We start from the raw sequence: 57671 nt of genomic DNA, 5'->3' as shown, positions 1-57671 counted from the left end.
GGCCAGTGTTGGCGCAATGTCTGTTATGTTTACGTAGGTGGTGCTTTGCCCGGGTTTAACTTTCCAGCCATACCAAACCATCGGTACATGCGTGTCGTGTCTCGAGTACGAGCCGTGAGCGGTTCCTTTTGGCCCGTGCATTTGCCAGTTTGCTTCCAGCTGCACGATCACATCGCCTGAACGACGGGCATTATACCCGTTTTCTGCTAACTGCATTTGCCCGTGGCTCCAACTGGTACGTTGCAACGCCTCAGCGGTTATAGTAGTAGCTACGCCTTTTATAGTGCTTAAGTAGTTGGCAACATCCTGCTGCACGTCCTGCAAGTTTAGTTTTTTCTCAGCTATCAGTTTTCTGTTTAGGTATACCTGCTGGTTGGTATACTTTTCCATCCATTTGCCTTGCCCATAGTTTCGGGCCATATATGCCTTTACAGAATCACCTAATACGTTATAGTTTATAGCTCCTGCGGTTACCCGTTCTTCCAGCATGTACGCATTTACGTTAGCTACTCCATGGTCTGCTGTCAGGAAAACCAACAGATTATCTTTCCCAACTGTGTTTTCCAATTCTTTCAGTAACTCAGCAATTTCGCGGTCCAGCCTGATGTAGGTATCTTCTGTTTCAATTGCATTTGGTCCGAAGTCGTGGCCTATGTAATCTGTAGATGAAAAACTAACTGACAGGAAATCTGTCGCTTCGCCTTTGCCTAATTGCTCAGCCTGTAACGCTTTTAAGGCTATGTCTTTGGTTAAGGTGTTACCGAAAGGTGTATAACGCAGTAGTTCATAGTCTGTACTTCTGATTGCGGCCAGATCGTAAGGGAAAACCGGCTCGGTTTTTCCGGGTAGGCCTTCCTCATAAGGCATGTTATCCGCAGTACTATTGTTATACTGCGCAATCGGCAATAAGGTATTCCAGGTTTGGCTCAGGTATTTATCAGCCAGTTTCTGCTGGTTAAACGCAACAACCCACTGCGGCAACTCATTTCTGTAAAACGTACTGGTAATAAAGTTACCCGACTCCGAATCGAACCAGTAAGCACCATCGGCCATATACCCACCCGGCAACACAGCTCCTCTGTCTTTCAGCGCCACAGCTATAACTTTAGACCTTTTGTTAGTTGCCAGCTTTAGTTGATCCGTTATAGTTGTAGACAGTAAGTTTTTAGGAGACATTTCACCGGCTTTTGAGGTGCTGCCTACTGTTTTTACCGTTTTGTCCTCTACGCAATACATGGTTTTCCCTGTCTCCCGGTCAAACCAGCTGTTTGCAATTATGCCGTTTACTGATGGTACGCTGCCTGTATAAATGCTTGCATGGCCTGGTGCAGTATAAGTTGGCACATAACTATAGTTGGCATTCTCGAAACTATAGCCTTTCTGCAGCAGCTTCTTAAATCCATCGTTGCCATATTTGTCCCAGTAACGGTACAAAAAGTCGTAGCGCATTTGGTCCACCACTATACCTACCACCAATTTGGGGCGGTCTATAGTTGTAGCATTACTCTTCTGACTGATGGTACCTGTATTGGTTGCACACGCTGTGAGCAGCAACATACCTACAAGTATAATTTTGGCGCTTATAGTTCTCATTGTCCCTTCTGTGTTTGCGTTAAAGTTACAACACACATTCTGGTTTTCAGCCCGTTGCTACTGTTAAAGTTTAAACCTTAACATATATTTAATGCTGGCTGGTATTGGTACAAAATAACAACGCCCACCTTAGAGATGGGCGCTGCTTTATCGGTATTTCTTTCTTCGTTATTTTGAAGCAAGGGCCTCTGCACCACCCACGATCTCGAGAATCTCCTTCGTGATGGCCGCCTGGCGCGTCCTGTTGTAGGTAAGTTTCAACTCCTTCAGCAATTCACCGGCGTTTTCAGTTGCCTTATCCATGGCTGTCATACGGGCACCATGCTCCGATGCATTTGACTCCAGCACAGCTTTGTACACCTGTATCTTCAACGATTTAGGTATCAACTCCTGGATGATCTCTTCTTTAGAAGGCTCGAAAGTATAATCCGGAATTAAAGTAGCGGCTTTGCTATCATCTACAGGCTGCTCTTCAATTGGCAGGAACTGCTCCGTACGCACAACCTGTGTGGCTACGTTCTTAAATTCGTTGTAAATAAGATCAACCTGATCAAACTCACCTGCCACAAAACCATCCATGGCACGCTCAGCGGCAGCACGAACTGTATCAAACGATAGGTTAGAGAAAACAGTGTTAAACTCACCTATCACGTTAAAGTTACGCTTGGTAAATGCTTCAAATCCTTTCTTACCTATAGTTAAAAAGGTAACATTACCGGCTTCCAGCTGACGGCTATACTTGGTAGTTGCCAGTGAATTTGCAGCTTTAATAATGTTAGAGTTAAATGCACCAGCCAACCCGCGGTCAGACGTTACAGTAATAATCAGCACTCTGTTAACTTCACGTTTCTGAGAGTACTTGTTTTCTACTGAACCTTCTGTAAGCGAAGACAGGTTAGTCAGGATCCCGCTTAAACGTTGCGCGTAAGGGCGCATGCGCATAATATTGTCCTGTGCACGTCTTAGCTTGGCAGCTGCCACCATTTTCATGGCTTTTGTTATCTGCTGTGTCGACGATACGGATGTAATGCGGTTTCTAACCTCTTTTAAACTTGCCATATAGTTTTTGTTATGAGCAAAAGTTAAAGGCTAAGAGAACAATCCTCTTAACCTTTAACGCATAACTTAAAAATTACTTCTTGTATTTAGCTGAAAGCTCTTTTGCAACCTGACGCATTACGCCTGTTGTCGAGTCATCCAGTTTACCAGCTAACAGTGCGTTCAGTGTATCCTGGTGCTGTGCACGCATGGTACGCAGGTAGTCTTTCTCAAAAGTTCTTACTTCTGATACCGGAACATCATCCAGAAGACCGTTAGTAGCCGCGAAAATGATAGCTACCTGCTCTGCTACAGATACCGGAGAGAACTGTGGCTGCTTCAGGATTTCCAGGTTACGACGACCACGCTCAATTGTAAGCTTAGTAGCAGCATCAAGGTCAGAACCGAATTTAGCAAACGCTTCCAATTCACGGAACTGCGCCTGGTCAAGCTTCAGTGTACCAGATACTTTCTTCATCGCTTTGATCTGAGCGTTACCACCCACACGAGATACCGAAATACCTACGTTGATCGCCGGACGGATACCTGAGTTGAAAAGGTTCGTCTCAAGGAAGATCTGACCATCTGTAATAGAGATTACGTTAGTCGGGATATAAGCAGAAACGTCACCAGCCTGTGTCTCGATAATTGGAAGAGCAGTTAAAGAACCACCACCTTTCACCATATGACGGATAGACTCTGGTAAGTCGTTCATGTTACGAGCGATCTCGTCAGATGCGTTTACTTTAGCAGCACGCTCTAATAAACGAGAGTGCAGATAGAATACGTCACCTGGGTAAGCTTCACGCCCTGGAGGTCTTCTCAGTAGCAGAGACACTTCGCGGTACGCTACTGCTTGCTTAGAAAGGTCATCATAAACAACCAGTGCAGGACGACCAGTATCGCGGAAGAATTCACCGATAGCAGCACCTGTAAACGGAGCAAAGAACTGCATTGGAGCTGGGTCAGAAGCAGAAGCCGAAACTACTACTGTGTAATCCATGGCACCACCTTCAGTAAGGGCTTTTACAACCTGTGCTACTGTTGATGCTTTCTGACCAACTGCCACATAGATACAGAATACAGGCTGTCCTTTTTCGAAGAACTCGCGCTGGTTCAGGATAGTATCGATCGCAACAGCTGATTTACCAGTCTGACGGTCACCGATGATAAGCTCACGCTGACCACGGCCGATCGGAATCATTGAGTCGATCGCTTTAATACCAGTCTGCATTGGCTCGTTTACCGGCTGGCGATAGATAACACCAGGCGCTTTACGCTCCAATGGCATTTCGTATAAATCACCCGCTATTGGTCCACGACCATCTATAGGCTGACCCAGTGTGTTAACCACACGGCCAATAATGCCATCACCAACTTTAACTGAAGCGATGCGGTTTGTTCTTCTTACTGTTGCGCCTTCTTTGATCTCGCTGTAATCGCCAAGCATTACGGCACCAACATTGTCTTCTTCCAGGTTCAGAACAAGCGCCTGAAGTCCGTTCTCAAACTCTAAAAGCTCACCAGACTGTGCTCTGGAAAGGCCATAGATACGAGCGACACCGTCACCCACTTGCAGTACTGTACCTACCTCTTCCAGTTCTGCCTCAGAACGGAAGTTTGATAGCTGCTCTCTTAGTATGGCTGATACTTCGTCAGGTCTTACTTCTGCCATGATTATAGTTTATTAATATAGGAATTGTCTTTAAAATTATTTTTAAGCTTGCGAAGGCTATACTTCACAGAGCTATCGATCTGCTTATCGCCTACTTTCAGCACAAAGCCGCCAATCAGGCTCGGATCGATCATTTCTTCTAACTGTATCGTTTTACCGGTTTCGTTGGCAAGTTTTTCGCCTATCTGCTGACGCAATGCTGCCGAAAGTGGCGCAGCTGATGTTATGCTGGCACGCTGTATACCTTTCTTCAGGTTATACTGCTTCTCAAACTCAGTAGCAATAAACTCCAGCAACGACTCACGGTTTTTGCGCGCTACAATGTTGTAAAAAGCTAGTGTCATTTCGTTCACTTTGCCTTTGAACACACCATTGATTACCGCCAGTTTTTTATCTGACTTAACGATAGGGTTGCGTAGCAGCATCTGAAAGCCTCTGTTCTGGGAAACCACGCTTGTGAACAGCTTCATGTCTTCATGCACCTGCTCTAAAACTCCTTTTTCCTCAGCCAGCTCAATCAGCGACTTCGCGTATCTGGAAGCAACTCTTAATTCTGACATAGTGCTTTTTATAAAGTATGGCAGCTGCTTTGGGCAACGCCAACAGTTTTAAGTTTAGTTAAGCGTTACTTCGCGGATATAATCCTGGGCCAGGGCCTGCTGCGCCTGTGGATCGCTCAGCTCTTTTCTCAGGATGCGCTCAGCGATATCAACTGAAAGGGCCGCAGCCATATTCTTCACTTCAGTAAGAGCAGCAAGTTTCTCGTTCTCGATAGCTTCGCGGGCCTGTGCAATTAAGCGAGAACCTTCTTCGTTTGCTTTGTTTCTTGCATTCTCTACAAGAGCGTTACCTGCATCAGAAGCTTCTTTCAGGATCTTGTCGCGCTCCATACGTGCTTCAGCCAACAGTTTCTCGTTTTCTGCTTTTAAGCCTTGCATTTCAAGCTTTGCTTTTTCTGCTGCGCTCAAAGCGTTTTCGATAGAAGTCTCACGCTCGCGAAGTGCGCTCATGATTGGCTTCCAAGCGAATTTGGTAAGCAGGAAAAGAACGATAAGAAACGTTACTAACTGCCAGAAAATTAGACCGAAATTGGGGGTTACTAATTCCATTGTTTATGAAAGTTGACTATTTAGTTTTTTGTTTGCCCGCTGCATTTGCAACTATGGCTCTTTAACTATTTTACTACTTAAATCTCATCGTCCGGACCATGCGTCCGGACGTGAGATCTGCAAAAGCTATTACTAGCCTTTGAAAGAGATTAGCAGACAAACTACCACACCGAAAAGTGCAACACCTTCGATAAGAGCAGCTGCAATAATCATAGCAGTCTGGATTTTACCACCAGCTTCTGGCTGACGCGCGATAGATTCCATAGCAGAGCCACCGATTCTACCGATACCTAAACCAGCGCCAAGGGCAACCAGACCAGCACCGATACCGGCACCCATGATAGCTAAACCATAATCGGTCGCAACTTGAAGCAACATTGCTAATAACATAATTGTAGTTATATATAGTTAAAAAAAGAATTCAGATTAATGACCGCCGTCGCCATGTCCCATATCATCCACATGGTCGTGCTCTTCTACAGCACCGCCAAAGTACATGGCAGAAAGCAACGTAAAGATATAAGCCTGTAACAGCGCCACGAAAAGCTCCAGGAAGTTCATGAAAGTAGCAAACGCCACGCTCAACGGACCAACTGCTATACTTTCAAAAATAAAGATCAAGCTGAACAGGGATAGAATGATGATGTGACCTGCTGTAATGTTAGCAAAAAGTCGAACCATCAGGGAAAAAGGCTTTGTAAAGATACCGATCAATTCAACCGGGATCATGATAGGAGCAAGCCATTTCGGAACACCAGGCGTAGCGAAGATGTGCCCCCAGTAGCTTTTATTACCGCTAAACACCGTAATCAACAATGTAAGCGTAGCCAGCACAAGCGTTACCGCAATGTTACCGGTTAAGTTAGCACCGCCCGGCATTAAGCCCAGCAGGTTGTTAAACCAGATAAAGAAGAAGATTGTCAGCAGGTATGGCATGTAGCGCTCATACTTCGGGCCGATGTTCGCTTTCGCTATTTCATCACGGATAAAGATGATGATTGGCTCGAAGAACGACTGCATACCTCTTGGCGCTTTGCCAGCGTTTTTCTTGTAGCTACCTGCAATAGAGAAGAACACAAAGAACAACAGCGCAACACTGATAAACATTGAAGCCACGTTCTTGGTGATAGAGAAATCCATCAAACCTGCCTTATCTTCTGATGGCTCACCTGCAGCATTTGCTCTGTAAATGTGGCCGTGCTCCATTACGTACCCGTTGTAAGGCACAAGCTCGTGGTGCTCGTTATAGAAATTACTGGATGAGAATACAACAGGCTTACCATTATCTATCAGGATAACTGGCAGATACAGCACGGCGCCATCAGCAAAATGCCATGTATAATCATCTGCGATGTGATGCGTGATCATATCGCCAGGCTTAAACTCGCCGCCTTCTGAAGATGCAGCCTGAGCCGTGATCGTTAAGAAGGAAAACAGTAAAATAAATAACTTCTTCATTAAGAGATAGTTAGAAGCAACAGTTGTAAAGGAACAATTTATACTTCGTTTTGCTTTTTCAATTGCGGTGCGAAGTTAGCCAACAAACTGTAAATTTCAAACCCGGTAAATAGAAAATATAACACAAAGAAGTTAAGCACGAACTGTAACTCGTTCTCCGAGAACAGGAACACATATATAAATATAAGGGCAATGCTCAGGATCATCCGGAAACCCATTGACCCGAAATAGTAGAGCTGAAAGTTATCGGCATCGTAGCTTACACCCAGCCTGGATACATAAAAGGTAAGTGCAGTAACTATAACCATAAACCCGAACAACCACCATACATGCGTGTGCACTAACTGGTTACCAAAATAAAACTGTAACGCACCTATCAGTAATCCGATAATCAACGAATACAGCGCAAGCTTTTTTAAGAAATCCACAAGCAGTTATTTTTTATTTAATGAAAGTATAACCAATACCATAGAGGCTACCACCGCAATTACCAGCAACCCGATCGTAAACCACGGGTTTTGAGTCGCAAAATGTTCGTCCAGTTTCATACCGCCCCAGGCAGCCAGCACCATCACCGCGATCATTTGAAAGGCCAAACCGGAATATTTCATGTATGGCTTTATGCCACCATCTTTCTTTTCGTTATCGGGAGTAGTTGCCATACCTATAGTTTAATGCAAAATTACGCCTTTTTTTGTTGTAATGTGCTGTAACTGATAAATAAGCAGACAGTTTTGACTTTTTATACACCGGGTATGCCGCCTGAAACCTAAACCTTTCCGTTATAGTTCATTACTCAACCTGCCGCAACTGTTCCTTATATTATATAATAGTGTATTTTTGTAGGAGATGCCTTGGCTAAACCAGTTTGCAGCAGGTGCGTAAGCGGCTTTGATGCGTGCATACTTATACTTTAAAAGCCGGTTGCAACGTTATTTTTTATACTTAGCCCGAATAATCCCTGCATCACAAATCAACTTGAAGCAAAAAGCAACATACCTTCTTCTCCTGTTCATTGCGCTGCTGGCTGGTGCCTGTTCTGTAGAGCGCACCAATCCGCTAAGCAAAACCTACCATAACACTACGGCAAGGTACAATGGCTACTTTCTGGCCCGCGAAAAACTGCGTGCTGTAGAAGAAGCCCTGCAGGCCCAAATGCAGTACGATTACAACCAGGCTATTCCCATTTACCCAACTATAGATTCTACTACTGCCAAAGCTGCTGCCGCCGACCTGGAAGATATTGTAAAGAAAGCGTCCTTTCCGATTCAGTACCACAAAAACAGCAAATGGATTGACGACAGTTACATTCTGATAGGCCGCGCCCGTTATTACCAGCTTGATTTTGCAGATGCCGCCCGCACTTTTAAATATGCCAACACGATAAGCAAAGATAAAGATGCGCGCCACGAAGCATTGGTATGGCTAATGCGCACTTATTTGCAGATGGAGGAAGAAGACAATGCGAACCAGGTATCGGAGCTGTTGCGCCGCGAACGGCTGAATAAGGACAATGCCCGTGAACTATACCTGGCACGCGCGCAATACCACCGCATGCTTGGCGATACGGCTAAGGTGATCGAAAACCTGGCCTTGTCTATCCCTAACTTTGAGCAGAAAGATGCGCAGTCGCGGGTACGGTTTGCGCTGGCACAACTATACCAGGCCACCGGCCAGGACAAAGAGGCTTATAAACAGTACAGCAAAATTTTAAAACGCAACCCACCTTACGACCTTGGTTTTTTCAGCAGGTTATACATTGGCCAGGTTTCGGAGTTGAGCGATGAGCAGGACCAGGAGCGTATTGCCGGCTTTTACGAGAAAATGCTGAAAGACGAAAAGAACAAGGAGTACAAAAATAAGATCCTGTACGAGATGGCCCAGTTTGAGCTACGTAAAGGAAACTTTGAGAAAGCCCTTACTTTTCTGCAACAGTCTATAAAAGAGCAGGGAAGTTTGCCTAACCAGGATGCCTATAGTTACTTGTCGGCCGGTAAAATATATTTTGAGCATTTGGGCAAGTATAACATGGCACAGGCTTACTACGACAGCGCTGTACAGGTTTACCCTAAAACTGCTCCTGAATACGATGCTGTAGTTGAACGCCGCGATGTACTAACTTCATTTGCCACGCAGTATAACACCATCCAGACACAAGACAGTTTGCAGCGCATTGCACGCATGAGCGAACCGGAACGAATGGCTTTTCTGCAGCAACTGGTAGAGCGCCAGGAAGAAGAAAGACAGCAACTTTTAGCAAAACAACAGCAACAAGAGCAAACTCAGAAAGAAAAACGCCGCTCTGGTATAAACACCGATAACGCGGTGGCCTTTAACCCAACCACCAACAGTGCCGGTGTCTGGTATTTCGATAACCCGGCAGCTATGGCAACTGCTCGCTCCGAATTTATACGCCGCTGGGGCGACAGGCCTTTACAGGATTTCTGGCGCTACAGGAGCCGTGGCGAGAGCGGCGGACAACAGGTAGCACAGCAACCCACTCAGACTATAGCCGCACCAGATTCAACTATAAGTCCGGAAGCAAGAGCCCAGGCGCAGGTACAAACTTATCTGCAGGATGTTCCACTGACTACAGCTGCCATGCAACGATCAGAGAAAATGGTAGAGGAGGCCTTATTTACACTGGGTAACATTTATAACCAAAACCTGAAAAACACAGAGAAGGCAACCGAGACGTACGAGCAGTTGCTGCAGCGCTTCCCTAAAACCGAACATGCCGCCGAAACTTACTATGCGCTATACTTAATTTATAACAAAGCGGGCAACGAAGCACAGAAACAGGTTTATTATAATAAGATAAAACAGCAATTCCCGAATTCAGCGTTTGCGCAGTTGGTAGACGATACTGATTTTACGAACAAAAATGCAGTTGAAAACCTGAAGGCACATGCCCTTTACGACTCTGCCTATACTTATTACGAAGAAGCCAACTATAAAATGGCCCAACAGATCGTAAACCAATTGGTAAGCCAATACCCGCATAGCGACATCCAGGACAAAACCGCTTACCTGGAAATTATGATCACGGCCCGCACCAAAGAGCCGAAGGTATTACGCGAGCAGTTAGTGAAGTTCCAAAAGGATTACCCAACCAGTACCTTACAAGCTAATGCCGGCAAGCTGCTGGAAACCTATAGTTCGCTGGAGCAAAAAAACCAGTTGCGCAAAGAGGCACCGCCTGAACTAAACGCCAAACCCAAAGCAGTTACTTCATCGGCCACACCCGAAGAGAAAGTTAGCACAGTAATTGCACCTACAGCAACGGCGCAACCAACTATAAACACGGCCAAGCCGGATACTACTAAAGCAACTACAGCCGATACCACAACTATAGCAACGCAAACTATAGCAACACCCACTATAACGCCTGATACCACTAACCTGCCCGATTCGGCAACAGTGGCAGCCAGCTTACCGGCACCAGACCCGATGGCCTATAGTTCGGAGCCGGATAGTGCGTATTATTTTGTGTTGATTTACCCGACAGGGCATGAGGCTTTTAAAGATCTGGCGCCAAAATATGAGAAATTTAACAAGAGCCAGTTTGGCCGCGAGAAACTAACTATAACTGAGCAGCCTTTTACAGTTGGTAAAACCATGTTGCTGGTGCGCCCTATACAGGATGTAAAGATTGCAAAGTCTTATAACATAAAACAAAAAGGCCCGCAGGCACCGGTTGGTAGAATTAGAGGCGTAGAATTCACTACCTTTGTAATATCTTCTGCCAACTATCAGAAATTCATGCAGAAGAAGGATGTGGAAGCATACCAGACTTTCTTCAAAAACAATTATTAAAGTACATGACTACGCGTCAAAAGACACCTATTGAACCACAGAAAACGGTTTTCCCTAAAGTTGTAACCACCCTTTGGCTGCTATTTGGAGGCGGCTTTGTGGCTTTTATACTTTACGTGTATGCAGTAAGCGCCAACTTCCTGAACCTTTTTGGTGAGTTGCCCAACCTGCGCACCCTCGAAAACCCTAAGAGCGAACTGGCATCAGAACTATATTCTGCCGATAATAAACTGCTGGGCAAATATTTCCGGGAGAACCGCTCGCCTGTAGATTACGAAGATCTTCCTGAAAACCTGATACAGGCGCTTACCGCAACAGAAGACGTGCGCTTCGAAAAACACTCTGGTATTGACGCCGAAGCAATGGCCCGCGTCGGTTTCTCACTTTTAACCGGCCAAAACAAAGGGGGTGGCAGTACGCTTACACAGCAGGTGGCCAAAAACCTTTTTAACACGCGTGGCGATGAACTGAATAATGGCTTACTGAACGACGTGCCAGGCCTGCGCATGCTCATCCTGAAAACAAAGGAATGGATAATGGCTATAAAGCTGGAGCGTAACTATACCAAGCGCGAGATCATGACCATGTACCTGAACACCGTGGATTTCGGGTCGAATGCCTTTGGTATAAAAGTAGCTGCCAAAACTTTTTTTAATAAAGCTCCGCACGATTTAAAGTTAGAGGAATCGGCTGTGTTGGTTGGTTTGCTGAAAGCCCCTACCTACTATAGCCCTAAATTTAACCCTGAAAACTCGATGCGCCGCCGCAATGTGGTGTTATCACAAATGGTGAAATATGATTTCCTGACGGAGGAAGAATATAACCAGGTAAAAGATAAAAAGATTGCCCTTGATTACCGTGTAGAGAACCAGAACATTGGCCTGGCGCCATACTTCCGTACCGAAGCCAGCAAGTTTCTGCTGAAGTGGTGCCGCGAAAATGGCTACGACCTTTATGCCGATGGCTTGAAGATCTACACAACTATAGATTCCCGTATGCAGGAATATGCTGAGCAGGCCATGGAAAAACACATGGAGGGGCAGCAGAAACTATTTTTCGACCACTGGAAAAACCGCAATCCCTGGACAGACCGTAACGGAAAGGAAATTAAAGGTTTTGCCGAGCAAGCTATTAAGCGCACCAGCCGTTACCAGAAACTTTACGACCGCTTTGACGGCGACGAGGATTCGATCAATTACTACCTGAACAAAAAAGTACCGATGACCATTTTTACCTGGAACGGTGAAAAGCAGGTAGAAATGAGCCCGATGGACTCCCTCAAATACTATAAACACTTTCTGCAGGCAGGCTTTATGGCCATGGAACCTCAAACCGGTCATATAAAGGCTTGGGTAGGCGGCATCAACTATAAGCACTTTAAGTACGACCACGTAAACCAAGGCGCGCGCCAGCCGGGTTCTACGTTTAAGCCGTTCTTATACACGACTGCCATCGAAAACGGCTATTACCCATGCTACGAGGTGATTGATACCAAAGTGTGTATTCCGTTACCGGATGGCAACATGTGGTGTCCTAACAACGCGGATAATAAATATTCGGGACAGAAGTTCACCTTACGTAAGGCGCTGGCTGAGTCTGTTAATTCTATCTCTGCTTTCCTGGTTAACAAACTGGGTGCCGAAACACTTGTTAAGACAGCAAAGCGCATGGGTATCTCTACCCCACTGGACCCTACACCATCTCTTGCACTTGGTACCAGCGATGTTACTTTATTTGATATGGTAGGTGCTTATGGCACGTTTGTGAACGGCGGCACCTGGGTAGAACCTAACTATATTACCAGAATTGAAGATAAGCATGGTAACGTTTTGAAAGTATTTGCCCCGAAAACAGTAGAGGCCCTGAGCGAGGAAACTGCTTATATGATGATCCATATGCTGAAGGCTGCTGCTGAACCGGGTGGTACTGCTTACTATGGTTTGCGCCACCGCAATGGGCTGAAGAACGAGATAGCTGCTAAGACCGGTACTACTCAGAACCAGTCTGATGGCTGGTTTATGGGACTTACGCCAGATTTGGTTACAGGTACCTGGGTTGGTGGCGAAGACCGCTCTATCCACTTCCGATCAATTGCGTTGGGGCAGGGTAACAAAACAGCTATGCCAATTTATGGTGCTTTTATGCAGAAAGTGTATGCTGATAAATCTTTAGACGTTTCAAAGCAGCCTTTCCCTAAACCTTTAACGCCTTTATCTGTAGAATTAGACTGCGCCAGGTATAACAGCGGTGGTATCCCGATCGATTCGGCTCAACAGGATGAGTTCCTGCAGATACCTACTGAGATTAACCTGGACGCGGAGGAGATCTAATTTGCGTATAAAATGCCTGCAAACGAAAAGCTGAAAGACACCATATCGCACCTGCCGCATAAGCCCGGTATTTATAAGTTTTTTGACGATAAAGGCATTATCTATGTTGGCAAAGCGGTTGATATACGGAAGCGTGTAAGTTCCTATTTCAACCGCTCTGCGCAGCATAACAAGAAAACACTTAAGCTTGTCTCTCAGATCAAGGACATACAGTTTACTATAGTTGATACTGAGGCCGATGCTTTCCTGTTGGAGAATAACCTTATCAAGCAGTATCAGCCAAAATATAACATCCTGCTGAAGGATGGCAAAACCTACCCATACATTTGTATCGTAAATGAGCGCTTTCCACGCGTTATCAGTACGCGTAACAAGATCAACGACGGGTCGCGTTACTTCGGACCTTACCCCAGCGTAACCACTATGAACATTGTGCTGGATCTGATCCGCACACTTTATCCGTTACGAACCTGTACTTATAACCTTTCTCCTGAGAATATTTCCGCCGGAAAGTTTAAAGTTTGCCTTGAATACCACATCGGTAACTGCAAAGGCCCCTGCGAAGCGTTCATTGACGAAACGGAATACAACTATTATATCTCTCAGATCAGGAATATACTTTCAGGTAACTTAACTATAGCAAAGAACTATTTTAAAGAGCATATGGCTACTGCTGCTGCCGAGTTTCAGTTTGAACTTGCTCACCAGTACAAACAGAAACTGGATATGCTCGAAGACTTTCAGCTAAAGTCCACAGTAGTTAGTAACACACTTACAAACATTGATGTTTTCTCGATCACATCAAATGAGCAGTGCGCTTTTCTGAACTACCTGAAAGTAATGAATGGCTCTATTATCCTTACCCAGTCATTAGAAGTACAGAAAAAGCTGGACGAAGCCGATGAAGATATACTTGCTTCGGTTATAGTTCAGTTGCGACAAGAATTTGAAAGTACGTCTCGTGAGGTTATCAGCAACATAGAAATTACACTTCCGCTGGATAATGTTACCGTTACTTACCCGCAGATCGGGGATAAGAAAAAGTTGCTAAACCTGTCGTTAAAGAATGCGATGTATTTGCGTAAGGAACGGGAAGGCCGCCTGGAAAAGAACCGGGAACTAAGCGATCAGCGCGAGGTACGCGTGTTAGAGACCATGAAAAAGGACCTTCGTTTAACAGAGCTGCCCCGCCACATCGAGTGTTTCGATAATTCTAACTTTCAGGGAGATAACCCGGTTGCGTCTATGGTTTGTTTCAAAAATGGCAGGCCCAGCAAAAAAGACTACCGCCATTTCAATATCAAAACTGTTGTTGGCCCTAACGACTTCGAATCGATGTATGAGATTGTGACCCGCCGCTACAGAAGGTTATTGGATGAGAACCAGCCATTGCCTCAGCTTATTATTATTGATGGTGGTAAAGGCCAGCTGAGCTTTGCCGTTAAAGCTTTAAAAGACCTCGATATCTGGGGCAAGGTAGCTATAGTTGGTATTGCCAAACGCCTGGAAGAGATCTTTTACCCCGGTGATAGTCTGCCGCTTTACATTGATAAAAAATCAGAATCGCTGCGTTTAATTCAGCGAATACGCGACGAAGCACATCGATTTGCCATTACATTCCATAGAAGTAAGCGCGATGCCGGTACCCTTAAAACCGAACTTACCGACATTAAAGGCATTGGCCCGGTTATTTCAGACCAGCTGCTGAACAAGTATAGATCTGTAAAGAAGCTAAGAGAATTGTCATTGGCAGAATTAACTGCTGAAATAGGAAAATCAAAAGCAGCTATACTTTTCAATTATTTGCACCCTGATAGCCAACTATAGTTTGTTCCTTGCATCTGTCAATTATAGTGCTAACTATAAATAAAAAAGGAGACCCATTTGAGTCTCCTTTTTTAGTATCTGCTTTAAAGCTTAGTAGCTCCAAAGGCTGTATTCGTATTCTATCAGTGCTTCTGCTGCATCCTGAGCGGCTAATAATCCTTTCTGTCCACCACCATAGATGTCAGATAAAGCTCTGTCGCCAGGGTTAGAAATTTTAGTGATATAAGAACTGAACAGCCACAAGTCAAAGGCATCTGCCAGATTCTTGTGTTGTGCATCGTTCTGAGCGTTATACCATACAGCTGTTTCCGGGTTTGCACGGAAAACACGTACCAGGTCACTCATTTTAAACGATGCTACTGTGTTCTCAATACCCATCTCATTTGTTGTAGCAGGCACTTTTAGCGTTATCGTCTGGATATCATGATACATTCTGGAGCGCTTCTTGTCGAAAACAATGTTTTCTTTTAGCTCAAGTAAGTATAGTTCCTTCGGGAAAAACTCGTTGCTTATAGGACCTGTAGTAGAAGTACCGGCTTTGTCGCCAAGGGCAGCACCCCAGGCATCATCCTCTTCCTTTTCCTGTCCAAAGCCTGCTGCCTTTTCTTCCTCGCTCAGTTCTTCAACATTGTCCTTTTTGGTCATGTTACCAACAAATTCTTCACGAGTTAAAGGCTTGCTCACCGAATCATTGGCATAGGCTGTCAGCTCACCGCTTTTAACCGCATCCATAATGATCTTCGTGATCTCTCTGTTTTCTGAAAACATTGGCTTGTTCTGCTTTTCACGCAGGTCAATTTTACGCCATACAGTTTTTTTAAACAGAATATCATGCTCCGGTATTGGTCTGGCAGAAGAACTGCTTGTTGCAGTTGTAGAAACCTGCTGCGCCATTGCACTTACGCTCAGGAAAATACCAGCTGCTATACCTAATGCTTTTACTACTTTCATACTCCTTGTAAGCTTCTAATTTTTAGTTTAATGGTATGTTCCAGAATGTATCACCACTGGTTTTAGCATCTACAACACTTCCCTTATAGTTCAGGCGCTTTACATCCAGAACTTCAATTACAACTCTGTCGCCTTTGCTCGCTTTAGCAGCAAATCGTGTCAGGTTCTCTGATGGTCCGGATACATCTACCTGGTCGATTGGGTTTGTACCTCTTACAAGATACGCTTTCCAACGTGTTACTCTATAACGTGCTTCTTTAGGTAATAATTGTTTAAAACCTTCTTCCGCTACTGCTTCTATAGTTACTTGTCTGAAAGACTGTGCTGGCACACCACGCTTCACATCCAACGGACGACCATTAACTATAGCAACAAGAGTTGGCTTAGGTATAGGACGAACTTTAAATGTTTCAGAACCGATGGCATTACCACCACTGCTCACGTTAAGTCTAACTTCAGTTGAGCTTGGGATGATAGTTACTAAACCTTTTTTAGCACCTTTGATGGCTGTACCACCTGATGCACTGAAACTTGGATCGTAAACTGCACCCAATGCAGGTACTTGTACGTTAAGCTCGTTAGCACACTGGAAGTATAACGCCTGTACTGCAGCAGACTGTACCTGTATTACTGGTTTAGCTACTACGTATTCTTCCTGTACCTGAAATGTCGTATCACGACCATTCTGATTGATTGTGATCTGACCTTTCCAGGATTGTTTTGAGTTACCTTCCGCATCGTAGTTTGAAGCAGCTGCAGTAAATTCTACTTGTCCTTTTCCATCAACTACCTTTACTGGTCTTCCCTGGAAGCTCATTTTAGGCGTGATCGCATCAGAAGAAGCCGCAATAAACATATCAGCCTTATACTTGGTACCAGCAGCTACAGTCTTAGACTCAGCACGGGCCATCGCAAATATCTTCTCAAACTTGATGATGTCAGCACCAACCTGTGTAGCCAGTTTCTGTAAAGCATCAGACTCATACTTTAACACTTCGTTTTCTTTCTGAGAAAGTACAGCAAGAGCTGCAACAAGCGGAGTGTTTTCGAAGTTTAGTTCAGCAAAGTCTTTGTTACGCTGTGCTTTATCATTCTTTGCAACAGGGTCATCTTTTCCATCATTCGCTAACTGATCAGGCGTGTTTGGGTTAAAAGGTTTTAAAAACTTAGCATAAGCATTCAGTTTATCTTTTAACTCATAAGCTGCACCATTTTTCTTGGCAGCTGCACCAATCATTGTCATCGCTACTTTGTCTTCACCGCTAGGGTTAGCATACTGGTTCGGGTCATCAGGATTTTTACCCCCTGTTTCTGCGATCAGCTTTTCACGAATCTCACGAATGTATTTCACCATTTCATCTGTTCTCTTACGAATCTCCTGTGCATTACCAAGCACACGATTATCAGATGATCTGTTACCGCCTTTATCTACTGCGGAACGAATATTAGATAGAACTCCGGCATTATCAGTCACTGTTTTACCATTCACTCCCAATAAACTTTCGTCCAGGAACTGAAATTTTAACAGGATAGCCGAGTTCACTTGTAGGGCAAGAAGTGCGGTAAGTACCAGGTACATCATACCGATCATCTTCTGCCGTGGTGTCTCTTTTCCTCCAGCCATTTTATACTATATTTTAACTGTTGTTTTCTTTGATTTAGAACAATAAAATAAGTCAGGATTAACCTTTCATAGCTGTCAGCATGTTACCATACACTGTGTTAAGTGAGTGTAGGTTCTGCGTAAGCTTCGAAACTTCCTGCTTAAATTGCTCTGTATCTTTGCTGGCATCAGTTAAATTCTCCATAGCCATGCTCAGGTTACCATAGAACTTGTTCATCGCTTTCAAGTGGTTGTTAGCGTCCTGAAGTTCCATTTCGTACACTGCGTTTAGTGCACCAAGGTTTCTGGTCATGCCCTGAATCTGCTGGTGGTATTCTTTTGCATCTACTGTAGAACCTGCCATTTGCGCAAGTGCTTCAGCAGTTGTAGCATAAGCTGCATTCATTTTGTCTAATGAACCAGATGCTTCTCTTACTCTTAATGTATACTCTGAAGTAGCTGTAGTAGCCTGGCTCATATCTGCCATTTGTGCAGCGGTTTCGCTCAGTCTGTTTAAGCCTAAACCTAAAGAGTTTATAGTTTCTGGGGTGATGTTTGCATCAAGCAGCATGTCATCCAGCTTGCGGGTAAGGCCATTACCACCTGATGCAGCTGCAGTAGCTGGCATAAGTGCTTCGCCTGTAAAATCATCTGCAAGCTGTGGATATACTTTTGCCCAATCCGGATCATGTGGCTGTGGCTGGAAAGCACTCAGGAAGAAGATTACGGCCTCTGTACTAAGACCAACAATTAGCATAAGGTCTGCGCCGTCCCAGTGCTGGATTTTGAAAAGTGCTCCAACAATTACGACAGCGGCACCGATACCGTAAATTTTTGGCATCAGTACGTCGTATAAAAAGCTGCGTCCTTTAGCGTTGCTCATTTTGTTTTCGAATTAAATTGTGAACGATAGTGTTTGGGTTTTGTAATTTATTATTGGGTATTGGATGTTTCTTATCTGAATTCTCTTCCTGATGAACGGCCTAAGTAAACCATAGCATTACGGAAACCGATGTAAGAACGGGCAGAGTCCTGGTATTCGAAGTTACGTGTACCTGTCTCCAGGAAGTAAGCGATATCTTTCCATGAACCACCTCTCACTACTTTACGAGGCTCGTTATCATCGTAATATACAGGGTTCAAGTCCCACGTAATCGGAACGTAAGCATCTGCATAAGCATCTTCGCACCACTCAGCTACGTTACCTGCCATGTCATACAGGCCGTAATCGTTCGGGAAGTATTGTGCCACAGGAGCTGTGTAAGAGAAACCATCGCTGTAGTAGTCGCCACGGCCTGGCTTAAAGTTAGCCAGCAAGCAGCCTTTTGCGTTACGCAGGTACGGACCACCCCAAGGGAAAACCGTCATGTCGCGGCCACCACGAGAGGCGTATTCCCATTCTGCCTCAGAAGGCAGTCGGAAGCTTGGCATTGGAGCCATACCGTTATCTGCGTTAGCCTGGTTTTTAAAGTTAGAGCGCCACTTAGAGAAATACTTGGCAGCAAACCAGTCAACACCTACTACCGGGTAATCATCAAATGCCGGGTGTGTATAGTAATACTCCATCAGCGGATCCCCCATGTGGTAAGAAAAGTCTTTTACCCACACTGTTGTATCCGGATATAGCTCAGCCATAACCCAATCCTCGCCCAGCACCTCTACAGAGTCTTGCAGGATTACGTCCATAAACTGGCGGTATTCATTATTCGTGATCTCGGTTTCGTCCATATAGAAGGCACCAATCGTCACTTGTTTATTCAGGTTAGCCATTGTTGCAGCAATATCCTGATCTGCCTGCCCCATATGGAAAGTTCCGCCCGGGCACGCCACCATACCGTAAGGTATTTGCTGCGCATTATAATCAGGACGATCTTCCGACCCAACCAGGTCTCCCTGCGGTCTGTTTCTCAATCCGCAACCTGCAAGCAGCAACACCGCCAAAGCGAAGGAAGACAGCTTAAATAGTTTGTTCATGATGACTCTTAAAAAAGGTAAAATTTCTAGCAATGTATTCTTAGCACATTTTTACTGTTGTAGCAAATATATAAGGTTTAGTACCAAATAAACAAACATTTACCTGCTACACGCATTTATTATTTTTCAACGGTATTTTTTGGGTATTATTTTACAGATTAATCACAATTTTTTTCTGTATTTTTTTAAGAATTGCACTTTGCCCGTATATCGGCTTTTTGATGTATTAACCTTATTTTGTGAAGTTATACCGTGGCGTTCTCATTGGCGGTTTAAACCGCACTGCCGGCTCGGGAAGCCTGTAAGAAAGCATCACTTCGTGTGATGTTGGTGCCTTGGCAACTTTATTGAATATTGTTAAGTCAAATGCGTATCCTACTCTTAATGAATTATCTGTAAATAAACTCAACCCGATAAGCGCTCCAACAGCTTCTTTATGCCGGTAGTTCACTCCGGCCCAATATTTTTCATCGTACGTTATCTTGGCACCAGCATCAAACGAAAAAGTTTCGGTATCGTGCTTAATCAGGGCCATGGGTGTAAGTATAAATATACTTAAAACAGGCAGATGATAACCGGCAGTAGCATAAATATGATTTTCGCTAAGCAGACGGCCTTTCTTATCATCGTCTATACCGTCCTCCTGATTCGCAAACTCATACTCTGATTTAAGTAGATTAGTTACACCGCCACCTGCATAAAATGTGCTTGATTCGTACCAGATGCCGGCCCCCAGGTCATATTTTGTATCCGAGCTGTTATTCGGCACACTTGGGTCATTATCATCATTGGGTCTGTAACTGCCTTTCTTGATATTGTTCACATTTCCCTGCACGCCCAGCCCCAGCTTTCCTTCGCGTATTGGTATATGAAATGAATAGGAAAGTGCTGCCACGGTATATGTCGTGTTCGCAATTTTATCCCGCATCAGGTTAATACCAACCCCACCATGCAGCAGCCTGACCGGGGTATTTGCTGTAAGCAGCAGCGTTTGTGGGGATCCGCCATCATCAAAGGTGGCATCGTACCCTAACCACTGGTACCTATATATCGATACTATCTCCGGCCTGTTGGTAATACCCGCATAGGCTGGGCTTAATTGCATGCCATTAAAGCTATAGTGCGTAAACTGCGGTTGTTGCTGAGCAGCCAAGTGCTGGACACAAAGCAAAATCAGAACCAGTACAGGTAAAAGCTTTTTCATAGGCCACTGCAACAAAGCAAGATACAGTATAATTTAAGCAGGAGATATATAGAAGTATAAATATACTACTTAAACATTAAAACGCAAAAACCAGACAGTTATGCTACTCTCTTGCCTTTGCGTTTTACATAGTATGTATTTCTGAAATAAAAGTTGCGGCCGGTAAAGCTTTTTTACTTTTGTTTCTGATTCTGAATATATACTTCTATAGCCCCGGTCATAGACGGAGCATTTGGCATTGGTGCTTCTATATCTAACTCCAGGCCAGCGTCGCGCACAGCCTTAGCGGTGGTAGGGCCAAAAGCTGCAATGCGTGTATTGTTCTGTTTAAAGTTAGGGAAATTGATAAACAGCGAAGTTATCCCTGATGGACTAAAGAAAGCAAGGCAGTCATACGTTACATCATCCAGATCAGATAAGTCAGCAGCTACCGTCTTATAGATGATCGCTTCTGTAAACTTAATCTTATTGGCTGCCATGAATTCCGGGATATCATCTTTGCGGATGTTAGAACAAGGGAACAGAAATTTCTCGTTCTTATGCTTCTTAATCACCTCGAAAAGATCTTTAGCCGTTTTCTCGCCTACAAACAATTTACGCTTGCGAAGTACAATATACTTTTGCAGGTAATACGCCGTTTGATCTGAAATACAGAAATACTTCATGTCAGCTGGCATTTCTATTTTGCTTTCCTGGCAGATTCTGAAAAAATGATCTACGGCATTACGGCTCGTAAATATTACAGCGGTATGCGCTAAAATATCAACTTTGTCTTTACGGAACTCTTTGTAAGGCACCGGTTCCACTTCGATAAACGCCCTGAAGTCTACTTTAATGCCGTATTTCTCGGCTATAGTTACGTAAGGTGAGTTATCTGTTGTAGGCTGCGGCTGGGTTACCAGTATGCTCTTGATAGGTACTTTGTGTCTTTCAGGATTGGCACTTCCTTTTGCTTTGCTCTCAACCATATATGCGGCTCTTAATTTAACACCTTCAGTTTCTGCTGCAACTACATTTATTGTGTTTTTAGAAGTTAAACACGATCAATTTTAGTATGATAGCAAGCGGAATAACTTCTGTGGCGCAAAGGTATGAAAATAAATGCAAATTTAGTACAGAAGCCTTGGTATTTACAGTTGCAAAAACCCGCACTACGGTGATAGCCAACATCAACGACACCGCCATATTCGCTATTACGAGTATAGCCTGTGGCATGCTGGCATTAAAAGCGAGATAAAATAAAACGATAACCGGCAGAAATATCCCAAGAAAAAGTATAGTTCTCAGAAACTCGCGGTACTGCAAGTGTACTACCTGCTCTAGCCCGAAGATAAACGCCATCATCTTCAGGAAAAAGTATTTTAACAGGATAAACAGGAATATCAGTACTGTATAAGAAATAATTTTGGAGCTTATACCTGCCGCAGATGCCGGAATAAGTTGAGCGAGCAAGCGTACATGCAGCATTTCGGTGTGTATGGCCGCTATCAATAGCGCCAGCGAAAGCGAGAATACCAGCACAAACAGGATACTTGACCACGAGCTCACGGGTTTTACCAGAAACCCTTCCTGCAACGAGCTAACCCTGAAAAAGGAATTAACATTATACAAACTGCTGAAGTCGGAAGGATAGTTACTTTTTAATGCCCCATACAGCAAACCTAGCAGCAGCGTAAAAATGATAAAGGCATTCAGGTTCACGTATTCTCTTACCCGCACAGCAAATGTAGATTCGCCGGCTTGTTTACTTTCTCCCTGCGGCTGCACTTCTATATTCCGGAAGGTACTAACTATAGGTTGCTGCTGCGGGTGCCATACGGTTAAAAGGTATTTGCCATGCCTTGCCTCCAGGCTTCGGGCATAAGGCGCTAAATTCAGTTTATACTCCTGGGTGGCGTCAGCTACAAATATTAATTGGTTGTTCAGGAAAAGGCACAAGCCCTTGGGAGCTACAAATGAGATAGGAAAGGGGTTATCCGGAATTATCTGCAGCCACTGGTGCAGTGCATGGCTCTCTGTCGTGACACCCTCTATATAAGGTACCAGTTCTTTAGATCCGTTTTTATATACCAGCCAATCAGTTGTAATAGCATTATCCTGCTCCAAGGGCAACACCTGCGCTTTAGCTGGCATCCACACGGCAAAACAAAAAAGCAGGCCGCAAAAAAGGAAGGCAATAAATTTATACTTTAGAAACACGCTGCGCACTTCTGGATTTATAAACTCCTAGCACAATACTAAAAGCTATGGTAACAGCTAATAAGGCCAATAGCAGATTTAAATTACCCCAATCGCCGAAACCTACTACAAACAGTATAACAAGAATATTAACGAATGCCAGTGTAAGCACTGTAGCTATCTGGTTAAGCCCCATGGCCAGTAAACGATGATGCACGTGGTTTTTGTCGGGGATAAAAGGAGACTTACCGTTAAAAATCCGGATTGAAAACACTCGAATTGTATCAAAAATAGGCACGAATAAGATACCTAATGCTACAGACGGGGCAGCCGGCACTTGTCGCATCTCGATAAACTGGATAGCAAGCACAGATATAATAAAGCCACATAACAGCGAACCGGTATCGCCCATAAAGATGGTAGCCTTGTGAAAATTATAGCGCAGGAAACCAACAACACCGCCCACCAGGCAAAAAGCAACCGCTGCATAGTTGCTATAGTTGGCCCCACCAAACAAGTAAAAGTATACGCCAAACGTAATGCTGGCTATAGTTACCAGCGTACCGGCAAGGCCATCTAACCCGTCGATCAGGTTAATAGAGTTGGTTATACCTATAATTACCAAGAAAGTAAATCCATAACTGATACCTATCTGCAATTCGCCAACACCAAATATGCCCTGGAAACTGGTAATGCGGATATCTGCAATAAACATAACTATACCGGTTGCCAATAGCTGCACCGAAAATTTCTTCATAGCTGAAATGGCGATCAGGTCATCTTTTAAACCGATGAAGAAAAGTATAACACAACCCGCCAAAAGTTGCTGCACTCCATTACCGAGATCGGCAAAAATGGTGAGGGCTGAGGTAAACCCTGCAAACATGGCCAGGCCACCTAATCGCGGGGTCAGCTCTTCGTGCACAGTCCGGAAATTTGGCTGGTCCAGAATGTTTTTAAGGTGAGCCACCCGGATAATGGAAGGAACAGCAAAAATGGCTATCAGAAAGGCCCAGGTAAAAGACAGCACCAGATGTATTATTTTCTGCTCCATAAAGTGGGTGTACAGCTAAATATAGGGGCGACTAAGTTTGGTTACTGATGCTTACCCTTCAACTATAAAGCTAAAGTATAAATTTTATTGCACTTTAAATCAGGTATGTAGTACGCCCTGCATGTTAAGCATACTTATCTCGATCAGGTTATGCTGGGTAATAGAGTCCGGCACAAAGATAAATTTCTTGTCATAAATCTGGCGATCAATGTAATAGCTTACCCAGTACTCGTTGTTTATGTGGAAAATAGCAGGATCAATCGGCTCTATCTGCACAAAGCTTTTGGCATCAACCAACTCAAACATATGGCGCAGCATCGAGGTCTTCACTTCTTCACCGTCCAGTATGCCGTAGCCTTTTGATGACACCAGTACGTTCTCTATCGGGAAAGGATTATTATTGATCAGGTATACGTTCCAGGCATCTACTCCTGACTCGTTTGGTGTAGTTGCTACTGCCACCGAAACCCCTTCTACCGTTCCGAAATCAATATCTTTTTTCATGTGTAGCTGTTTTAGTAATGGCGGCATCAAACAGGTGGGCCAGGTGTATCAGCATTTTTTCCTCTACTTCAGCCAAAGGTACTTCATGCCCCAACTCCTGTGCCAGCGAGGTTACTTTCTTATCGCTGATGCCGCAAGGCACAATATTACTAAAATAATTCAGGTCTGTATTTATATTAAAGGCAAAACCATGCATGGTAACCCAGCGGCTGCACTTTACACCCATGGCACAGATCTTACGTGGATTAATTTGTGCTTCGTGGTCCAGCCAAACACCGGTTAAGCCGGGTATGCGCCCGGCCGTAATACCGTATTCTTCCAGGGTAAGTATAACAGCTTCTTCTAAAAAGCGCAGGTACTTATGGATGTCCGTAAAAAAGTTATCGAGGTCAAGTATAGGGTAGCCTACCAGTTGCCCGGGACCATGATAGGTAATGTCGCCGCCGCGGTTAATTTTATAGTACATGGCACCTTTTGCTTTCAAGCCTTCTTCGTCTATCAGCAGGTTTTCTTCATGGCCGCTTTTGCCTAAAGTATACACATGCGGGTGTGAACAGAACAACAGGTAATTGGGTGTTGGCACCTGTGCATCTTCGGCAGCTTTCCGGTTCTGGCTTTTCAGCTCTAACAGCTGGTTAAAAAGCGTTTCCTGATATTCCCAGGCTTCTTTGTAGTCGATCAGGCCCAGCTGCTCAAACTGTATTTCTTTATTCTGTACCATGGGTTTAAACTTTAAAAGCGGCGCCTTACGGCAGATTTATAGTTGACAGTATACGCTTATGCAACTTTCGGGTGTTGTTAAGAGTTGGCTATCATTACCTGACGCAAATTACGAGTTTTAGATGGCAACACCAATAAACAACCACATCCGTACCGGGCAACTTGGCGAAAGCATGGCGCAACTATACCTGCAGGAACAAGGCTATACGATACTCGAAAAGAACTATAGGTACAAACGCGCCGAGATCGACATCATTGCACAGAAAGATAGCTTATTGATATTTGTTGAAGTAAAAACACGCACCACCGATACGTTCGGCTTCCCGGAAACAGCGGTTGGCAGTAAAAAAGAAAAGCTGTTATTAGATGCCGCCGAAGAATTTATACTAAGCTATAGTTGGCACCAGGAGATCAGGTTTGATATAGTTTCGGTAACACTTACCAACCCGCCGGCTATCCTTCATTTTGAGGATGCCTTTCACTGACGCTGCGCCGAACGCTTATCCAGTTTGCCTTTTTCGAAAATTAGTGTGCCGTGGCGGTCGTATTCTTTTATCAGTTCGGGCTCGGTTTGTGGCTCGTAAGCGGTTTCCGGGTATTGGAACTCGTAGTGGCGGCGGTTCTTAAAATCGTAATGCTGTATCCAGGTGCCTACTTTTTTGCCTTTATCGTAATGGCCTACCCATTCTACCTGGCCGTTTTCGTAAAACTTATAGTAAGTACCCTGCACTTCGCCATAGGCATACGGTATTATCTCTTTTATCTTATCGGTGTTGCCACCATAGTAGGTTATAACAGCATCTCTCAGGAAGCCTTTGTCATAGTGCGATTTATCGGTCAGGAAGCCATTGCGGTTATACTTTTCCCAGCGCAGGTGTTTGGTACCAATGTAAAAGTAGCCTTCTTCAATCACGACATCGCCATACATTTTTTTATAGGGCCCGTGCAGTAATTTGTATTGGTCTGAGTCTACCTCGCCGCGAACTTTGCCTATTTTTTTACGCTTTACATCATACACGTATTTTTCCTGGGCGTAGGCATTGGGCTCTTTATAGTTTGGCAGGTAACTGAACAACTCCAGGGTTTCGCGTTCGTCGCGGCCAGTGCGGGTAAAGCCACGCTGTACCTTCTCGCCCAGAAAATAACGGCTGCGTTTCTTTTGTTCCTTTTTTTCCTTCTTCTCCACCTCCTTCAGCATCGATGATGCCGTAATGTCCGGTTTTGTGGTATCGGCAGAGGCAAGGGCAGCAGAGTCGGGGTTTTGCTTTAACTGTGCCTGGTTCAGGTTATAGTCGCTGTTCCATTTAGGTTCGCCACAGCCACCCAGCGCCAGCAAAAACAGACCTGTTAGCAAACTATAAACTATACGGAGAGGGTGCTTTGCCATTAATCGTAAATGTGCGACTATTTAATTGTTGCTAGTTAAACTGTTTATTGCTGAACTATAGACTAAGGCGAACAAAATGGATTTCAACTATAACTACCTGAAATCCTGTGCATCCTTTAATCCTGTAAATCCTGATTCAGATAAGTTAGCAATCCAACAATTTAACCTATAGTTGTAACGTAAAGATGCAGATAAATCATATACCTGCCAACTTGGCCTATAACTGTGGTAGCGGGTTGTAAGTTTCACGGGAAAGCAAAAAGGCGGCACCTGAGGTACCGCCCTTAAACTGTAGGTATAATTAATCGTTCACTTATTCTTTATCGATCAGCTCGAAGCTGCGTTTTACGAAGCTTGTAAGCGCTGCACCCGACAGCATGTTCTGAGATAACAACGCAAGGTCGAATGCCTGGCGGGCGATGCGGCCCTTGTTATCTTCTTTGGCATTCAGGATGCGCTGGTTCAGGGTATGGTTGGCGTTCACAGTTACGTTATACATATCCGGCATATCGCCCATAAACATCATACCGCCGCCACCGGTTTTGCTCATGTCTTTCATGCGGCGCATAAACTCGGGCAGTGTTATAACTACAGGCGCGTCATCCGGCGACATGGCAGCTACTTCAACGGTCATGTTCTTGTTGTCGATGGCCGTTTCGTAAATACCTTTAAGGCTTTCTTTCTCCTTGTCATTCAGTACACTTTCGCGGGTCTCATCTTTTTCTATCAGCTTGGCTATAGTTTCAGAGTCAACGCGCTTCAAGGTAGTTTTCTCCAGCTTCTGCTCCAGCAAACCAATAAAGTGGCTGTCTATCAGCGAATCCAGTTTCAGTACATCGTAGCTGCGGCTTTGGGCTGCTTCTATAAAAGCGTGCTGCTTGTCCGCGTCTGTAGTGTAAAGCAGTACCAGGTTGCCATTCTTATCGGTCTGGTTTGCCTGTGTAAGCGCTTTGTACTCTTCTATCGTATAGTATTTGTTATCAATGCTCTCCAGCAACACAAAGTCCTTCGCTTTTTCATAGAACTTGTCATCGCTCAGCATGCCATACTTCACAAACACATTGATATCGTTCCAGTTCTTTTCAAACGTTTCGCGGTCTTTTCTAAAGATCTCTGCCAGTTTATCAGCTACCTTTTTAGTGATGTAAGTGTTGATCTTCTTCACGCTTGAGTCGGCCTGCAGGAACGAGCGGCTTACGTTCAGCGGAATATCCGGCGAGTCGATAACACCGTGCAGCAGCATCAGGAACTCAGGCACCACATCTTTTACCTCGTCGGTAATAAATACCTGGCGCGAGTATAGTTGTATTTTGTTGCGCTGCAGCTCGAAATCGTTCTTGATCTTAGGGAAGTACAGAATGCCCGTCAGGTTAAACGGATAGTCTACGTTCAGGTGGATCCAGAAAAGCGGTGCTTCTGAGAACGGGTATAGTTCCTTGTAGAAGTTCTTATAGTCTTCGTCGGTAAGTTCCGATGGCTGTTTTGTCCAGATCGGGTTTGGGTTGTTGATAATCTCGCCTTCGAACTCTACAGGAACCGGCAAAAACTTGCAGTATTTATCAAGTATAGTTTTGATGCGAGAAGGCTCTAAAAACTCTTCCGAATCAGCGGCTACGTTAAGGATAACATTGGTACCTCTGTCTTCTTTACGGGCTTCTTTAATGGCAAACTCGGTGCTGCCATCACAAGACCAATGTGCTGCCTCAGCGCCTTCCTGGTACGATTTTGTGATGATCTCAACACGGTCGGCTACCATAAACGCAGAATAGAAACCTAAACCGAACTGACCAATGATCTGGCTGCGGTCGCCGGCCTCTTTGTAACGCTCCACAAACTCCTCAGCACCCGAAAAAGCGATCTGGTTGATATACTTCTTGATCTCTTCGGCTGTCATACCGATACCGTTATCGGCTATAGTTATCGTTTTGGCATCTTTATCAACCGACACTACAACTTTTGGCTCGCCCAGGTCGCCTTTATACTCGCCAATGGCAGCCAGGCGTTTTATTTTTTGCGTGGCATCAACAGCATTACTTACCAGCTCTCTCAGGAAAATTTCATGATCAGAGTATAAAAACTTTTTGATGATCGGGAAAATGTTCTCGGTGTGGATCGAAATACTACCTTTTTCTTCCATGTTTATAGTTTGCTATATCGTTATGTGATTTGCTTCTGTGCAGCCTTGTTCAAATCATGTTCCAGTATAGCTATACCTGCGTTTCTGCGACAAGTTGTCAGCCAACAGACGTTTCAAGTATAAAAGCAGGTTATTATTGTGTTATTTATGACAGGTTAAACCTTAAGCCGGTAAGTCAGTCAAAAGCCCATTGCCATGAACCAGATCTTGTTATATTTGTAAACGTAGTTATCTTAAATGTATCGGTTTACCAGCTATATCGCCATTGTTTTGCTTTTGCTCTTTGCCAGAGTGATGGTACCGGATGCGCTTATACTGGAACTGCACCCCCATACCCACACGATACATAACGCCCACGAAGACGCACATAAAGCCCAGGTTGGACAAAAACACAAGCACTGCCCCGTGGAAGATAATTTCCATGAGCCTTTCCAGGGTAGCTGGGCAGAAATAGCTATTGCGCCATCTCTGCAACAGAAAACGGCTTATGTTAACTTTTACCAAAACAACTGGCATACCTGTAAGAGCACTTCCCGGTATTTGCGGGGCCCACCTATTGTTTAGCACCTATGGCCTGTGAACTATGCATCCAACTATAGCCAGGCACCAGTTCAACATCATGTAGTTATGCGGTTTAAGAACTATAGCCTTCACCTATAGTTGTCGCCAAAACCGATTGGCTGTTTTCAGCTGTTTCCTTAAAATTACGACTGTGCTACTAACTAAAATATCCCAAAAGCTGCTATTGCTGCCGCTGTTTCTTACTGTATTGCCCGTGGTTGCCCAAACTATGCTGCCGTACGAGGGTACATCGGGAGCGGTGCAGGATTGCGGCCTTACCATTTCAGGCAAAGTAATAGACCACGACACACGCGCTCCACTGCCCGGCGCCACTATTTACATCCCGCAACTGGACCGCGCTGCTATTGCCGATGCATATGGCAATTACCATTTCCACCACGTGTGCCAGGGCAACTATACCTTAAAAGTAAGTTTTATAGGCTATACCACCGAGGCGTATAGTTATAAAATAGCCACCTCTTCTGTACGAGACCTGCAACTGCACGCCGATGCTGCCATGTTGCGATCCGTAGAAGTAGTAAGCACCCGCATACTTTCCGAATCGCAGGCTACAGAAGTGTTAGGAGGCAGAGAACTAGAGCAAACCCGAGGCTTGTCGTTAGGTAAATCGCTGGAGAAATTGCCAGGCGTAAGCTCATTCCAGACCGGGCCTAATGTTGCAAAACCTGTGATACATGGTATGTCGGGGAGCCGGATAGTTATACTTAACAACGGCGTCCGCCACGAAGCCCAGCAATGGGGCGACGAACATGCTCCCGAAATTGATGCCCTGGCAGCTACCGAACTGAAAGTAGTAAAAGGAGCTGCCGGCGTGCGTTACGGTTCTGATGCCATAGGCGGAACTATACTTGTAAACCCCAGCCCGATGCCAGACTCGGCAGGCATGAGCGGCCATATTGGGTTACAAGGCAATACCAACGGACGCATGGGAACTATAGCTGGCTTGTTGCAAGGCAAATTGCAAAATCAACCTATCAGCTGGCGCCTGCATAGCTCTGTTAAAAAGGCCGGCGATTCGCATACACCAGAGTATAACCTTAAAAATACTGGTTTCGAGGAGCAGAGCCTGGCCACCACATTAGCTTATAACAAAGGCAGATTCGGAACGGAGGGCTATTATAGTTACTTCCATACCAAAATAGGCTTGCTTACTTCGGCACACATCGGCAACAAAACCGACCTGGAAAATGCCATTGCCCGTGGCCGCCCCGAAGAAACCGGAAGCTTCAGCTATACTATAGCGCGCCCTTACCAGGATGTACGCCACCAGCTAGCCAAGTTTAAAACCACCTATACCACCGACGACCTAGGCAAGCTGCTGTTTACCTATGCTTTCCAGAAAAATACCCGCGAGGAGTTTGATAAGGATGTGCCCAGAGATAACCCGGCCAAACCCGACCTGCACCTTGACTTGCTAACTCATACTACCGAAATGGTTTGGGAACACACGTTGCCATCAGCTATAACCGGAAGTATAGGTTTTACGACGCTGTGGCAAGACAACACCTATGGCGAAGGCGAACGCATGTTTGTACCTTTTTACCGTAACTTAACCACAGGCGCTTTTGCCGAAGAGAAGTGGCGAAAAGATAACCTGCAACTGGAAACCGGCCTGCGCTACGACTATAAAACGATGGATGTAAAAACCTTCGACAGCAAAGGCGCACTTCAGAAACCGCGCTATACGTTTCATAACCTATCGGGGAGTGCAGGCGCCTTGCTTGATGCCGGTTACCATTTTACGTTTGGCGCCAATGTGAGCTATGCTTCGCGGGCACCGCATGTAAGCGAGCTGTTTGCAGATGGCGTGCACCACGGCACTGCATCTTACGAAAAAGGCGACCCAACCCTGCAATCGGAAGAAGCTGTGAACACCACGGCAACTATAAACTACCACAGCAACCCGCGTTTTAACGGTGGCCTTAGCGTATACTATAACACCATCAACAACTATATTTACCTGCAACCCGACTCTGTGCCGCTGCAAAGCAATAAAGGCACGTACCTGTCTTATTATTACAGGCAGGCCGATGCACATTTTTATGGCGCAGACCTGAATATGTCGTATGCCTTTACAGATAAGCTCAGCCTGGATACAAAAGCAAGTATAGTGAGGGCATACAATGTTGAAGAAGACCAGTATTTGCCTAACATTCCGGCTGACAGGCTGAATGCGGAACTACAGTACGAGCTTGGCAACCTGGGCAACGCAAACTTTGAGGACAGCTTTATTTCGGTTGGCGGGCTTATGGTAGCACAACAGGACCGGTCTGATGAAACGACCGACCCGTTTATGGATGCCCCGCACGGTTATTTTTTAGTGCAGGCCGAAGCCGGTACCACCCTATATTTTGGTAACCAGCCCGTTGAAATAAGTGTATCCGGTAATAACCTTTTAAACAAGGTTTATCGCGATTATCAGAACAGATTAAGATTTTTTGCGACCGAAACTGCCAGAATGTTGCTGATTCGTATTAACTTACCGCTATATTTTAAAACACAATCTTAAAATATAAGTATCATTTAATTTTAATCCCCGTATTTGTCTATCATCTTAACGTAAATTATACTTATGAAGAAGTTTTTGAGACCTTACCTTGCATTTTTATTAATGGGTTCTCTGCTTACAACAACTGGTTGCGGCGGCGATGACGATCCGAAGCCTGCACCGGATAATGAAGAGATTACAACCGTTACGCTTACACTTGAACCAGAATCAAAAGGTCAGCTGGTAGCTGCATCATCTAAAGACCTGGATGGCGTAGGTGGCAATGCCCCAGTTAAAACCCCGCTTACACTTAAGCCAAACACCACATACCTGGCTACGCTTACCCTACTGAACGAGAATGTAAACCCACCGGTAGAAGTACACAAAGAAGTTAAGAGCGAAGCTAACGACCACCAGGTATTTTACACACCAAGCGCTGGCTCGTTAATGACTGTAACTGTTACAGATAAGGACGCACAGAACCGCCCATTGGGTTTGGCTGCAACTATAGTAACAGGCGCTGCCGGCACAGGCAAGCTTAAAGTAGTATTAAAGCACCAGAAAGGCACGAAAGCGGCTGCCCCTGGCGATGCGACAAAAGGCGAAACCGACGTTGAAGTTGAATTTGACGTAATGGTTCAGCAATAATATATACCAAAATATAAAACAGAAAAGGCGCTAACTATAGCGCCTTTTCTGTTTTATAGCTGTTTTACTTGGTTTGCAGCTTCTCCACAATCTTCAGTATCCGGTTTTGCCTGGTTTCGGGGCGTTTAGCATCCAGTACCGCGACTACATGTTCTTTTCTGTCTGTAAAAGATAGTTTCTGAAAACGCTCTTCCAGATTTGCTTGCTTTAAGGCTTGTTTCAGGTCTTCGGGCAGCGTAACGGTTTTGGCTACTCTGTCGATGCCCAGGTAATCGACCCCGAATTTGGAGGGTTCTTTTCGCTCTGAGGTATGTTTAAACCGCAACGAAGACCAGGTATCATCAATGGCAACCTGGCGCACGCCTGCATAACCCATTTCTTTTATAGTTGCCCAACCTTCATCGCGCGTCAGGTCCGATTTTATACCAGATGTTTTTTTAGGATAGGCAACCCAGAGTATGCCTCCCGGTTTAAGCGCTGCAATAGCCTGTGGCCCCAATACATCCAGTTCTGCCTTTGTAGTTACAAACAACTGCACTACATCATAAACGTGCTTCACTTGGGCCGTGGCAGCTTCGCTCACAGTTCCGCCTTTCTGTTCAAATTCACTTGTTAAATGGGCTGGCGCATTCAGAAGCAATAAATTGTAAGGAGCTTTTAATTGTAGTTTCTGGCAAATAGAGGGCATAGGTAAGTTATTTGTTGTTCGGGTGCCTAAGCTAAAGCAAAATCAGTAAAAAGCATATAGCCCTATGCAGAAACTATAGTTATCAAGCTTTGCACTAATCTGCAGAAACGCATATATTTAGAAGTACCTATACTATACCTGGTTATGCCTGTTATGTCGTCTGCACCTGCAAAACATTACCTTTTAAACGCCTCCGTTATAGTTGCCGCGCTTGGCTACTTCGTGGATATTTATGACCTGGTGCTGTTTAGTATTGTGCGCATCCCCAGCCTGCAGGACCTGGGCGTAACCGGGCAGGCTGCCTTGCTGGAGAATGGCGTGCTGCTGCTGAACATGCAAATGGCTGGTATGCTGGTGGGTGGTGTGGCCTGGGGAATATTAGGTGATAAGCGTGGCAGGTTATCGGTGTTGTTCGGGTCTATCTTTTTATATTCTGTTGCCAATATCTTAAATGGCTTTGTAACCGATATCCCGATGTATGCTTTGCTGCGGTTTGTGGCGGGCGTGGGGCTTGCTGGTGAGCTGGGAGCAGGGATAACGCTGGTATCCGAAGTGCTGCCAAAAGAGAAACGGGGTTACGGAACGATGGTAGTGGCAACTATAGGTATTTCGGGCGCGATACTGGCGGGATTTGTGGGCGAGTATTTTGGCTGGCGCACGGCATATTTTATAGGTGGCGGTTTGGGTATGTTGCTGCTGTTGCTGCGGGTTGGCGTTTACGAGTCAGGTATGTTCAAAAACCTGAAACAGACGCAGGTTACACGTGGAAACTTCCTTAGCCTGTTTACCAACGGTAAGCGCTTCTGGAAATACCTGAAATGCATCCTCATCGGCATCCCGATCTGGTATGTAGTAGGCATTTTGATCACGTTTTCGCCAGAGTTTGGGTTGGCGCTTGGTGTAAGTGGTGCTGTTTCGGCTGCTAAGGCGGTATCGTTTTGCTACCTGGGCCTGGTATTCGGCGATTTTGCCAGCGGCTACCTGAGCCAGCGGTTTAAAAGCCGACGCAGTATTGTACTCATATTTCTGTTGCTGCTAACTATAAGCATAGCCTTGTACCTGTTCAGTGCCAATCTTTCAATCAACGGCTTTTATGTGTTGTGTATCGCATTGGGTTTTGCCAGCGGCTACTGGGCTGTATTTGTAACAATAGCTGCCGAACAGTTTGGCACCAACATAAGAGCTACTGTAACTACAACGGTTCCTAACTTTGTGCGTGGTGCCGTGGTGCCGCTTACTATTGGCTTCAGTATGCTGAAAGACGGAATAGGGCTGTTGCCGGGTGCTTTGTTGCTGGGTGCTATTGCTATGGCTATTGCCGTTATCTCTATCCTGACGCTGGACGAAACCTATGGCAAGGACCTGGATTACATGGAACCGCTATAGTTGCACCTTGTCCTGCTTCTCAGGTATAACATACCACAACCCTCAAAACCAAAACATTGACAACTAAAGCTTTATGGCAACAATCCTGCTATCAATAGCACCGAAACAGTACAACTAAAAGCGCCGGCAGCAAGTATAAATTTATAGTACAGCTTTTAAATTTTGCCTGCTTATGAAGATACCGTTTACTTCTAGAATTGCGGATATATCTTCGTTGCTTTTGTTGGCTGTGGTGCTGTATACATCACGTCCCGATAGGCAGGAGCAAAACCAACCTGTAGCTACGCACATAAAACAAGCCCCTGTTACCGTTGCCGCCCTCACAGTGCCTGCCAACGAAGCCTATTTTGACCTGATCATGGAAACCTCGGAGTGCCTGGGCGAGAACCTGTGGATAGGCGGAAAAGTAGAGTGCATACCTGCAGATACGGTGCTAAAACTTAGTCAGCAAGCCCGCCACTTTGCCGTAAAAGACCTGACAGCTACCGGCCTCAGCACCTACAACAGCTACAAGCTACGTAACACCAACGGCACCCTCAAAGCCATCAGCGACAAAAACGGCAGGGTTTTTCTGCAACTACAGGAGGGGCAAATGCAACTGCAACCCACTACCGGAGAAGCACCCATTATAGTTGCCTATCAGCGCACCTTACCCGAAGCCGTTTACCACGACGACAGCGCCGGCAACTGGATATGCGAGTAAGAGAAACGAGCACTCCTGATTAAGCGCTTACTTTTGGCCTTCTTCTAAATTACTTTCTTCGTCATCAAAACCTAGTTCTTTCATACGGGCGTTACCTGAGTCAAGGGCTTTTTTGAGGTCGGGGTTTTGCTCTATACGCTTGCCTATTTCAGGGTTAAACATGATCTCGAAGATCGTTTTAAGATAAGGCTTGCTTCCTGCCCGCTCCTCAAAAGCTTCTTTGTCTGCTTCGGTCATGCCCTTTATCCATTTTTCCAGTTCCGGCTTTAGCTGCTGCAGGCTTGTAACCATGTCGTCGTTCAGTTTATTTACCATCACAATGGTTTTTTTGTCATCCTTTTCAGCGAAGGCAGCCTTTAGCCCAGTGGCATACTTTTCCATTATTTTATCATACTTGGCCTCGGTAGGATGTACGCCCACCCAAACTATAGTTCCGGTTTTGGTGGCAGCTATAGCCGGTGCCTGATGCACTAAACTCATACTTAAGACTAAGGTTAAAAAACTGATAGCAATACAATTTTTCATAATTTTATTCAGTTAAATTATAAACTATACGAGAAAGCTAAGTTAAAGTAAATATGGCCAAGATGCTTGCCTGATGGCTTTTGGGCCTATAGTATGGTCATTTACTTATTTATCGCCGTTTCTTTCTTTAAAGCTACACCTAATTCGTACTTTTGAGCATGATTTTATATAACGTAACCGTAAGTATAGACAATACCGTGGCTGCTGAGTGGCTGCAATGGATGAAAGAAGTACATATACCGGAAGTGATGGGTACCGGCTATTTTTTGGGGAACCAGATTTGCCGGGTAATGGGAGATGATGAAGACTCCGGGGGAACAACTTATGCCGTGCAATACACCTGCCGCAGCGTAGAAGACCTACAAGAATACCAGCGCGACCATTCGCCTGCTTTGCAACAAAAAGTAAATGACCGCTATGCAGGCCGCTATGCCTCTTTTAGAACCATGTTGGAAGTTGTAGGCGTAAACGTAGAGCGCAAAGACCAGGAATAACATACTGGCAACTATAAGTAAAAAGTCCCGGCTCGTACTTTTATGCAATGTACGGGCCGGGACTTTTGTTTAAACTATAGTTAAGTTAGGCTTTGTAATTCTGGATCTGTTCTTCGGTCATGTTGCAGTTTATCCACTCGCCGTCCAGGTTGGCGCCAATCTTTTTATAGAAAGCGATGGCCGGCTCGTTCCACTCCAGCACCTGCCACTTAAAGCGTTTAGCTCCCACACGTTTGGCTTCCTCAGCTACCGCATTAAACAGTCTTTTCCCGATACCGCTTCTGCGCAGACGTTCCGTCACCACCAGGTCTTCCAGGAAAATCATTTTACCTTTCCAAGTGGAGTAAGCGGTATAATATAGCGCTATCCCTATAATTCCTTCTTCAGCGTTTTCCGCCACAAAAAACTCAAAAATCGGGCGCTCGCCAAAACCATCATGTCGCATGTCGTCTAAAGTGTTGGTTACTTCGTTGGGTGCCTTCTCGTATTCTGCTAACTCCTGTATTAAAGCATGCACCTGCGGCAGGTCGTCTATTGTTCCTTTTCTAATTTGTGTCACGTTGTTGATTGTTAATTGTCTGAATCAGGATTTACAAGATTTTTAAAGGATTAGCAGGAATTGAATAACTTTCTAACTTCCAAACTTTCTAACCTTCTAACTTCTTAAACTCCCAAACTGTCCTGGCTTGCACCAGTTCTTTGCCGGTTTGTTGGCTGGTAAGTTTATGCAAAAGTATAGTTTCTGTTTCACCTGTGCCAGCTTCTGATAAAACTGTATCGCCCAGTAAACTTTCAGCTTTATAAATGATGTCTACTTCATGCAGTTGTTTCTCCAGTATCTCAGTTGGCAGTGTATCCAGTATCCACTGTAAATAACGGGTGTTGGTTACGTGGCGGTTCAGGTCGATGTCGTGCCAGCGGACGGGCATTCGTTGCGTATAGGCTGGCTCCTGTAGTTGCGGCAATTTCCCTTTGGCTAAGGGCAGCGGCTCGTGCGTTGGCACTACTTCTACTTCCATTATAAAATCCGGCACCGACACCAACTGCCGCTTTATTACATCCATTACCAGCCAAACACTGGTTGCCTGCCCCAGCAGCTCATTTTTCGAACTATAGATCCTGAAATCGCGGTGCAGAAACACACGTTCGCGCCCCGATGCCCAGGTTTCTACAACTATAGTTTCGCCATGTTTGGGATACCGGAACATCTCTACGCGCATGCGCTGCAACACCCACGTCAGGCCACGCTCCAGCAAATCGTACATCGAAATGCCCATGCTGTGCGTGTTCTCCCAGGCGGCTTCCTGCATATAGCTCACCAAAGCGGGTATCGTAGCGTTGCCATGGTAATCTATCTCGCTGGAGCGAACTATAAACTGGCTTTTGCTTGGGTAAGATTTCATAGTTATAGGTTTGAGTTATAGTTGCTAAGGTACAGAAGAACTGCTGCTGTTGCTAAAACGCTTATAACAAAAAGCCGCGCTACCTATAGCAGGCAGCGCGGCTGAAGTACAAATGGCAGATTTATACTTGTGTTATTTGTTTTGAGCTTCGCCTTCGTAAGGATTTACGCCCATGTTTTTATAGATGAACGCATAAGTATCAGCATACTCCTGGATTACCAGCGATGTTGGCTTACCGGCACCGTGGCCTGCACGCACATCCACTCTGATCAGATATGGATTACCCGGAGCGCCTTTTGCCTGTAGCTCAGAGATGAACTTAAACGAGTGAGCAGGAACTACGCGGTCGTCGTGGTCGGCTGTTTTAACTAAGGTTGCTGGGTATTTCACGCCTTCTTTAATGTTGTGCAGCGGCGAGAATTTGTACAGGTTCTCGAACTGAGCAGCATCATCTGACGAGCCATATTCCGGCACCCACGCCCAACCAATCGTAAACTTATGGAAGCGTAGCATATCCATTACACCTACTGCAGGCAGGGCAACTTTAGCCAGTTCAGGGCGCTGTGTCATAAAGGCACCTACCAGCAAACCACCATTAGAGCCACCAGCTACAGCCAGTCTTTCAGATGAAGTATACTTCTGGTTGATCAGGTACTCGGCAGCACCGATAAAGTCGTCGAATACGTTTTGCTTGTTTGGCGTCATGCCGGCTTTGTGCCAGTCTTCGCCGTATTCGCCACCACCACGCAGGTTTGGCATCGCATAAACACCACCGTTCTCCAGCCACAGCATGTTGGCAATGCTGAAGCTTGGCGTCATCGAGATGTTAAAGCCACCGTAAGCGTACAGGTAAGTTGGGTTCGTGCCATCCAGTTTCAGGCCTTTTTTGTGCACGATAAACATCGGCACTTTGGTACCATCTTTTGAAGTATAAAACACCTGCTTTGTTTCGAAAGCGTCGGTATCTACGTTCACTTCGGTTTTGCGGAACTGGGTTACTTTGTTGTTCGGTACATCGTAACGGTAAATGGTTGGCGGGTAGGTAAACGATGTAAAGGTAAAGAACGTCTCCTTGTCTTTCTGGTCGCCACCAAAGCCGCTAACTGTACCTAAGGTCGGCAATTCTACCGTGTTCAGTTGCTTGCCGTTCTGGTCGTAAACTACAACCTGGCTGGTAGCATCTTTCATGTAGCTGGCAATAATGCGGCCACCCACTGTAGACACGCTTTGCATTACGTTAGCAGATTCCGGAACTATAGTTTTCCAGTTTGCTTCCTGTGGTTTTTTCGAATCGATCATCACTAAACGGTAGCGTGGGGCATTCTTGTTCGTCATCACCAGCAGTTTGTCACCGAAGTTGTCCACCACATTGTACTCACTCTCGAAGTTGTCAACTATAGGTTTTATAGTTGATTTCGGGTCAGTAAGGTCTTTATAGTATAGCGCGTTTGCTCCGCTGGCGCCTTCCGATGCATTCAGGATCAGGAAGCGCTCATCATCAGTAGTCTGGCCGTAGAAGTTGCGCAGGGCGTGTGCTTTGTCTTCGTAAACCAGTTTGTCCTGGCTTTGCGGCGTACCAATTTTGTGGTAGTATACTTTGTGGAATTCGTTCTTGTTGGCCAGTTTGTTGCCTTCGGTTGGGGCATCGTAACGGCTATAGAAGAAACCATCTTTGTACCAGCTCGGGCCAGAGAATTTCACCCATTCCAGTTTATCATTCAGCATTTTACCGGTCGCCACATCCATTACCTGGTACGTGTTCCAGTCAGACCCGCCACTTGATGTACCAACCGCTACATGCTTTCCATCTTTAGAGAAAGCAAACGCCGACAGCGCTACTGTTCCATCAGAAGACAATTTGTTAGGGTCGAAGAATACTTTTGGCTCAGATTCCAGGGTTTCCTGCACATACAGCACACTCTGGTTCTGCAAGCCATCGTTTTTATAGAAGTAATACTTGCCGCCTTCTTTAAACGGAGCGCCGTATTTCGGGTAATTCCATATCTCAGTCAGGCGTGCCTTAATGTTGTCGCGGAAGTCAATATCGCCCAGGTATTCCTGCGTTACTTCATTCTGCGCTTTTATCCACTGGTCTACTTCGTCGGTATGCGTTTCGAGCCAACGATACGGGTCAGCTACCTGCTTGCCGTGGTAAGTATCAACGTGGTCTGTTTTTTTGGTATCGGGGTAATCTAAAGTAGTTTCAGCCGTTGCGGTGGCTTCCGTAGTAGTTTCAGTATTCACACTTGTGGTTTCGGTTTGCGATGATTTACATGCCGACACAGCCGTTAGGCCGCCAGCCAGCAGTAGAACAGTGGTCTTTTTCATAATGTTTTCCGTCTGAGTTTAATTGTGATACGGGAAAAGCTAAGATAAGTAATTATCCTGAAAAGGGCTATAGTTGCGGTTAGGTCATGGTAAAGCGAACTATCCCTCTGAGGGGATTATAGCGATGTTAAATTCGGTTTAAGTTGCAATAGCTTTGATTAGCAGCAAGACCTCGTGCACGATTAAACCCCTGCGGTCCCCTCAAGGGGACAATTACTCCTGCATCATTGCTGGCGCGGATCTGTGATCCGTGACTAACTATAAAAGTGGATCTGAGATCCACTGGGCGGGACGCCCAACTATAGCAAGTCACGAGCGAGGACACTCGCGCCATGTATAGCTTTTTACAACATGGCTTTTATAGGCGTTGCAGCTTTAGAATTACGGATAAGTACCACGTATTGGCAAGCCTGTGTTATAGTTGCGTTCTCAGCATCCGGCTTCACACCACCCTGGCCCGGCATTAGTACGCTGGTATTAGAGAGTAAGGCTGAAGATTTATAAGGCGAATCCTGTGCATTCAGTTTAAAGATAGCTACAGAGTTTTCTTTCGTAACTGCTTTCAGGTCTTTAATGCCGTTCACAAATACCATCGGGCCGTCGCTGTTCACCCAGGTAGTATTTACATAAGCCTGCCCCTTGTTGATAGACTTCGGCATCATACCCGCCGGAATCATGTTCTCGCTGTCGGTAGCCATAATGTTTATCGTGGTGATCTTGTTTCTGAATGGGGAGTCGTTGTTTTTCAGGTGTGCTGCAAACGAAGTATAGCCGCCGTTTACTTTGTTTTGTAGCATGTGCATCAGGCCCCACATGCCGTAAAACTGCTCGTTCTGCCAGTTATTGGTGTAAGCCAGATTTTTCAGGTTCAGGAACATGACGCTGTCGCGGGCAATGTTTTGCTGCTGGTAGTGCAGGTTAGTGAAAATGTGCTGTAGCTCTGTTGCTATAGTTTGTGGCAGCTCAAGTTCAGCTTTCAGGTTGTTGCTGGCGAAGGTTCTCAGCGCGTCGTTCTCTGTAGTGCTATCCGTTAAATGCTGCGTTAAAGAATCAACTATAGCATCTGATCCGGTTTTATAGTTTGCGGTTTGAAGCAGTTCGGTTAAGTGCCGTTTGGTAACATCGGTGTCGTGAATTCTGTCTACACCAACTATAGTTATGCGCTTATTGGTTGGGAGTGTTTGGTTATAGGCATAGATCTTCTGCATCTTGTTGTAAGACTCTTTGTTGGCCCATTGTGCGTTTAGGTCTACCCAGGTCTGGTACACGTAATCTAGTAATTTCTCGTCGCCGGTAGCTAAATATTGGTTCAGGAAATAAGCCTGGCTGTGGTCTACTTCGGCAAGGTAGTGGGTAAGGCCGGTTTTCTGGTTCAGGTGTTTCAGTAGCTCAAAGTCCAGTTCCTGCGGTTTGGCAAAGCCGTGTACTTCGCCCAGCATGATCACTTTGCTGTTATAAAAAGCTTCATCAAAAATATCGAACTTATTCTCGCCTAAGGTTACTTCCTGCATGTGTTTTTTCAGGTAAGCCTGGTGCTGCGTGCTCTCGCCGCCAACCGCTAACAAGGCATAAGTAAAGTAAACGATAGCTGCTATAGTAGCAAGCACAAACGGAGTGGCTATAAGTACAAGCGCGATTCTTTTGAGGGTCTTTTTCATGGCGTTTTTTGTTTGATGATTATAACGCCAAAGGTATAGGCAGGTAAAAAGCCGCGCTCAGAAAAGGGCCTGAATGCAAGGTTTTGGGGTATTTGGCAAACTACAGGGGCGAAATGCAGCTTTCTGGGGCAGTTAGCAAACCAGCATTTGCTCTTTCACAACCGAGTTGTATGATCGTGAAACCGGAACCGGCTCCACAGCCACATCAAAGTATAATTTATAGCCCTGCGCATTCCCCGAAATTGAAGTGACTTTATCCAGATTTACCAGGTACGAGCGGTGGCAACGCACGATGCGGCTATAGTTGATCTGGCTTTCCAGGCGGCTTAGACTGCTGCGCAAAAGTGTCTTGTGCAGCTTCTCGTTTTCCATGTGAAACACGGTGCAGTAGTTGTCGCTGGCGGCAATGTATAGCAAACTATCAGCTGCTATGGTTAGCGTGTCTTTTTCGTTTTCGGCAGTTAAGGTAAGCGTGTCTTCAGAAGGCGTAACTATAGTTGGCTGAGTTTGTGGAGCTGGCTGAAAAGGTGCGCTGTACTTGTGCGAGAGGTAAGCATAGTTAAGCAGTATAAGTATAGTTGCCGGAAAAGCGCCCACCATAAAACACACCGCCACCATGTAGGTTACCTGCATCAGCGAGAAAGGCATCAGCCCGGCAAAGTAACCATATACTACACAGAAAAACCCGGCCAGCACAAAACCCGCCATGTTGCGCAATATCTCTTTCCAGACGGTCCAGCGGTTTTCAGAAAAATGGGTTTTAAACAACCGTTGCGTAACTATAAAATCTGTTAGGTTAACTACAACCGCTACCAAACCAAAGCCGCCAAGTATAACATTCTTGTAAGGATGCTGCCAGTTATAACTCCCGAATGGCTGAAAAACGATTAGTATAAACGCGATCAGGAAGCCTGAAAGCAAGGCCTGAAGGATTGCTTTTGAAAAACGCGGGTCGCGGGCGGGGTAAGGCTGGGCTAAAAAAGAGAACATGCAGCGCTGGCTGGTTTTATACTTCGTAAGTTAAGTTACACTTTGTTACTGACCAAAATTGATCTCGGTGCTGTCGCCGATGTTCAGACTATGGCTTAGCCCTTTAAAGCTGGCATCCGACCCGATAATAGAATCATGCATCACGGCAAACTGCAGCTCCGAAAAAGACCCGATGATAGAGTTGCTGAGTATAGAACTGGTAATAGTGGTGTTCTCACCGATAGCAACATTCGGCCCGATCACAGAATTTGTAATGGTACACTCGGCACCTATCGTTACCGGTGGAATGATAATGCTCCCCGGAAATTGCTGGCTATAGTTGATGTGGCGCAGGTGCGGGCGGTTCAGCAGTAAAGCATTGGCTTCTAACAGGGTGTCTTTACGGCCGCAGTCAAACCATTGGTCTATGTTCCATTTCACCATTTTCTCCCCCGACTTAATCATGTGCATCAGGGCATCGGTCAGGTGGTATTCGCCTAAGGTGCGCAGGTCTTCGTTTATAATATACTCCAGCGACTCGATCAGCTTTTTAGGATTGGCAATTTTGTATAGTCCGACAAGCGCAAAGTTCGATTTCGGTATTTTGGGTTTCTCTACCAGCTTCGTCACAAACTCATCTAAGCCTACTTCTGTAACGCCAAACAACGACGGCTTTTCTACCTTTTTCACTCCCAGCACCGAGTAAGGCGCGTCAAGTATAGGTTGCAGGTCGGTGTCTACGATAGCATCGCCAAGCATGATGAGCACACTAGGTTCGTTTTCGAAAGTATGGCGGGCAATCCAGAGGGCATGACCCAGGCCTTCGCGGGGTTCCTGTACTATAAACTCTGCGTGTAGCTGCGGGTACTTCTGCTTTACATACCTTTCTATCTTCTCGCCCAGGTACCCGATTATGAATACAAAATCTGTAATTCCGGCTTCAGAAAGGCGGTCTATGATGTGGCCAAGTATCGTATTATCGGCAACAGGCAGCAACGATTTAGGCTGCGTATGCGTGTGCGGACGAAGCCTTGAACCTATACCTGCTACCGGGATAACTGCCTTCATAAACTATACATTTCTGCTAATATATTAAATTAAAGCAATAATCTAAACTATAAACCACTGTGCTTACACATTCTTAATATTGCGTTTAGTTAATATAAAAAGACTAACTTTAAACGATGGTGCCATAATTTCGTAATGATAACGCCTTACGCGCACAACTATACCGTATACTTACTACCTAACATAAACTTATGAAAAGACTACTTTTTTACCTGATCGGATTTGTAATACTGGCTTCGCAGTCGTCGTGTGGTTATAACGAAATGGTAGCCAAAGATGAGAACGTAGAAGCTGCCTGGGCCAACGTACAAAACGCCTACCAGCGTCGCGCCGACCTGATACCTAACCTGGTAAACACCGTAAAAGGCGCTGCCAATTTTGAGCAGGAAACCCTGACACGTGTTATTGAAGCACGCGCCAAAGCCACCAGCATGAATATCAGCGCAGATGAACTGACACCTGAAAATATTCAAAAATTTCAGCAGGCACAAGGCGAGTTATCGGGTGCATTAAGCCGCTTACTGGTTACCGTAGAGCAATATCCAGACCTGAAAGCCAACCAGAACTTTCTGGAGTTGCAGGCGCAGCTGGAAGGTACTGAAAACCGCATTTCTGTGGAAAGGCGCAAGTTTAACGAAACCGTGCAGGACTATAATTCTTACATCCGCTCGTTCCCGCGTAACTTTATAGCCGGCTGGTTCGATTTCGAGAAGAAAGGTTATTTTGAAGCCGAAGCAGGCGCACAAAAAGCTCCGACGGTACAGTTTTAGTGTTTAATTGTTTAATGGCTTAATTGTTAAATGGTTGACTCACATACTGTGATAACAATTTAACAATCCAACAATTTAACCATTCAAACTATGCCCAAAGACATAATAACCCCTGAAGATGAGCAGCTGATTCTGGCTGCCATTCAGGAAGCGGAGCAAAATACGTCCGGTGAGATACGCGTGCACATTGAGAACCATTGCCAGGGTGATGTGCTGGACCGTGCCACCGAAGTATTTGCTGAGCTGCACATGCACCTGACCAAACTGCGCAATGGCGTACTTTTTTACATAGCCATCAAAGACCACCAGTTTGCCGTACTTGGCGATGCCGGTATAAATGCCATTGTGCCCGACCATTTCTGGGAAGATATTACGGAAGAAGTGATCAGCCATTTTAAGCAGAAAAACTATGCCACTGGCCTGGCCAACGGTATTAAAATGGCAGGCCAGCAACTTAAAGCACATTTCCCTTACAACAAAGAAGGAGACAAAAACGAATTAAGCGACGACATCTCCTTCGGACACTAAGAACCTATGCTGAAACAAGCTATACTTTTCCTGTGCCTTCTATGCCTGAGCCTGCTGGTTTTTGCCCAGGACAAGGACTTTCCGCCACGGCCAAACCCGCCGCGCCTGGTTAACGACATGGCCGGCATGCTAACCCAGGAAGAAGTAGCTGCCCTCGAACAGAAACTGGTAAACTATAACGATACCACGTCCACACAAATAGCCATAGTTACGCTTACCTCCATCGGCGATTACGAAGTAGCCGATTACGCTGACAGGCTGGGTGAGCAATGGGGCATAGGCGGTAAGAAAAATGACAATGGTATTCTGATTCTGATTGCAAAGGATGAACGGCAAATAACGCTGCGCACGGGTTACGGCATGGAACACCTGGTGCCAGATGCAAAGGCAAAGGAGATTACTGAATATGTTATAAAACCAAACTTCAAACAGGGCGAATTTTACAAAGGCCTGAACGAAGCGACGGACGTTATCATTACCCGTTCAATGGGCGCTTACCAGGCCGACCCAACAACCAGCTACGAAGACGGTGGCGGCCCTTCACTGATGACCATTTTTATCCTGGCTATAGTTATACTTTTTATACTTTCCAGGTTTAGAGGTGGTGGCGGCGGCCGTGGTGGCAGAGGATATTCCCGCACTTTAGGCGGACCAATCTTTATTCCTGGTGGTTTCGGCACATTCCGAACCGGCGGTGGCATATTTGGTGGCGGAGGAGGCGGCTTCGGAGGAGGTGGAGGTGGCTTTGGCGGCTTCGGCGGTGGTTCCTTCGGAGGTGGCGGCGCTAGTAGCAGTTGGTAGTGTTATAATTGCGAATTAATAATGAAGAATTACGAATAAAGGAGATGGGGCTTAGGCTCTGTCTCCTTTATTGTTTCTGTCTGAATCAGGATTTACAGGATTTTAAGGGATAGCAGGATTGATACCTGGCAGTGTGCGCAGCTCCTGCTAGCTTCAGGGCTTTAGTTTTAAAGTTAGTAATTACTGGCGAGAGCGTCCACGCTCGTGACTATCTAAGGTGTTGTATCTCCAGATGCAACTGGCCCGCGAGGGACAAGCTTGCAATGGTGTTGACTTTAGTTATATAGTTCGTGTTATCCAACCACCCTTGTTTTACCTCTCCCCAACCCTCTCCTTTTGAAGAGGGCCCCTACCCCCAAAACAGGAGAGGGAGTTTTTACTTACTACTTTATTTGTCATCCTGGAAGGATCTTGTGGAAAGATGCGTTAAGCCTTTGCTATAACACACCCCTGCCCCTCTCAAGAGGGGAATTCTCTGCTATAGTTGAGCTTGTAGTCTCATAATTACAGTCCAAGCGGCGGACAGGTCGCGACCTGTCCCTACCGAACTACAACCACGAGAAAAGCTGATCTACTTCAACTAAAAGAGAATAAGCAAACTATAGCTATAGTTTTACTATCGAACTAATCACAGTCTTTGGGTTGAGCGCCTTTGACTTGTTGCGGTGGCGCAGCCAATCCGAGGAACGAGGATAGCAAGAAGGCAGCAGCGCGATGCCCGAAGACGGGGCCTCCCGGCCGTGAGGGCACCAAAGCTAGATTGAAACGATAGGTAAGTAAAGCTCCCAAGAATACAAGAAGTTTGAAAGGATAGCTTGGTTCAGATAGCAAGTAATGTCAACTATAGGACATATAAGATTCCTCGGCTATGCTCGGAATGACAAAAATACACCTTACAACCCACCAACTATAACCTTCGACACAATCCCCAACACCGCAACTCCAATACCAAAACCAGCCGCGGCATTACCGAAACGCTTCCGATGTGCCTGTTTCTTAAACGCTTCTTCATAGGCCTTATCCTTCATTAAATGCGCATTCGGGTTTACTTCATCATTTATAACTGGCGGCACTATCGAAACTACAGCTCCTGTTAACAAACCTGCAGCTGGATATAAAATAGTGGTTCCCAAAGTTCCCCAGAAAACGCCTTTCGGTTTGTAGTAAGCTTTTGCATCGGTTCTGGCCTGTATCCTCAGCTTAGCTGCTTCTTCTATGGCATCTCGCTCAACGTCTATAGTTTCTTCATTAGGCGTCAAAGCTAAGTAGTCCATTTGCCGCATAGGACCTGAAACGGCAAGCATTGGTTTTGTAGCAATCGTATCAGTTATACTTAGGGCAGAACTAAAGTTTTGGGTAAGGGATAATTTTTGTGCACTGGCATAGCTGCACATAACTATAACAGCAAAAAGGGTGAGTAAAAACTTTGCCATCGGTTCAGCTTTAAAATATACTATTCAGATAGGGAGGGTTGGCGCTTTTATAACGCACAACTGTTGCCCTATCTAACGTATACAAATCAAAACCGGACAAGCAATTGCTGAATAAAAATCTGTAAAATCCTATTTAAGCCTAATTGTTACGCTAAACCTTAGATTTGCAGATAATAGCCACACACGCTACCTTTATACTATGAGCGAACCAAGAAAAAAACTGTTCCTGCTGGATGCCATGGCCCTGATTTACCGGGCACATTTTGCGTTCAGCAAGAATCCCAGAATAAACTCGAAAGGCATGAACACGGGCGCAGCGCTCGGCTTTACCAACACACTGGTAGAAGTGCTGCAAAAAGAGAAACCAACGCATATTGGAGTCGCCTTCGATTCGGCTGCTAAAACGTTCCGTCACGATAACTTTGCTGCTTATAAGGCCAACAGACAGGCCATGCCCGAAGATATTTCGCTGGCTATACCTTATTGTAAAAAGATTGTAGAAGCTTTCAACATTCCGGTGCTCATCCTGGATGGTTATGAAGCCGACGACATTATTGGAACGATGGCCGGCAAGGCCGAAAAAGCCGGTTTTGATGTGTACATGATGACTCCCGACAAGGATTATTGCCAGTTGGTAACGGAGCACGTGTTCTTGTACAAGCCTGCCTTTTTGGGTAATGCCGTGGAAGTATGGGATGTGAACAAAGTGCTGGAGAAATGGGAGATCTCGAATGTAAGCCAAGTAATAGATATACTTGGTTTGCAAGGTGATGCGGTAGATAACATTCCGGGCATACCGGGCATCGGCGAAAAGACAGCCAAAGCGCTGATTCAGAAGTATGGCTCCGTAGAGAACCTGATCGCCAACTCGCATGAGTTGAAAGGCAAGCAAAAAGAGAACGTAGAGAACTTCGCGGACCAGGGAATCATGTCGAAAGAGCTGGCGACCATACACTGCGATGTGCCGCTGGAGTTTAGTGAAGAAGGTTTGCATTGCGACGCACCCAACGAAGAACAACTGATCAATCTGTTCAACGAACTGGAGTTCCGGCAGTTAGCCCAGCGTGTGTTAGGTCAACCGATGGCTGCTGCGGCAGCAAGTGTAGCTACCAAAACGGCAAAACGCAAAACTTCAGACTCCGGTCAAACGTCACTTTTCGGAGCTACAGATACGGCTACAGAAGAAACTATAGTTGAGGCTGCAGCTCCTGTTGTGATGCGCAGTTTCAAAAACTCGATGGCTGATTATCACCTCATCAATACTCCCGAACTGCACGAAAGCCTGGTAAGCTATCTAGAGAAACAGGAAGAGATTTCTTTTGACACTGAAACCACAAGTATAGATGCCATCACAGCTAGTCTAGTTGGTATGTCGTTCAGCTACCGCCCCGGCGAAGCCTATTACATTCCGGTACCGCCAAACGACAAGGAAGAAACGCTTCGTATAGTTAGCCTTTACAAAAACGTACTCCAGAATCCGGCTATCCAGAAAGTTGGCCAGAACATTAAGTACGATATCATGGTGCTTAAAAACTATGGCGTAGAAGTGCAGGGGCCGTTGTTTGATACCATGCTCGCGCATTATTTACTGGAACCGGAGATGCGCCACAACATGGATGTGCTTTCAGAAACATACCTGAACTATACGCCAATTCCGATTACCGACCTGATAGGGCCCAAAGGCAAGAACCAGAAAAATATGTCGGACCTGGCACCGGAGGATGTGAAGGATTATGCCTGTGAAGATGCCGATATTACCCTACGCCTGAAACTATACTTCGAGCCACTGCTGCAGGAACGCGGTTTAATGAAGCTATTCCATGAAGTGGAAACGCCATTGGTGCAGGTTTTAGCTGATGTGGAACGCGAAGGTATAACGATAGACTCGGATGCGCTGGCGGATATCTCGACGCAACTTGAGAGCGAGATCATCACGTTGGAGAAACGCATTTTTGAAATAGCCGGTATACAGTTCAACATCGGCTCGCCAAAGCAGCTAGGAGAGATACTGTTCGACAGGCTGGAGCTACATGGCAAAAGTAAGGTTAAGAAAACCAAAACCGGACAGCACGCTACCGGCGAGGAGATCTTATCTAAGCTTGCTGGCGAGCACGAAATAGTAAGGCTTATACTGGATCATCGTCAGCTTACTAAGCTAAAATCTACCTACGTGGATGCGCTGCCGCAACTGGTTTGCTCATTGGATGGCCGTGTGCATACCTCCTTTAACCAGGCTGTAACCGCTACCGGCCGACTAAGCTCTACCAACCCCAACCTGCAGAACATACCGGTTCGTACCGAGCGTGGCCGCGAGATACGTAAAGCCTTTGTGCCTAGAGATAACAAACACCTGCTCATCTCCGCCGACTACTCTCAGATAGAACTTCGCATTATGGCTGATTTCAGTGGCGATCCAACCATGAAAGAAGCCTTTAAGAATGGATTGGATATTCACGCTTCCACGGCCAGCAAAGTGTTTCATGTGCCGCTCGACCAGGTAGATGGTGAGATGCGTCGCAAAGCTAAAACTATAAACTTCGGTATCATTTACGGTATTTCGGCATTTGGTCTGGCAGAGCGCTTAAGCATCCCTCGCCGCGAAGCTGCTGATATTATAGAAGCTTATTTCCAGGAGTTTCCGGCTGTGAAGGAGTACATGGATGAAGCCATTAACAAAGCCCGCGAAGATGAATATGTAGAAACGCTGCTGGGTCGCCGCCGCTACCTCCGCGATATCAATTCCCGCAACCAGAACATCCGCGGTTTTGCTGAACGCAACGCCATAAATGCCCCAATTCAAGGTACCGCTGCCGACATCATCAAAATTGCGATGATCAACATACACGAGTACCTGAAGCAGGAAAACCTGAAAACCCGCATGATCCTGCAGGTACACGACGAATTGCTGTTCGATACGCCAAAAGATGAAGTGGAGATTGTAACCCCGAAAATTGTAGAGCTAATGACAAATGCTCTACCGCTTAGCGTACCAATGGAAGTTGGTTTAGGAGTTGGCGACAACTGGCTCGAAGCACACTAAGATATCTTAAACTATAGTTAAAAGCGGTAGTTGGAAGTATAATTCCAGCCACCGCTTTTTTTATGCACCATTCTTCACGGTCATCCCGAGCGGTGGTAGAGGGATCTTGTAAGTCCTATAGTTCCACATTTGTCATTCGAGAAATCTATCTCAGAAAAAAGCTGTATTAGATCTCTCACTTTGTTCGAGATGACAATAGTAGTTGAGGGTCAATAATTCGTAATTCTTCTAATACATCCTTGGCAACTCTATACCTTTAATTTTCCTGAACAGGTTAATAGCGGCCTGGTCTGTCAGGCTGGTAACGAAGTCGGTGATGTGGATGATGCGTTCGTAATCTGTAACTCCGTCTGGCAGGTTAATGTAGTGCGTCGGGATAAGGTCAGAAAGTTTGCGGTGGCGTTTTGATTCTGGTAGAAACACGGCTTTCATGCAGGCATCCAGCAATCCAGCCAGCACCTCAAAGCCAGCAGCTTCAATCTCCAGCACGGGTTTATTGCGGTATATATTTTCAATAGAAAGCATTTTGATCTCGTCTAGCACTGGTTTGCAATCCAGCAGGTTGATGAGCGGCGTATCGAAAGTACCGGCTAATAATGCGTCCTCGTTTGAAAGAAAAACAGCGGAACATTCGTCAATCAGTTTGCCGATGATACGGGCACGCAAATAGCCTATTTCTTCGCGCCAGTCATAGAATTTTATAGTTGATACACGGTTCGGGTCGTCGTTCAGGATTTGTTTCAGCAGGGCAATGCCTTTTTCATGTGGAACGAGGCCAAGCTTCAACCCATCTTCAAAGTCGATGATACGGTAACAAATGTCGTCGGCAGCTTCTACTAAAAAGGCTAGCGGGTGACGGTGGTAAAAAACGGTTTCGCCATCGCCTTTTCGTAACAAGCCAAGCTCTGTAGCTATAGTATTAAACCAGTCTTTCTCGGTCTGGAAGAAGCCGTACTTCTTCTCGCTGGTATTTTTTGTTTGCTTTATCACAGGCAGCGACTCTTTCGGGTATTTGGTAAAAGTTGCCAGTGTAGTATAAGTCAGGCTCAAGCCACCGGATAAATTGCAGTGCTCCGGATACGTATAGGTCAACACTCTGAAACCGGCGGCATTACCCTCAAAGCTTTGCAGGTCTTTGCGCTGGGCTTCGGTCAGGTTTTGCATAAAAGGCTGTGCAGCTTCGCTCTCGAAATAAGCAGAAATAGCATCTTCGCCGGAGTGCCCGAAAGGCGGATTACCAATGTCATGGGCAAGACAGGCAGCAGCCACTATATCCCCGAAATCAGCTTCCTGTATGTGTTTTTCTATAGTTAATTGAGGATTACGCTCTAGTATACTTTTGCCAACTATACGACCTAAACTACGCCCAACCACCGATGCTTCTAAACTATGGGTAAGGCGGGTGTGCACAAAATCGCTTTCGGGCATAGGCATTACCTGGGTTTTGTTTTGCAGTCTCCTAAACGCCGACGAGAACACAATACGGTCGTAGTCGCGCTGAAACTCGCCCCGCACCGACTCATCAGAAGTATACTTTTTATCGGCACTCTCGAAGCGTTTTTTAGAGATCAATCTGGCCCAGGTGGTGGTAGGTAATGTCATAAAGAGAAATATACTTTGCCATGCAGGTTTCAGATTTACACGCCCGCAGTAAGGATATGAAACTAAGAATTGGCCGGCCGCTAACTATAGCGCCGGCATCTATACTTCAAATATAGTTGTATCTGTATAAATAAACTACCGGCTTAGCGTGCGTAAATTTTAAAGTGCCCCAATGTTACAAATCTCGCTTAAAGCCCGATTTTTTTAACAGCGAATATAGCCCTATATAGCTCAAATGATCTTTTCCAGCAATAAAAGCGATAAAACCTGATGTTACAACCGCGTTGCAAATAGGCTTGCAAAGCTGTTTTTAAAAATGTTTTTTTGCTGCAGATCCTTTTACCTTTTCCAAGCTATAAACAAAACAAGCAGCTCTAAATAATACAGAAGGCCTGCCAACAGGCTATTAATTGCAGCTACGCAAAAATAAAGTGTTAGAGTTTGTGCAACGGGCGTGCATTTGCGAAAGCAAGTTGCACGCCCGTTTTTTATTTGTACTCCGAAGCTATAGGTATAAAACAGCGATGGGCCGGAAAGTGTGTCCCGGCCCATCGCTGATGAAGTGAGATGCGCGTGACTATAGTTTCATTATTTTTGTGGTACCACTGCTTTTTGCCGAACTCCATTTAAGTACGTAAATGCCCGGGGCCAGCCCTTGCAAGTCAAACTCTAGCGGCATGTTAGCATCGGTAAACGTAACCTTAGAACTGCGGACAACTTTACCCGTCATGTCATATAAGTATAGTTGCACCGGAGTGTTGCCGTTAACCAGAAACAGGATATTGAACTTCTCTTCGGCACCAACAGGGTTAGGCGAAACCTCAAACTTATACAGCATGGCAGGGTTTATGACCACCGCCAAATCAGAGTAACGCTCCTGGTTATCGGTGTAAACTACGCGCAGCCTGTACGTGGCAAATGTTTGCAGCGGGTCTGTGTCTAAAAACGAGTTGGCTTCGGATGCTGCAACTGTCCCAATGTCTTCAAAGTTTTTCCCGTTCGCGCTCCGCTCTATTATGTAACGGCTGATGTTTGCTTCGGAGGTTGGATTCCAGGTTACTAAAACATCGCCTTCGGTCGTATAGTCTGCTTTAAGCTCGATTATTTCGCATGCCCTGTCTGTTTTAGGCACCATCGGATCTTTATCGCAGAAGTTAGGTTCCTGGCTGCGGGCTATTATAAATCTTCCGCCTTCTATGTCTGCCGGGCTCAGGCCTCTTATAGCTCTTGTATACTCCAGGGAATAAGCCATAATGGCCGGCTCATTTGGCAAAATTACGTGCCCCAACTGGTGCGCATGTCCTAACTCGTGCAACATTACCGTCTCAAAGTCGAACTGGTTCGGGCCCGGACCACCTGGACCATACTGCCAGTTTATGTTGCTGTTTATTTCCATATCAAACTCCGACAGCCACCACTCGGTCTGGCCTGTGTCAGTATTGGTGCAGCCGCGGTACTGGCTAAGGGTACGCGCCAGCACGCCAGCCCCCACATCAGAGCCCGGTGCAAACCGGATAATGGTTTCGCCATCGGCAGTGCTGCTTTCTTTGGTAATAGGCGCGCCTATCTTCCAGTTCACGTTGGTGGTACAGATCCAGCTGTTCATGGCCCTCCTGAAACCCTCCTGGGCACTAGGCCGACCCTGCATGCTGGGCGCAAACCGGATGGTATACCCGCCTTCGCCGTCATCGTCTATCAGCCTTGGCTGGTACGACTTGTTCTCGTTGTAAATATTGCTGTAAGCAAATGGTATCGTGATCTTATCAACAGTGGTAACTATAGTGCCGTCGGCGGCAGTTATTTTCAGTTCGCCGGTGCCGGCTGTTCCGTCATCTGACCCGGCCGACGGGATGTACATTTTTATCTGGGTATTGGTCCAGGAAAGGTAGGCATCAACAGGAGCGGTGGTAAAGGTTTTGCCACCGTCGTCTGCGTTCCGGAAGGCAACCGAGCCTGTGCCGCGCGAACTACCGAAGCCGCTGCCATTTATAGTTAGTACCGTTTTGGTACCAGCACTTGCCTCGCGGGGGCTAAACGAAGTAACAACAGGTATAGCTGCACTGCGCTGGTTTTGCTGCTGCGGTTTTACAAGCAGTTTCTGATTTGTATTAATCGTTCTATAGTTGGTGCCTGTTGTTTTAGTTACCGCCTGGTATACCTGCTCCACAGAAGCATAGCTGTCGAATACGCTTTTTGCGGTTTGGGTACGCACATTATACCTGATAAAACCCTGCTCGGCGGCATAAGGGCGTGAGCTATAGTTGGTGCGGCCCGGTGTAGTTGCCAGTAGTTGCTGGCGCTGCAGAAAAAACATGCCCTGCTGCCCCACGCTTAACGATAATACCGAAGTATACACATGTTTGTCGAGGCCAACAGTGCCGCCTTCTGTTATTACCTCCAGTTGCTCTGGTTGCAGCGTGCCTTTAAAAACCTTGTATACTTTAACGATATTGGAAGTATAGATCCGGGCGCGGGAGGCATCCCAGAAAGATTTTTTGGAGATCACTTCGCCTTCAACTACCATATCTGCGGCCTGCACGCGTTCCTGCAGGCTAACCGGGATCATGTGTACATTATCGCTGGCGAAAAGCGTTTGCGTTAAAAACAAGCTGAAGAAAAGCAGCCATACCCTGAAACGCGCAGGCGTAAGCGCTACCAGGCAACTGTTGTAGAGTTTATTCATAAAGGAGCTATAAGTATAGTTGTAACAGGTGCGGGTGATACCGGAGTCTCAACAGCTACTCTGCTATTACGCAAAATACGGTGTAAGTGTATAAAAGGTACCTGACCTTACAAACTGCTACTTTCTTTCCTTAAAACTATAGGCCGGCCCAGTGTAATGGTATACTATCGTGTTTATTATAGTTCAAGTTACTCAATTATCTGTTAAAACTATCTGCTGCCAACCTAGCTCACCTTACCGAAACTCTAAAATCAGAGAAGGACCACCAACTGGGGGTCCTTCTCCGGGAAATAAGCGTGTTAGCCTGGTTTATAGTTAGTCGTTTAGCATGATCTGCCGGTTGGTACCGTCTTTTTTGTACGTATAGTTCATCGGCTTGCCGTCTTTTGTTTTCAGCAGGTTGCGGTATTTGGTGTATACTTGCTGCGGCTGCTTTTTGCCATCAATGTACAGGCCGGTGTTGTCTATTTTAAAGTCTACTTTGTCTGCATTCTTTTTCAGGAGTCCGTCTTTTATCAGCTCAGCATTTACGTTATCCAGCACAGCCGACATTTCTTCGTGCCGCTTCATACTTTCGTCGTGACGTTTCATGCTTAGCTTGTGGCGCTCCATGGCCTCGGCATGGCGGCGGGTAGCATCTTCGCGGTGCACTTGCTCTCTGCGTACATCCACCTCCACGCGTTTGGCAGCGCTGGCCTCTACTTTCTTTTCATAGGCTTTCAGTTCTGTCTCAAATTTCTGCATTTCTTTATCATACTCCTTCATGGCCTGCTCATAGGCTTTCTGCTGTTTTTTAGCTTCTTCTTTGTTTTTACCATCCAGGTCGAGGGGTGCAATAGGGGGTGCAGGCGGAACCGGAGGTACGGCATGCATAGGTGGCATTGGTGCCATAGGAGGCATTGGCGGCATTGGTGGCATCGGAGGTATAGCTAATCCATCCCTGTCTACATCCACTCTGTAGCGGCGTCTTTCCTCGCGGTTAGCAGCATTATCTCTGCGCGCTTCGGCTACAGCTTCACGCTCAACTATAATCTGTCGCCTCACTTCTTCGCGGCTGGCTCTTGGTGCGGTTTTAGTAGCCTGCAGGCGCTGGTTTATTACGTTATGATATTCTTCAATATCTTCCTTAGGTATCTGTTTGCCGTTTACATACAGCTCGGTTACTTTGCCTTTTTTGTTTTTAATGATCACTACATCCTGCTTATGCCCCATTGTATCCTGCACCGTATAAGCGTGGGCCGAGTAACTTTCGTCTTCTAACGTTTCAGGGAGTTTGGTAACTGGGCTTTCCTCAAGCAGCGTTGTTTTAACCGGAATCTCATGGTCGGGGGTTTGCTGGTCTTTGATGCTGGCCATAGCACCTGCCGATAAAAATACCGCCCCAACTATAACCACGAGGGCCGCCATAAAACCTTCTGAAAAAGTTGGCCTTAAGGCAGGCTGCTCTACCAACCGTTTAATGCGGCCAAGCAATGAACCTTTACGGCCGGCAAGCGCAATAGCAAGCTTAGACGACTGCGGCAACTGCATAGCAGCAATGGCAGCTAAGGCACGGGCATATACCAGCGAGTTTCCGCAGACAGCTACCGCCATGTCATCGCAGCAGTTCTCGCGTTCGTCGCGCACCACCGCCGACATCCACCAGATAGCAGGATGATAGAAGAACAGGATATCAACTATAGATTGCAGCAGATTTACCAGGAAATCGTTCCGGCGGATATGTGCCAGTTCGTGGGCAAGTATAGCTTCTACCTGCGCGGTGCTCAGACCTGCAACCGCCCCAATCGGCAGCAGTATCACCGGCTTCGCAAAACCAATCACCATCGGCACTTTTACCATCGCCGATTCTGCCAGCATTATGGCCTGCTTCACGCCTATCTGGGTAGCTATCGTTTGTTTTATATCCTGCCACTTGTCGCCTAATAGGTTAGCACGGTAGCGCAGCCGCTGCATATAAGCCAGTCCGCCCATAAAGCGCAAGGCCATTACCACCAGGCCCAGCAACCATAAGGTAACTATAAGCGGCAGATGTTGCTCAAAGTATAGTTGAGCTACCGTTAGCGGCCGCGACCAGTCGGCGGTTTGTGTAGCCGGAACTATAGTTGTAGCCCCAGAGAAGTATAGCGTACCGGATGTTGCCGTTGCAGGTAAAGCAGCTTTTACTGAAACATAGTAATAACTAAATGTGCCCGCCGAAAAAAGTAGCTGCAGCAACATGGCACCAATACCCAGGTAGTAGCGCAGCGTGGCTTTGTGCCGTTGCAACAATATCATTAAAAGGGCTAGCGTAAGAGCCACTAACGCACCCTGCCACAGTGAGTGTAGCAATGTCCAGCCGAGGGCTTTTATTAAGCCTTCCGAAATCAGTTGTGAGATCAGGTTCATGAGTTGCCTCCTTCCAGTTTATCTAATAGGTTTCTTATTTCATCAATTTCTGCTTTAGATGTATGCTGGCTGCCAAGCGCCTGCATCACCAGCTTAGATGCCGAGCCCCGGAAGGTCGTATCCAGGAAACGGTCGAGGAGGCGGCGCTGCGTAGTTTCTTCTGACAGCAACGCACTGTACACATGCGATTTACTGGATTTATCAGCTTCCAGTATACCTTTTTCGGCCATAATCTGCATAAGCTTAAGCGTAGTAGTATAGCCGGCATCTTTGGTTTCGCTGAGGATGTCGTGCACAAAACGAACGGTGGAGGGCCCGTTTTGCCACAGCACCTGGAGGATCTCCAGTTCAGCGTCGGTAGGTTTGTAAGATTGGTTCTGGTTCATAGTTTTTAAAAGATAAGAGTTAGGGTGTTTATGTTGCATACCAAGTTATACGAATGTTTTCGTAAATAGAAACTTTATTTACGATTTTTTTCGTAGATACTATAAAAAGGTAGTTAGCAAGCGGATTTGGGAAGTGAAAGAATGTTTTATAGCTGTTAGTTTTCTATAGCTCAGGTTATACTTTATCATAACTGTTGATCCAACCAACTCCTGCCCCCAGAGCCACGCTCGCTACCTCCAACTCTCGTTCCCGGTAGTCTAAGGAAGGGAGCTTTTTTACCTCTTTTTCTGTCATCCTGGAAGGATCTTGTTACTGAGAAGAAAGGCTCTTGTATAAACACACCTCTGCCCCTCTAAAGTGGGGAGTTCATGCTTTTGCTATAGTTGTCTTATAGTTCTATAGTTTCTGTTTGTCATCCCCCCTGCCCCCTTCAAAGGGCAGGGCCGTTAAGTTCTAGCAAATTCTCCCCTTGAGGGGAGCGCAGAGGGGTGTTTGTATTAGCGGGTGAATTTAAAACTGGCTAACAATTGGCTTTTTGGTCCTG

48 protein-coding genes (1 of these 48 running past the window's edge) are annotated in these 57671 nt (G+C 45.8%); 14 read left to right on the top strand and 34 right to left on the bottom strand.

From position 1 onward, the window contains the following. The 9 genes from pafA to GWO68_RS13380 all read right to left on the bottom strand — a co-directional run. On the bottom strand, nucleotides 1-1593 hold the 5' portion of the coding sequence (pafA, locus tag GWO68_RS13420; RefSeq protein ID WP_202923758.1) for an alkaline phosphatase PafA. It extends 66 nt beyond the left edge of the window; the window shows 1593 of its 1659 coding nt (coding positions 1-1593); the start codon lies at nucleotides 1591-1593; its stop codon lies beyond the left edge, outside the window. A gap of 168 nt (nucleotides 1594-1761) precedes the next feature. After that, nucleotides 1762-2652, bottom strand: a complete 891-nt coding sequence (atpG, locus tag GWO68_RS13415) for an ATP synthase F1 subunit gamma (protein WP_162346971.1) — start codon at nucleotides 2650-2652, stop codon at nucleotides 1762-1764. Nucleotides 2653-2725: 73 nt separating this feature from the next. Beyond that, nucleotides 2726-4306, bottom strand: coding sequence for a F0F1 ATP synthase subunit alpha (gene atpA / locus GWO68_RS13410; RefSeq protein WP_162346970.1), 1581 nt, complete (start codon nucleotides 4304-4306; stop codon nucleotides 2726-2728). Nucleotides 4307-4308: 2 nt separating this feature from the next. Beyond that, nucleotides 4309-4866, bottom strand: coding sequence for an ATP synthase F1 subunit delta (atpH, locus tag GWO68_RS13405; protein ID WP_162346969.1), 558 nt, complete (start codon nucleotides 4864-4866; stop codon nucleotides 4309-4311). A gap of 54 nt (nucleotides 4867-4920) precedes the next feature. Beyond that, on the bottom strand, nucleotides 4921-5415 hold the full coding sequence (locus tag GWO68_RS13400) for a F0F1 ATP synthase subunit B (protein WP_162346968.1): 495 nt from the start codon (nucleotides 5413-5415) through the stop codon (nucleotides 4921-4923). 132 nt (nucleotides 5416-5547) lie between these two features. Continuing rightward, the gene (gene atpE, locus GWO68_RS13395) at nucleotides 5548-5805 is read right to left on the bottom strand and encodes an ATP synthase F0 subunit C (RefSeq protein ID WP_162346967.1); all 258 of its coding nucleotides are present in this window, start codon (nucleotides 5803-5805) and stop codon (nucleotides 5548-5550) included. Nucleotides 5806-5841: 36 nt separating this feature from the next. Next, nucleotides 5842-6873: a F0F1 ATP synthase subunit A gene (gene atpB / locus GWO68_RS13390; protein ID WP_162346966.1), complete on the bottom strand. Its 1032-nt coding sequence runs from the start codon at nucleotides 6871-6873 to the stop codon at nucleotides 5842-5844. 38 nt (nucleotides 6874-6911) lie between these two features. Next, complete coding sequence (locus GWO68_RS13385; RefSeq protein WP_162346965.1) at nucleotides 6912-7301, bottom strand: hypothetical protein; 390 nt, start codon at nucleotides 7299-7301, stop codon at nucleotides 6912-6914. A 6-nt stretch (nucleotides 7302-7307) separates the two neighbouring features. After that, on the bottom strand, nucleotides 7308-7535 hold the full coding sequence (locus GWO68_RS13380) for an AtpZ/AtpI family protein (RefSeq protein ID WP_162346964.1): 228 nt from the start codon (nucleotides 7533-7535) through the stop codon (nucleotides 7308-7310). Between the two features lie 316 nt (nucleotides 7536-7851). On the opposite strand from GWO68_RS13380, the gene porW reads away from it, so the two are divergent. From porW to uvrC, 3 genes are read left to right on the top strand one after another with little or no spacing between them, the layout of a single operon-like run. Then, entirely contained in the window at nucleotides 7852-10689 is a 2838-nt protein-coding gene (gene porW / locus GWO68_RS13375) for a type IX secretion system periplasmic lipoprotein PorW/SprE (RefSeq protein ID WP_162346963.1), read from the top strand. A gap of 5 nt (nucleotides 10690-10694) precedes the next feature. Then, on the top strand, nucleotides 10695-13019 hold the full coding sequence (locus GWO68_RS13370) for a penicillin-binding protein 1A (protein WP_162346962.1): 2325 nt from the start codon (nucleotides 10695-10697) through the stop codon (nucleotides 13017-13019). A gap of 12 nt (nucleotides 13020-13031) precedes the next feature. Then, the gene (gene uvrC / locus GWO68_RS13365) at nucleotides 13032-14846 is read left to right on the top strand and encodes an excinuclease ABC subunit UvrC (RefSeq protein ID WP_162346961.1); all 1815 of its coding nucleotides are present in this window, start codon (nucleotides 13032-13034) and stop codon (nucleotides 14844-14846) included. A 90-nt stretch (nucleotides 14847-14936) separates the two neighbouring features. Here the strand turns inward: uvrC and porN are convergent, their stop codons facing one another. From porN to lipB, 10 genes are all read right to left on the bottom strand, one after another. After that, nucleotides 14937-15797 (bottom strand): type IX secretion system ring subunit PorN/GldN, encoded by an 861-nt coding sequence (porN, locus tag GWO68_RS13360; protein WP_162346960.1) that lies wholly within the window; start codon nucleotides 15795-15797, stop codon nucleotides 14937-14939. 22 nt (nucleotides 15798-15819) lie between these two features. Then, a complete protein-coding gene (porM, locus tag GWO68_RS13355) occupies nucleotides 15820-17421 on the bottom strand; it encodes a type IX secretion system motor protein PorM/GldM (protein WP_162346959.1) in 1602 nt (533 codons plus the stop codon). 58 nt (nucleotides 17422-17479) lie between these two features. Then, the gene (gene porL / locus GWO68_RS13350) at nucleotides 17480-18283 is read right to left on the bottom strand and encodes a type IX secretion system motor protein PorL/GldL (RefSeq protein WP_162346958.1); all 804 of its coding nucleotides are present in this window, start codon (nucleotides 18281-18283) and stop codon (nucleotides 17480-17482) included. Between the two features lie 71 nt (nucleotides 18284-18354). Next, nucleotides 18355-19374: a T9SS ring complex lipoprotein PorK/GldK gene (porK, locus tag GWO68_RS13345; protein ID WP_162346957.1), complete on the bottom strand. Its 1020-nt coding sequence runs from the start codon at nucleotides 19372-19374 to the stop codon at nucleotides 18355-18357. 232 nt (nucleotides 19375-19606) lie between these two features. Then, a complete protein-coding gene (locus tag GWO68_RS13340; protein ID WP_162346956.1) occupies nucleotides 19607-20578 on the bottom strand; it encodes a PorP/SprF family type IX secretion system membrane protein in 972 nt (323 codons plus the stop codon). Between the two features lie 173 nt (nucleotides 20579-20751). Then, a complete protein-coding gene (locus tag GWO68_RS13335; RefSeq protein WP_162346955.1) occupies nucleotides 20752-21546 on the bottom strand; it encodes a uroporphyrinogen-III synthase in 795 nt (264 codons plus the stop codon). 58 nt (nucleotides 21547-21604) lie between these two features. Further along, nucleotides 21605-22711, bottom strand: coding sequence for a DUF4271 domain-containing protein (locus GWO68_RS13330; RefSeq protein ID WP_162346954.1), 1107 nt, complete (start codon nucleotides 22709-22711; stop codon nucleotides 21605-21607). A gap of 49 nt (nucleotides 22712-22760) precedes the next feature. Beyond that, nucleotides 22761-23810 carry an MraY family glycosyltransferase gene (locus GWO68_RS13325; protein WP_202923757.1) on the bottom strand — a complete coding sequence of 350 codons (1050 nt, stop codon included), beginning with the start codon at nucleotides 23808-23810 and terminating at the stop codon, nucleotides 22761-22763. A 99-nt stretch (nucleotides 23811-23909) separates the two neighbouring features. Continuing rightward, on the bottom strand, nucleotides 23910-24314 hold the full coding sequence (locus tag GWO68_RS13320; RefSeq protein WP_162346953.1) for a hypothetical protein: 405 nt from the start codon (nucleotides 24312-24314) through the stop codon (nucleotides 23910-23912). Then, nucleotides 24298-25035: a lipoyl(octanoyl) transferase LipB gene (lipB, locus tag GWO68_RS13315; protein ID WP_162346952.1), complete on the bottom strand. Its 738-nt coding sequence runs from the start codon at nucleotides 25033-25035 to the stop codon at nucleotides 24298-24300. Before lipB ends, GWO68_RS13320 begins: the two co-directional genes overlap by 17 nt. Before the next feature lie 121 nt (nucleotides 25036-25156). Here lipB and GWO68_RS13310 point away from each other — a divergent pair, with 121 nt between their 5' ends. Further along, entirely contained in the window at nucleotides 25157-25519 is a 363-nt protein-coding gene (locus GWO68_RS13310) for a YraN family protein (RefSeq protein ID WP_162346951.1), read from the top strand. Here the strand turns inward: GWO68_RS13310 and GWO68_RS13305 are convergent. Together GWO68_RS13305 and htpG are read right to left on the bottom strand one after the other, a co-directional pair. Beyond that, a complete protein-coding gene (locus tag GWO68_RS13305) occupies nucleotides 25513-26421 on the bottom strand; it encodes a toxin-antitoxin system YwqK family antitoxin (protein WP_162346950.1) in 909 nt (302 codons plus the stop codon). The genes GWO68_RS13310 and GWO68_RS13305 overlap by 7 nt on opposite strands. A gap of 313 nt (nucleotides 26422-26734) precedes the next feature. Next, nucleotides 26735-28558: a molecular chaperone HtpG gene (htpG, locus tag GWO68_RS13300; RefSeq protein ID WP_162346949.1), complete on the bottom strand. Its 1824-nt coding sequence runs from the start codon at nucleotides 28556-28558 to the stop codon at nucleotides 26735-26737. A 237-nt stretch (nucleotides 28559-28795) separates the two neighbouring features. On the opposite strand from htpG, the gene GWO68_RS13295 reads away from it, so the two are divergent. The 3 genes from GWO68_RS13295 (at nucleotide 28796) to GWO68_RS13285 (ending at nucleotide 32276) form a co-directional block, all read left to right on the top strand. Then, nucleotides 28796-29122: a hypothetical protein gene (locus GWO68_RS13295; protein WP_162346948.1), complete on the top strand. Its 327-nt coding sequence runs from the start codon at nucleotides 28796-28798 to the stop codon at nucleotides 29120-29122. Between the two features lie 226 nt (nucleotides 29123-29348). Next, on the top strand, nucleotides 29349-31649 hold the full coding sequence (locus GWO68_RS13290; RefSeq protein ID WP_162346947.1) for a TonB-dependent receptor: 2301 nt from the start codon (nucleotides 29349-29351) through the stop codon (nucleotides 31647-31649). 63 nt (nucleotides 31650-31712) lie between these two features. Then, nucleotides 31713-32276 (top strand): hypothetical protein, encoded by a 564-nt coding sequence (locus GWO68_RS13285; protein WP_162346946.1) that lies wholly within the window; start codon nucleotides 31713-31715, stop codon nucleotides 32274-32276. Between the two features lie 64 nt (nucleotides 32277-32340). Here the strand turns inward: GWO68_RS13285 and GWO68_RS13280 are convergent, their stop codons facing one another. Continuing rightward, entirely contained in the window at nucleotides 32341-32964 is a 624-nt protein-coding gene (locus tag GWO68_RS13280) for a YdeI/OmpD-associated family protein (protein ID WP_162346945.1), read from the bottom strand. Between the two features lie 153 nt (nucleotides 32965-33117). Here GWO68_RS13280 and GWO68_RS13275 point away from each other — a divergent pair, with 153 nt between their 5' ends. Then, nucleotides 33118-34350 carry an MFS transporter gene (locus GWO68_RS13275; protein WP_394367164.1) on the top strand — a complete coding sequence of 411 codons (1233 nt, stop codon included), beginning with the start codon at nucleotides 33118-33120 and terminating at the stop codon, nucleotides 34348-34350. A 172-nt stretch (nucleotides 34351-34522) separates the two neighbouring features. Next, nucleotides 34523-35053, top strand: a complete 531-nt coding sequence (locus GWO68_RS13270; protein ID WP_162346943.1) for a hypothetical protein — start codon at nucleotides 34523-34525, stop codon at nucleotides 35051-35053. Nucleotides 35054-35080: 27 nt separating this feature from the next. Here the strand turns inward: GWO68_RS13270 and GWO68_RS13265 are convergent, their stop codons facing one another. Further along, nucleotides 35081-35533 carry a hypothetical protein gene (locus GWO68_RS13265; protein ID WP_162346942.1) on the bottom strand — a complete coding sequence of 151 codons (453 nt, stop codon included), beginning with the start codon at nucleotides 35531-35533 and terminating at the stop codon, nucleotides 35081-35083. A 203-nt stretch (nucleotides 35534-35736) separates the two neighbouring features. On the opposite strand from GWO68_RS13265, the gene GWO68_RS13260 reads away from it, so the two are divergent. Further along, nucleotides 35737-36072: a DUF4286 family protein gene (locus GWO68_RS13260; protein WP_162347010.1), complete on the top strand. Its 336-nt coding sequence runs from the start codon at nucleotides 35737-35739 to the stop codon at nucleotides 36070-36072. An 85-nt stretch (nucleotides 36073-36157) separates the two neighbouring features. On the opposite strand, the gene GWO68_RS13255 is transcribed toward GWO68_RS13260, so the two are convergent. The 6 genes from GWO68_RS13255 to GWO68_RS13230 form a co-directional block, all read right to left on the bottom strand. Beyond that, nucleotides 36158-36631, bottom strand: a complete 474-nt coding sequence (locus tag GWO68_RS13255; RefSeq protein WP_162346941.1) for a GNAT family N-acetyltransferase — start codon at nucleotides 36629-36631, stop codon at nucleotides 36158-36160. A gap of 88 nt (nucleotides 36632-36719) precedes the next feature. Then, nucleotides 36720-37475, bottom strand: a complete 756-nt coding sequence (locus GWO68_RS13250) for an acyl-[acyl-carrier-protein] thioesterase (RefSeq protein WP_162346940.1) — start codon at nucleotides 37473-37475, stop codon at nucleotides 36720-36722. A 132-nt stretch (nucleotides 37476-37607) separates the two neighbouring features. Beyond that, on the bottom strand, nucleotides 37608-39803 hold the full coding sequence (locus tag GWO68_RS13245) for a prolyl oligopeptidase family serine peptidase (RefSeq protein ID WP_162346939.1): 2196 nt from the start codon (nucleotides 39801-39803) through the stop codon (nucleotides 37608-37610). A gap of 344 nt (nucleotides 39804-40147) precedes the next feature. Then, nucleotides 40148-41461 carry a TraB/GumN family protein gene (locus GWO68_RS13240; protein ID WP_162346938.1) on the bottom strand — a complete coding sequence of 438 codons (1314 nt, stop codon included), beginning with the start codon at nucleotides 41459-41461 and terminating at the stop codon, nucleotides 40148-40150. A gap of 132 nt (nucleotides 41462-41593) precedes the next feature. Next, nucleotides 41594-42451, bottom strand: a complete 858-nt coding sequence (locus tag GWO68_RS13235; protein ID WP_162346937.1) for a LytR/AlgR family response regulator transcription factor — start codon at nucleotides 42449-42451, stop codon at nucleotides 41594-41596. 45 nt (nucleotides 42452-42496) lie between these two features. Then, the gene (locus tag GWO68_RS13230) at nucleotides 42497-43498 is read right to left on the bottom strand and encodes a sugar phosphate nucleotidyltransferase (protein WP_162346936.1); all 1002 of its coding nucleotides are present in this window, start codon (nucleotides 43496-43498) and stop codon (nucleotides 42497-42499) included. A 191-nt stretch (nucleotides 43499-43689) separates the two neighbouring features. Between GWO68_RS13230 and GWO68_RS13225 the strand changes: the two genes are divergently transcribed. The 3 genes from GWO68_RS13225 to GWO68_RS13215 all read left to right on the top strand — a co-directional run bounded on the left by GWO68_RS13225 (nucleotide 43690) and on the right by GWO68_RS13215 (nucleotide 45597). Next, a complete protein-coding gene (locus tag GWO68_RS13225) occupies nucleotides 43690-44268 on the top strand; it encodes a LemA family protein (protein ID WP_162346935.1) in 579 nt (192 codons plus the stop codon). Nucleotides 44269-44358: 90 nt separating this feature from the next. Then, the gene (locus tag GWO68_RS13220) at nucleotides 44359-44796 is read left to right on the top strand and encodes a TPM domain-containing protein (protein ID WP_162346934.1); all 438 of its coding nucleotides are present in this window, start codon (nucleotides 44359-44361) and stop codon (nucleotides 44794-44796) included. 6 nt (nucleotides 44797-44802) lie between these two features. Then, a complete protein-coding gene (locus tag GWO68_RS13215) occupies nucleotides 44803-45597 on the top strand; it encodes a TPM domain-containing protein (protein ID WP_162346933.1) in 795 nt (264 codons plus the stop codon). Between the two features lie 893 nt (nucleotides 45598-46490). Here the strand turns inward: GWO68_RS13215 and GWO68_RS13210 are convergent. Further along, nucleotides 46491-47030 (bottom strand): hypothetical protein, encoded by a 540-nt coding sequence (locus tag GWO68_RS13210; RefSeq protein ID WP_162346932.1) that lies wholly within the window; start codon nucleotides 47028-47030, stop codon nucleotides 46491-46493. 199 nt (nucleotides 47031-47229) lie between these two features. Between GWO68_RS13210 and polA the strand changes: the two genes are divergently transcribed. Further along, a complete protein-coding gene (gene polA / locus GWO68_RS13205) occupies nucleotides 47230-50070 on the top strand; it encodes a DNA polymerase I (RefSeq protein WP_162346931.1) in 2841 nt (946 codons plus the stop codon). Between the two features lie 228 nt (nucleotides 50071-50298). Here polA and dgt read toward each other — a convergent pair whose 3' ends face one another. The 4 genes from dgt to GWO68_RS13185 all read right to left on the bottom strand — a co-directional run bounded on the left by dgt (nucleotide 50299) and on the right by GWO68_RS13185 (nucleotide 57126). Continuing rightward, nucleotides 50299-51672 (bottom strand): dGTP triphosphohydrolase, encoded by a 1374-nt coding sequence (gene dgt, locus GWO68_RS13200; protein ID WP_202923756.1) that lies wholly within the window; start codon nucleotides 51670-51672, stop codon nucleotides 50299-50301. Nucleotides 51673-52249: 577 nt separating this feature from the next. Further along, complete coding sequence (locus tag GWO68_RS13195; protein WP_162346930.1) at nucleotides 52250-54355, bottom strand: T9SS type A sorting domain-containing protein; 2106 nt, start codon at nucleotides 54353-54355, stop codon at nucleotides 52250-52252. A gap of 315 nt (nucleotides 54356-54670) precedes the next feature. Next, on the bottom strand, nucleotides 54671-56740 hold the full coding sequence (locus GWO68_RS13190) for a M56 family metallopeptidase (RefSeq protein ID WP_162346929.1): 2070 nt from the start codon (nucleotides 56738-56740) through the stop codon (nucleotides 54671-54673). Further along, nucleotides 56737-57126, bottom strand: a complete 390-nt coding sequence (locus tag GWO68_RS13185) for a BlaI/MecI/CopY family transcriptional regulator (protein ID WP_162346928.1) — start codon at nucleotides 57124-57126, stop codon at nucleotides 56737-56739. The genes GWO68_RS13190 and GWO68_RS13185 overlap by 4 nt, the downstream gene beginning before the upstream one ends. Nucleotides 57127-57671 lie beyond the last annotated feature (545 nt).

The organism is Pontibacter fetidus (genome assembly GCF_010119545.1).
Taxonomy (GTDB): Bacteria; Bacteroidota; Bacteroidia; order Cytophagales; family Hymenobacteraceae; genus Pontibacter; species Pontibacter fetidus.
Note: the sequence above shows the minus strand (reverse complement) of the source record. Positions and strands in the feature narration are given on the sequence as shown.

What these genes read in the sequence shown, in the direction of transcription:
- GWO68_RS13400 (WP_162346968.1), bottom strand. Translation starts at nt 5,415, where the DNA reads ATGGAATTAGTAACCCCCAATTTCGGTCTAATTTTCTGGCAGTTAGTA.
- GWO68_RS13285 (WP_162346946.1), top strand. Translation starts at nt 31,713, where the DNA reads ATGAAGAAGTTTTTGAGACCTTACCTTGCATTTTTATTAATGGGTTCT.
- porM (WP_162346959.1), bottom strand. Translation starts at nt 17,421, where the DNA reads ATGGCTGGAGGAAAAGAGACACCACGGCAGAAGATGATCGGTATGATG.
- GWO68_RS13195 (WP_162346930.1), bottom strand. Translation starts at nt 54,355, where the DNA reads ATGAATAAACTCTACAACAGTTGCCTGGTAGCGCTTACGCCTGCGCGT.
- porL (WP_162346958.1), bottom strand. Translation starts at nt 18,283, where the DNA reads ATGAGCAACGCTAAAGGACGCAGCTTTTTATACGACGTACTGATGCCA.
- GWO68_RS13225 (WP_162346935.1), top strand. Translation starts at nt 43,690, where the DNA reads ATGAAAAGACTACTTTTTTACCTGATCGGATTTGTAATACTGGCTTCG.
- uvrC (WP_162346961.1), top strand. Translation starts at nt 13,032, where the DNA reads ATGCCTGCAAACGAAAAGCTGAAAGACACCATATCGCACCTGCCGCAT.
- GWO68_RS13340 (WP_162346956.1), bottom strand. Translation starts at nt 20,578, where the DNA reads ATGAAAAAGCTTTTACCTGTACTGGTTCTGATTTTGCTTTGTGTCCAG.
- GWO68_RS13240 (WP_162346938.1), bottom strand. Translation starts at nt 41,461, where the DNA reads ATGAAAAAGACCCTCAAAAGAATCGCGCTTGTACTTATAGCCACTCCG.
- GWO68_RS13320 (WP_162346953.1), bottom strand. Translation starts at nt 24,314, where the DNA reads ATGAAAAAAGATATTGATTTCGGAACGGTAGAAGGGGTTTCGGTGGCA.
- GWO68_RS13265 (WP_162346942.1), bottom strand. Translation starts at nt 35,533, where the DNA reads ATGAGTTTAGTGCATCAGGCACCGGCTATAGCTGCCACCAAAACCGGA.
- GWO68_RS13275 (WP_394367164.1), top strand. Translation starts at nt 33,118, where the DNA reads ATGTCGTCTGCACCTGCAAAACATTACCTTTTAAACGCCTCCGTTATA.
- atpB (WP_162346966.1), bottom strand. Translation starts at nt 6,873, where the DNA reads ATGAAGAAGTTATTTATTTTACTGTTTTCCTTCTTAACGATCACGGCT.
- GWO68_RS13245 (WP_162346939.1), bottom strand. Translation starts at nt 39,803, where the DNA reads ATGAAAAAGACCACTGTTCTACTGCTGGCTGGCGGCCTAACGGCTGTG.
- atpA (WP_162346970.1), bottom strand. Translation starts at nt 4,306, where the DNA reads ATGGCAGAAGTAAGACCTGACGAAGTATCAGCCATACTAAGAGAGCAG.
- porN (WP_162346960.1), bottom strand. Translation starts at nt 15,797, where the DNA reads ATGAAAGTAGTAAAAGCATTAGGTATAGCAGCTGGTATTTTCCTGAGC.
- lipB (WP_162346952.1), bottom strand. Translation starts at nt 25,035, where the DNA reads ATGGTACAGAATAAAGAAATACAGTTTGAGCAGCTGGGCCTGATCGAC.
- GWO68_RS13310 (WP_162346951.1), top strand. Translation starts at nt 25,157, where the DNA reads ATGGCAACACCAATAAACAACCACATCCGTACCGGGCAACTTGGCGAA.
- GWO68_RS13190 (WP_162346929.1), bottom strand. Translation starts at nt 56,740, where the DNA reads ATGAACCTGATCTCACAACTGATTTCGGAAGGCTTAATAAAAGCCCTC.
- dgt (WP_202923756.1), bottom strand. Translation starts at nt 51,672, where the DNA reads ATGACATTACCTACCACCACCTGGGCCAGATTGATCTCTAAAAAACGC.
- GWO68_RS13185 (WP_162346928.1), bottom strand. Translation starts at nt 57,126, where the DNA reads ATGAACCAGAACCAATCTTACAAACCTACCGACGCTGAACTGGAGATC.
- GWO68_RS13215 (WP_162346933.1), top strand. Translation starts at nt 44,803, where the DNA reads ATGCTGAAACAAGCTATACTTTTCCTGTGCCTTCTATGCCTGAGCCTG.
- atpH (WP_162346969.1), bottom strand. Translation starts at nt 4,866, where the DNA reads ATGTCAGAATTAAGAGTTGCTTCCAGATACGCGAAGTCGCTGATTGAG.
- GWO68_RS13270 (WP_162346943.1), top strand. Translation starts at nt 34,523, where the DNA reads ATGAAGATACCGTTTACTTCTAGAATTGCGGATATATCTTCGTTGCTT.
- GWO68_RS13290 (WP_162346947.1), top strand. Translation starts at nt 29,349, where the DNA reads ATGCTGCCGTACGAGGGTACATCGGGAGCGGTGCAGGATTGCGGCCTT.
- GWO68_RS13305 (WP_162346950.1), bottom strand. Translation starts at nt 26,421, where the DNA reads ATGGCAAAGCACCCTCTCCGTATAGTTTATAGTTTGCTAACAGGTCTG.
- GWO68_RS13280 (WP_162346945.1), bottom strand. Translation starts at nt 32,964, where the DNA reads ATGCCCTCTATTTGCCAGAAACTACAATTAAAAGCTCCTTACAATTTA.
- GWO68_RS13250 (WP_162346940.1), bottom strand. Translation starts at nt 37,475, where the DNA reads ATGAAATCTTACCCAAGCAAAAGCCAGTTTATAGTTCGCTCCAGCGAG.
- atpE (WP_162346967.1), bottom strand. Translation starts at nt 5,805, where the DNA reads ATGTTATTAGCAATGTTGCTTCAAGTTGCGACCGATTATGGTTTAGCT.
- GWO68_RS13330 (WP_162346954.1), bottom strand. Translation starts at nt 22,711, where the DNA reads ATGCCAGCTAAAGCGCAGGTGTTGCCCTTGGAGCAGGATAATGCTATT.
- GWO68_RS13325 (WP_202923757.1), bottom strand. Translation starts at nt 23,810, where the DNA reads ATGGAGCAGAAAATAATACATCTGGTGCTGTCTTTTACCTGGGCCTTT.
- htpG (WP_162346949.1), bottom strand. Translation starts at nt 28,558, where the DNA reads ATGGAAGAAAAAGGTAGTATTTCGATCCACACCGAGAACATTTTCCCG.
- GWO68_RS13370 (WP_162346962.1), top strand. Translation starts at nt 10,695, where the DNA reads ATGACTACGCGTCAAAAGACACCTATTGAACCACAGAAAACGGTTTTC.
- GWO68_RS13220 (WP_162346934.1), top strand. Translation starts at nt 44,359, where the DNA reads ATGCCCAAAGACATAATAACCCCTGAAGATGAGCAGCTGATTCTGGCT.
- GWO68_RS13230 (WP_162346936.1), bottom strand. Translation starts at nt 43,498, where the DNA reads ATGAAGGCAGTTATCCCGGTAGCAGGTATAGGTTCAAGGCTTCGTCCG.
- atpG (WP_162346971.1), bottom strand. Translation starts at nt 2,652, where the DNA reads ATGGCAAGTTTAAAAGAGGTTAGAAACCGCATTACATCCGTATCGTCG.
- GWO68_RS13210 (WP_162346932.1), bottom strand. Translation starts at nt 47,030, where the DNA reads ATGGCAAAGTTTTTACTCACCCTTTTTGCTGTTATAGTTATGTGCAGC.
- porK (WP_162346957.1), bottom strand. Translation starts at nt 19,374, where the DNA reads ATGAACAAACTATTTAAGCTGTCTTCCTTCGCTTTGGCGGTGTTGCTG.
- GWO68_RS13335 (WP_162346955.1), bottom strand. Translation starts at nt 21,546, where the DNA reads ATGGTTGAGAGCAAAGCAAAAGGAAGTGCCAATCCTGAAAGACACAAA.
- GWO68_RS13380 (WP_162346964.1), bottom strand. Translation starts at nt 7,535, where the DNA reads ATGGCAACTACTCCCGATAACGAAAAGAAAGATGGTGGCATAAAGCCA.
- GWO68_RS13260 (WP_162347010.1), top strand. Translation starts at nt 35,737, where the DNA reads ATGATTTTATATAACGTAACCGTAAGTATAGACAATACCGTGGCTGCT.
- GWO68_RS13295 (WP_162346948.1), top strand. Translation starts at nt 28,796, where the DNA reads ATGTATCGGTTTACCAGCTATATCGCCATTGTTTTGCTTTTGCTCTTT.
- GWO68_RS13235 (WP_162346937.1), bottom strand. Translation starts at nt 42,451, where the DNA reads ATGTTCTCTTTTTTAGCCCAGCCTTACCCCGCCCGCGACCCGCGTTTT.
- polA (WP_162346931.1), top strand. Translation starts at nt 47,230, where the DNA reads ATGAGCGAACCAAGAAAAAAACTGTTCCTGCTGGATGCCATGGCCCTG.